The following is a 57,671-nucleotide window of genomic DNA, read 5'->3' as shown; positions in this document are numbered from 1 at the left end:
TCTGCTTCCCCAAAGATGGATCATTCGTCTCCTTGCAAGGTATTTACGAAAGGGACTTAATAGATGAAATTTATATTTATATTTTTAGGCCTTGCTTATCTTCTCTTATTTCTCATTCGTTGGTTGCTGTCCTTCATTTATTATAAAAAAGGCCAGTCTCATATTGCGGACTTCCCAGAAGAGCTTTTTACAGTGGTCCAACCCATCCTCTCTGGGGATCCTCGTTTAGCGAATGATTTGCGGGCTAATCTCCAGCAAACAGAATCAGTGGAGTTCTACTGGTTGATCGACCAGTCTGATACAGAAGCCCAGCGAGTAGCAGATCAGATTTGCCAAGAGGCTTCCTTTGCCCAACGCATTCGAATCTTTCTCATTGAAGACGTCCCTCAGGGGATTAATCCCAAGAGTTACAAGATTGAGCAGGTTGTAGAGGAGCTGACCCGACCTTATCTGATTGTTTTGGACGATGATAGTGTTATTGATTTTTCTAAAATGGGTGAGCTGACTACCTATCTAGGTCAAGAGGTCATTCTGACAGGTATTCCCTATAACCAAGAAAGAAGTAACTTCTGGTCCAAGCTGGTTGCAGCATTCGTTAATGGTAATTCTTTTATCACCTATTTTACCATGGCAGAAGTTGAGGCAAATCACTCCATCAACGGGATGTTTTATATCCTACCGGTAGAACTTGCAAAAGATCAGGGGCTCTTCACAGCGATTAAGGACTATCTATGTGATGATTTAGCTGTGGCCGATTTTTTAAGGAGTAAAGGAGTATCCATTATCCAAACGCGGGTTACCTGTAATGTTCGAACCACTATCAAGGACGCCAACCAATACCTGCTCCAGATGAAGCGGTGGCTTCTCTTTAGCTCTATCTATCTCAAAGAACACCTGGACTGGAAGGTCTTTTGTCTCATAGGTTTACCGAGTTTTCTGCCTCTTCCAGGTTTGATCCTAAGTCTTTTTTTAGGGTGGCCGTATTTTCTTCTGGCCTTTAGCTTACTATTGTTCAAGGCCGTATGGATGCTCCTCTATCGACAAAGCATTCTAACCAATCGCTTATACTTGGATGAAGTCACCTACGAAGTGCTGAATGATCTCCTGCTTCCTTGGCTGTTTGTCTATGTTCTAATGACACCTCCTGTGATTCATTGGCGGGGGCGGAAGATTCGAGTGACGGATGGAAAGATTCGTTATGAGTAAGATGAAGTCCTATCTAGACCGTTTGTCTGCTTTATCTCTTGATCAGACCATGCTAGACTCTAATCGCTTGGTTCTCTTTCTCAGTGGGAGCAGTGATATCACTTGTGCTGGGCTGACAGCTGGACAACTAGATCTCCTCCATGCTATTTGTCCATCTGGCTATTCAGTAGTAGCCAGTAATTTCCCCTTCAATCAAGATTTTGAACACATAGAGTTTCCTCAGGTATCCCTCTTGTCGGCTGCTACGTCCAATATCATCTACTATTGGCATACGATATTGAACCCGCGTTTCCTAAAGTTGTTACAGGAGCACTTGTCTCCCTTGTTGGAAGCGCAGGAAGTAGTTCTTGTTTGTAAGAGTTCAGGGGTCAATATGCTGACCCAGTGGCTCAGAAGTTTAGGCAATCAGGTCACCCTTCCAAGATTGCGCGTGATAGCGCTTGGACCTGTATCCCAGCTTCTCTTAAGTCAAAAGGATATAGAACTGCTAGTCATCAAAGGAAAGAAAGATCCTTATTCACGTATTCTTGATCGCCACTCAGCGGATATTCAAGTGGATACGGATCATTATAGCTATGAATACAGAAAAGATGTGAAAGGAATCATCTATGACTGGATTAGACAAAGTGATAAAAATCGATGTGATTAGCGTTCCCTTTAGTGGCCATTTATTTCCAACCTTGACTCTGGTGAAGCCCTTGCTAGAGGATCCGCGTTTTCAGATCCGTGTCATTACAGGTTTTCAGAAAAAGACATTGGTTGAGCAGATTGGTTTTGACTGCCTTGCCTTGTTTCCTGATCGTCCGACAGTGATGGAAGATATAGCGAATACACCAAAGCAAGCAAATCTATTTATCATGTACCAACAATTAATAGCCAATAGCAGACTGCTCCCTGAAGTTTTCGACGAAATAAATCGAATTTGGAACTCTGAGGGAAAACCTGACTTGGTTATTGCAGATTTTGTAGCAGCTCCTGCTGGTATGTTAGCAGATCGTTTGGAAATCCCCTGGATTACGACCATTCCAAGTCCAGTGGCGATTGAGAGTCGCACGACTACCCCTGCTTATCTAGGTGGCTGGAGACCACACCAGGGAATATTCTACAAGTGGAGAGATGCAATGGGCAGGCAGGTCATTCGTCTGGCAAAGAAAGTTGGACTTGCGCTGGTTAAGAAGAATCTCGTTACCCTAGCGGACTTCAAATTGTACCGTGAAGATGGAACAGAAGCAGTTTACTCTCCCTACTCAATCTTAGCTCTAGGCATGAAAGAGTTGGAGTTTCGAGACGATTTTCCACCCCAGCTCAAATGGGTTGGTTATCGCTGTCTATCTTTTGACCGACTTCCCCAAGAACAGAAGCAGTATCTTACGACCTCTAAAATGCGAGTTTTCGTCACTTGCGGGACTCATTTAAAATGGGAAAAAGAGCAGATGGTGGAGTTGGCAAAGATTTTGAGCCAAGAATATCCTGACTATGTCTTCTACGTAACCTTAGGCGACTCTGCTGGTTTGGAGCATACACCAAGGATCTTGTCGGAGAATCTTCTGATCTTTGATTACCTCCCTTATTCAGATGTTCTGGATCAAATGGACTTTGCCATTCATCATGCAGGTGCAGGGATTCTGATGGGCTGTATCGAAAAGGGCATTCCAAGTCTGATTTTGCCCCAGGACTATGACCAGTTTGACAATGCGGTTCGGGCTGAGTTATTCCAAGTAGGATTAGTTTCTCGTAAAAAGACGGAATCTGAAGTCTTGCGCTTATTTAATGAATTGGTTTCTCGAGAAGATTGGTCACACTTAAAGGCTCTTGCTCAGAAAAGCAAAGGCTACCAGCCAACAAAGATTCTTTATCAAGAAATAGAGAGACTATTGAAAGTGAAGTTATAGAAGAAGTGGAGGGGAGACTCCTCTTTGCTTTCTTCTAAAAACCTTCTATTATTGAACATAAAAAAGAGGCTGGGCATAAAGTGTCCAGTCTCTTATATATGATAGTTATAACTGCAAGACGCAGTAGCTGATTGGCATCTTTGTTCGCCTTTTAAGCTCCAAAGATGACCTAATCAGCCTTGCGGGGGTGGGCCAACGAACGATTTTTATTCAAAATTCGTTCTGTCCTACTCCCCTTTTTGTTTTTGATGGGTGATGTTTTTGCCCCAAGTGACGATGTTTTCATTCTTGTTAAGGATTCGTTTGATGTTGTCCTTGTGGCGGATGATTATCAAGGTCGCCAGTGCGAGGACGACGATGGTGAAAATCAGATCGTAGCTTGGGAGAATCCAACCAGTCAGTGGGAGGATGAGGACTCCGATACTGGCCAGAATAGCGACCGTCACACTTGAAAAGGAAATCATACTTGTCAAATAGAGGCTAGTAAAGAAATAAATAGCTAAGATAAATAGAAAGAGAGGGGAGAAGCCGATGAGGACCCCTGCACTGGTTGCTACTGCCTTGCCTCCTTTAAAGCCTGCAAAAATCGGGAAGGTGTGCCCAAGGACCGCTAAAAGACCAAAGATCATAGGAGAAATTCCTGAAACCCCAAAAATGGTCGGCAATAAAACAGCCAAGGTTCCCTTGAGGAAATCAACAGCAAAGACGACCAGACCTGCCTTCGTCCCTAAAATGCGGAAGGTATTGGTGGTCCCTGTATTTCCAGAACCGTGTTCCCGTAGATTGATGTTAAAGAAGGCTTTCCCAATCCACAAACCAGAAGGGATAGAGCCTAATAAGTAGGCTAATACGAGTAAAAGAATTGTTTTCATCATAATTTCATTATATCAAAATTGCTTTGAATGAAAAAGAAAATTTCGTCCATAATTGTCACATCGGATAGTCGGTTAAAGCTAATCGCACTTAAATGGGCTACTGAAAGGGAGGGAAGAAAGAAAAATTTTGCAAAATTTCCTAAAAAGCTGTAATATAGAAAAGATGAACAAACAGGAGGTTCCTTGTGTCTAAAAAGGAAATCAACATTAATAATTACAATGACGATGCCATTCAGGTACTAGAAGGGTTGGATGCGGTTCGTAAACGTCCAGGGATGTATATCGGATCGACAGATGGAAATGGTCTCCACCATTTGGTCTGGGAAATTGTCGACAATGCCGTCGATGAAGCTCTATCAGGTTTTGGTTCTCAAATTGACGTTACCATTAATAAGGACGGGTCTCTATCTGTAGCTGACCAAGGTCGGGGGATGCCGACAGGGATGCATGCGATGGGCAAACCAACCGTTGAGGTTATCTTTACGGTTCTCCACGCTGGAGGGAAGTTTGGTCAAGGTGGCTATAAGACCTCTGGTGGTCTCCATGGGGTGGGATCTTCCGTCGTGAATGCTCTCTCTAGCTGGCTTGAGGTTGAGATCACTCGTGATGGAGCGGTCTACAAGCAACGCTTTGAAGATGGCGGTAAGCCTGTTACCACTCTTGAGAAGATAGGAACGGCCCCTAAGTCGAAGACTGGGACTAAGGTTACTTTCATGCCGGATCCAACTATTTTCTCAACGACGGATTTCAAGTTTAATACCATTGCAGAACGGATCAAAGAATCAGCCTTCTTGCTTAAAGACGTGACTCTGACGCTGACAGACCTACGTAAGGAAGAAGACAACTATGTGGCCTTCCATTACGAGAATGGGGTTCAGGATTTCGTTGAGTACTTAAATGAAGATAAGGAAACCTTGACGCCGGTTCTTTACTTTAATGGAGAATCAGAAGGCTTCCAAGTAGAAGTCGCTCTCCAATACAATGATGGCTATTCCGACAATATCTTGTCCTTTGTTAATAATGTCCGCACTAAGGATGGGGGAACCCACGAGACAGGACTCAAGACAGCCATTACCAAGGCTATGAACGACTATGCAAGAAAAACAGGACTTCTCAAAGAAAAAGACAAGAACCTAGAGGGATCAGACTATCGTGAAGGTCTTTCCGCTGTTCTTTCGATCTTGGTTCCAGAAGCTCATTTGCAGTTTGAAGGACAAACCAAAGACAAATTAGGAAGTCCCTTGGCTCGTCCAGTCGTCGATAGCATTGTTTCTGATAAATTGACCTTCTTCCTCATGGAAAATGGGGAGTTGGCTTCCAATCTCATTCGTAAGGCTATTAAGGCCCGGGATGCGCGTGAAGCCGCTCGTAAAGCGCGGGATGAAAGCCGAAATGGCAAGAAGAGCAAAAAAGACAAAGGACTTTTATCTGGTAAATTGACACCAGCCCAGTCTAAAAATCCTAAGAAAAACGAACTCTATCTAGTCGAAGGAGACTCAGCCGGCGGTTCTGCCAAACAAGGACGGGACCGGAAGTTCCAAGCGATTCTTCCACTTCGTGGGAAGGTTCTTAATACTGAGAAGGCCAATATGAGTGATATCCTCAAAAACGAGGAAATCAACACCATGATCTACACCATCGGTGCTGGAGTTGGGGCAGATTTCTCAGTGGAAGATGCTAACTACGATAAGATCATCATCATGACCGATGCTGATACGGATGGAGCCCATATCCAAACCCTGCTCCTAACTTTCTTCTATCGCTATATGCGACCTTTGGTAGAAGCAGGGCATGTCTACATTGCGCTTCCTCCTCTTTATAAGATGTCGAAAGGCAAAGGCAAGAAAGAAGAAGTGGCTTACGCTTGGACAGATAGCGAATTAGAAGAGTTGCGTCGGACCTTTGGCCGTGGAGCAACCCTTCAACGTTACAAAGGGTTGGGGGAAATGAATGCGGATCAGCTTTGGGAAACGACCATGAATCCAGAAACTCGTACCTTGATCCGTGTCACCATTGATGATTTAGCGCGTGCAGAACGCCGTGTCTCCGTCCTAATGGGCGATAAGGCTGCACCACGTCGTCAATGGATTGAAGACAATGTTAAGTTTACCTTGGAAGAAAATACGGTATTTTAATCACTTTCTACTATAAAGTAAATAAGCTGGGATGTAGAAATGGTAAGGAATCGACATGAGAACTGATACAGAAATGATGAATCTAATTTTGCAAATAGCTGATACTCTAGAAGTAGAAGCAATTGCTTTATCCGGATCACGAACGAATCCTCAGGTCCCCAAAGATGAGTTTCAAGATTATGATGTGGTCTATATTGTTGAGAATCTGAACGACTTGTTATCTGATTTATCTTGGCTAGACCAGTTTGGAATTCGTCTGATTGAACAGCACAATGTCCTTGGACACCGTCGTCTGTATCTCATGCTCTTTGAAGATGGCAACCGTATCGATTTGACCCTCTGTCCCAAAGAGTATACCCAAGAGTGGGTGGACAGCGAAGCAAATTTTGAAGTTATAAAAGACGACAAAGGTTTGTTTGAAGCCTATCAGCCTAATTCCAAGCGCTATTGGACCGCTCCACCTACTGAAGAGGAATTTGCAGCATCCTGCAATGAATTTTGGTGGGTATCGGCTTATGTTGTCAAGGCCATTCGAAGAAATCAGCTTATCTATGCGACCGACCACCTCTATGGCATTTGTCAGCAAGAACTCCTCAAGGTCTTAGCTTGGCTGGTGACAAGCGATAGGGGAGTAGTTGATATCGGAAAGAACTACAAGTACCTCTTCCAGTATCTACCAACCGGGCAAGAGAAGGAGTTCTCAGCACTGCTTGATTTATCTAGTATCGATAAAATCACTCAGTCTTTATTTGCTACCATGGGGCTATTCAATCGAGAAGCTCAAATTCTGGCCCAAAAGATGGGATTTACTTACGATATGGAAGTTGCAGAGAAAATGACTTTTTATGCTAAAGAGAAACTTTCTAATCATTAATGAATTTATTTTAAACATCAGAAAGGAACGTTTGGTTACTTGGTGTAACCGAATTCCTTTTTCCTAAAAGACTACTCAACATTCTTTGAAAGGAGTTGAACACGCCCTGAGTGCTGTGTGAAAAAGATAAATTTCTAATTTTCACTTTGTATTTTAAGGGCTTTGTATCTTATGTCTAATATTCAAAATATGTCCCTGGAGGACATCATGGGGGAGCGCTTTGGTCGCTACTCCAAATACATTATTCAAGAACGGGCTCTTCCTGATATTCGGGATGGCTTGAAACCTGTTCAACGGCGGATTCTTTATTCAATGAATAAAGACGGGAATACACATGACAAGGGCTACCGCAAGTCTGCCAAGTCTGTCGGTAATATCATGGGGAATTTCCACCCTCACGGGGATTCTTCTATCTATGATGCCATGGTCCGCATGTCTCAAGACTGGAAAAACCGTGAGATCCTTGTGGAAATGCACGGAAACAATGGTTCCATGGACGGTGATCCACCGGCAGCCATGCGTTATACCGAGGCGCGTTTATCTGAAATCGCTGGTTATCTTTTGCAAGATATCGAAAAGAATACAGTGCCATTTGCCTGGAACTTTGACGATACAGAAAAAGAGCCAACGGTTTTACCGGCAGCCTTTCCAAATCTCTTGGTCAATGGGGCAACAGGGATTTCAGCTGGTTACGCGACAGATATTCCGCCACACAACCTTGCTGAAGTCATCGATGCCGTGGTCTACATGATTGATCATCCATCTGCCAAGGTAGACAAACTCATGGAGTTTCTACCTGGACCTGATTTCCCAACGGGTGCCATTATCCAAGGCCGGGATGAGATCAAGAAAGCTTATGAAACAGGTAAGGGCCGGGTGGTTGTTCGCTCTAAAACAGAGATCGAGCAGCTTAAGAGCGGTAAACAGCAAATCGTTGTTACCGAGATTCCTTATGAGATCAACAAGGCTGTTTTGGTCAAGAAGATCGACGACGTCCGTGTTAACAACAAGGTGGCTGGTATCGCAGAAGTTCGGGATGAGTCTGACCGAGATGGTCTTCGCATTGCCATTGAGCTCAAAAAAGATGCCAATGCAGACTTGATCTTAAACTACTTGTTCAAGTATACAGATTTGCAGGTCAACTACAACTTTAATATGGTGGCAATTGATAACTATACACCACGTCAAGTTGGGATCGTACCGATTCTCTCTAGCTACATTGCTCACCGTCGGGATATCATTGTCGCTCGTTCTCGCTTTGATAAGGAAAAGGCAGAACGACGCCTCCACATCGTAGAGGGCTTGATCCGCGTCATTTCCATTCTCGATGAGGTCATCGCCTTGATCCGTGCTTCTGATAATAAGGCAGATGCTAAAGAAAACCTCAAGGTCAGCTACGATTTCACGGAAGAACAAGCAGAAGCTATTGTTACCTTGCAATTGTACCGCTTGACCAATACCGATATCGTGACCTTGGAAGAAGAGCATGCCAGTCTCAAGGAGCAAATCGCGACCTTGGCAGCCATCATTGGGGATGAACGAACCATGTTCAACCTCATGAAGAAGGAATTGCGTGAAGTTAAGAAGCTCTTTGGGAATCCGCGTCGCAGTGAATTGCAAGACACTGCGAAAACGATCGAGATTGACACAGCAAGTCTTATTGTCGAAGAAGAAACCTTCGTCAGCGTAACCCGTGCTGGATATATCAAACGGACCTCGCCTCGTTCTTTCAATGCCTCAACATTGGAAGAAGTCGGTAAGCGAGACGATGACGAGTTGATTTTCGTAGAGCCTGCTAAGACCACTCAGCATCTCTTACTCTTTACCAACTTGGGGAATGCCATTTATCGACCAATTCACGAATTGACAGATACCAAGTGGAAGGATATCGGAGAACACCTCAGTCAGACCTTGACCAATTTCGAGCAAGAGGAAGAAATTCTCTTTGCGGAGATTGTGGATCAGTTTGAAGGAGTGACTTATTTTGCAGCAACTCAACAAGGACAAATCAAGCGTTTTGAACGCAAGGAATTGAGCCCATGGCGGACCTATCGTTCTAAATCGACTAAGTACGCTAAGCTAAAAGACCAAGACGACCGTATCGTAGCAGTTGCGCCAGTTGTCCTTGAAGATATCATGATCATTACTAAAAATGGGTATGGGTTGCGCTTCAATATTGAAGAGGTCCCTGTCGTAGGAGCCAAAGCAGCAGGGGTCAAAGCCATTAACCTCAAAGACGGAGATCAAGTCGCTGCCGCCTTTAAGTCGACAACTCCAAGCATGTACATTTTGACTCAACGAGGCAGTCTCAAACGGATGTTACAAGACGATATTCCTGTGACCAGTCGGGCTAAACGGGGACTACAGGTCTTGCGTGAGCTGAAAAATAAACCACACCGTGTCTTCAAGGCAGGTCCAGTCTTCACTGACCAGGGAGATTTTGATCTCTTTACGAGCCAAGAAGAAGTGGCAGAGCAAGATCAAATTATTCAGATCACTTCTACAACAGGTCAGGTGACAGAAGTTGATTTGACACAATTAAGCATTTCTGAAAGAACAAGCAATGGATCCTTTGTCAACGATACCATTTCGGATCAAGAAGTTTTTTCAGCTACTATCAAATAAAAGAAAGCGTCGGTCCATTCTAGGACTGACTTTCTTTGAAAATAAATTTTCTGAAAATTGAAAATTTCGCTTGAAATTCTCATGAAATGGTGTACAATAGTGTACATAGATTGAGAAACTGAATCGACCTGCATCAGATCGACAAGGAATAGAAAGAATTAAAAGGAGCACTATCATGACAGTATCACTTGATTGGGAAAACCTTGGCTTTTCATATATGAAATTACCCTATCGCTATTTGGCACATTATCGCAATGGAGCTTGGGAAAAAGGGGAATTGACAGAAGATGCGACCTTGCATTTGTCCGAATCTTCTCCAAGTTTGCATTACGGTCAGCAAGCCTTTGAAGGGTTGAAAGCCTACCGTACAAAAGATGGAAGTATCCAATTGTTCCGTCCAGATCAAAATGCCAAACGTTTGCAACGCACAGCAGATCGGTTGCTGATGCCTCAAGTACCTGTTGACATGTTTGTAGATGCTTGTAAGGCAGTGGTAAAAGCCAATGAAGAGTATGTTCCACCATATGGTACAGGAGCTACCCTTTACCTTCGTCCACTTTTGATTGGGGTTGGTGATATTATTGGTGTGCATCCAGCAGATGAGTATATCTTTACCATCTTTGCCATGCCTGTCGGTAACTATTTTAAAGGTGGTTTGGTCCCAACGAACTTCTTGATTCAAGATGAGTATGACCGTGCTGCACCACATGGTACAGGGGCTGCAAAAGTTGGTGGGAACTATGCAGCTAGTATGTTGCCAGGTAAGATTGCGCATGATCGTAACTTCTCTGACGTGATTTACCTTGATCCAGCGACGCACACCAAGATTGAAGAAGTAGGTTCTGCAAACTTCTTTGGTATCACTGCTAGTAACGAATTTGTGACGCCATTGAGTCCGTCTATTTTGCCATCGATCACCAAGTACTCTTTGCTTTACTTGGCAGAACACCGTCTTGGTATGACACCAATTGAAGGGGATGTCTTTATCAATGATTTGGATCGCTTCGTAGAAGCAGGAGCTTGTGGTACCGCAGCTGTCATCTCTCCGATCGGAGGCGTTCAACACGGGGATGACTTCCATGTCTTCTATTCTGAAACAGAAGTAGGTCCTGTCACACGTAAACTTTATGACGAGTTGACCGGTATCCAATTTGGTGATGTCGAAGCGCCAGAAGGATGGATTGTCAAAGTCGATTAAACCGAAAGCGTCTGAGACAAAAGTGTCCAGACTTCAATGAGAACGAGTCTTAACGAAAGAACGCAGTCGTTAATGTTTCTCTTCATTCGCTTTTAGGAATAAAAGAGTGACGAATGACTCTTGCGGGGGTGGGATAAAGAAGGAATTTCTAACTAAATTCTTTCTGCCCACTCCCTTTTCTCTTGCGTCATCAAGAGAATTTTTGTAAAATAGAAAAAGTGAAAAGAGGGTTGAAATGAGTAAAAAAGATAAGAAAATTAAGATTCAAATCGTTGATAGTAAAGTAACCGTCGGGAAAGACACTTTTGATGGTTTCACTTTGTCCATTGGAAAGAAAACGATTGGGGAAATTGCAGACATGGCAGGTCAGTTTGCCATTATCAAAAATGGAAATGTGGATTCTCTTTACAAAAAACTTGAAAAAGCCGTTGAAATTTTAATAGAAAATTATAATTTGAATAAATAAGGGCTTGCAATCAAAATAAATCAATGGTATAATAGATCCTGTTGATTTATATGGAGAGATAGCGAAGAGGCTAAACGCGGCGGACTGTAAATCCGCTCCTTCGGGTTCGGGGGTTCGAATCCCTCTCTCTCCATTAGCGTTCATTGTGACGATGATAAAGTGACTAATGTCAGCGCTCTTTTTGGGGTATAGCCAAGCGGTAAGGCAAGGGACTTTGACTCCCTCATGCGTTGGTTCGAATCCAGCTACCCCAGTTCTAGGTAATATCAGATAAGGTGGTAAAATATCTACTCAGGTATTTTATTTCTTTATATGAAGAAGTCGTTGTAGATCATTTTGATTTCGTTGCGAGTGCTTGCTTAGGAAAAATAATTATAAGTATGTCAAGTTTTAGAAAACTTGATTGTTGGAGGATTTTTTAGATGAATGAATTTGAAGATTTGCTAAACAGTGTTAGCCAAGTTGAACCAGGTGACGTTGTTACTGCTGAAGTATTGACAGTTGACGCGAACCAAGCTAACGTTGCAATCTCTGGAACTGGTGTCGAAGGTGTTTTGACTCTTCGCGAATTGACAAACGATCGTGATGCTGACATCAATGACTTGGTAAAACCAGGTGAAACACTTGAATTGCTTGTTCTTCGTCAAGTAGTTGGTAAAGATACTGATACAGTAACTTACCTTGTATCTAAAAAACGTTTGGAAGCTCGCAAAGCATGGGACAAATTGGTCGGACGTGAAGAAGAAGTTGTTACTGTTAAAGGAACTCGCGCTGTTAAGGGCGGACTTTCAGTAGAATTTGAAGGACTTCGTGGATTTATTCCAGCTTCAATGCTTGATACTCGTTTTGTACGTAACACTGAACGTTTCGTAGGTCAAGAATTTGATGCTAAAATCAAAGAAGTTGACGCAAAAGAAAACCGCTTCATCCTTTCTCGTCGTGAAGTTGTTGAAGCTGCATCAGCTGCAGCACGCGCTGAAGTATTTGGTAAATTGAACGTTGGTGATGTTGTAACTGGTAAAGTTGCTCGTATCACTAGCTTCGGTGCTTTCATCGACCTTGGTGGTGTTGATGGATTGGTTCACTTGACTGAATTGTCACACGAACGCAACGTTTCACCTAAATCAGTTGTAACTGTTGGTGAAGAAATCGAAGTGAAAGTTCTTGACTTGAACGAAGAAGAAGGGCGTGTATCACTTTCATTGAAAGCTACAACACCTGGACCATGGGATGGCGTTGAACAAAAATTGGCTGCTGGTGATGTCATCGAAGGTACAGTTAAACGTTTGACTGACTTTGGTGCATTCGTTGAAGTATTGCCAGGTATCGATGGACTTGTTCACATCTCACAAATTTCACACAAACGTGTTGAAAATCCAAAAGATGTTCTTAAAGTTGGACAAGAAGTAACTGTTAAAGTTCTTGAAGTAAATGCTGCTGATGAACGTGTATCACTTTCTATCAAAGCACTTGAAGAACGTCCAGCTCAAGAAGAAGGCGAAAAACAAGAAAAACGTCAACAACGTCCACGTCGTCCAAAACAAGAAAAACGTGACTTTGAACTTCCAGAAACTCAAACTGGATTCTCAATGGCTGACTTGTTTGGCGATATCGAATTGTAATATTTTTAAAGCTTACCTTTTGGTAAGCTTTTTTTACTTGTAAAATGATTGTTTTTTTGATATACTATCATAGTTGCCACCCTTAGTGTAATGGATATCACGTAAGATTCCGGTTCTTGAGATGGGGGTTCGATTCCCTCAGGGTGGATGACGGTAGGAGAGCTGAGAGGCTCTCTTTTTTGTTTCAAGGCCAAGAAGCATTTTTAAAAGTTGGAGTAGGCCTTCGGGTCTCCTTTTTAATGTTCATAAGATAAAAAAACACCATGTCCTAGACATGGTGTTTGATTATTTGCTTAGTTTTTAGAAGCTGCTTGGAATTCTGGATTCTTCCATGCTTCATCAATAATTGCTTTCAATTCATCAGCAGAAGCTTTCATTTTTTGTTGTTCCGCATCGTTCAATGGGATGTTCACTGGACGAACAATACCGTGTGCACCTACGATGGCAGGTTGACCGATAAAGACGTTGCTAACACCATATTGACCTTCTTGGAATACAGAAAGTGGAAGTACTGCATTTTCGTCATCAAGGATTGCTTTAGTGATACGAGCAAGGGCAACAGCGATACCGTAGTATGTAGCACCTTTTTTGTTGATGATAGTGTAAGCAGCGTCACGAACGCCTTCAAACAATTCAATCAATTCAGTTTCTTGAACGTTTTGAGTGTCTTTAAGGAATTCTTCAAGGTTTACCCCAGCGATGTTAGCGTGTGACCATACTGCGAATTCTGAGTCACCGTGTTCACCCATGATGTAGGCGTGTACTGAACGAGCGTCCACATCCAATTTTTCAGCCAAAGCTTGACGGAAACGAGCTGAGTCAAGAGAAGTACCTGATCCGATAACACGTTCTTTAGGGAATCCAGAGAATTTCCATGTAGAGTATGTCAATACGTCAACTGGGTTAGCAGCTACAAGGAAGATACCGTTAAATCCAGATTTCACAACTTCTGTAACGATTGATTTGTTGATCGCAAGGTTTTTACCAACAAGGTCAAGGCGTGTTTCACCTGGTTTTTGAGGAGCACCTGCAGTAATTACAACAAGCTCAGCGTCTGCACAGTCAGCGTACTCAGCCGCATAGATCTTCTTAGGTGAAGTGAAGGCAAGGGCGTGGCTAAGGTCAAGCGCATCTCCAACAGCTTTTTCGTGCAATTGAGGAATTTCGATAATTCCAAGCTCTTGTGCAATTCCTTGGTTGACAAGTGCAAATGCATAAGATGAACCTACGGCACCGTCACCGACAAGGATAACTTTTTTGTGTTGTTTAGTCAAATTCATGAGTCTAAACGTCTCCTTCATATTTTTTTGAGATAGATTCTCATACGTCTTCATTCTACCACTTTTGAAAGTCTTTGTCATCTGATACAGTATGAATCCTTGATGTAAACGTTTTTACATTTGTACTCCTTAGAAGAAAAATAGGCTAAAATGTGTTATAATAGTATGGTGAATTAAGTAAAGAGAGGCATTTTTTGAATGCAGGATAAGAATCTAATTGATGTGAATTTAACATCAGAAATGAAGACGAGTTTTATCGATTATGCCATGAGTGTTATCGTTGCTCGTGCCCTCCCTGATGTTCGGGATGGTTTGAAACCTGTTCACCGTCGTATTTTGTACGGAATGAATGAATTAGGTGTTACACCAGATAAACCACATAAGAAATCAGCCCGTATCACAGGGGATGTTATGGGTAAATACCACCCACACGGGGATTCCTCTATTTATGAAGCCATGGTTCGGATGGCGCAATGGTGGAGTTATCGCTACATGTTAGTAGACGGTCATGGAAACTTTGGTTCTATGGACGGTGATGGTGCCGCTGCACAACGGTATACAGAAGCTCGTATGAGTAAGATCGCTCTTGAAATGTTGCGGGATATCAACAAAAATACAGTTGATTTCGCTGATAACTACGATGCCAGCGAGCGCGAACCTTTGGTCCTCCCTGCACGTTTCCCTAACCTTCTCGTTAATGGTGCTACAGGGATTGCCGTTGGGATGGCAACCAATATTCCTCCACACAATTTGGGAGAAACCATTGACGCAGTGAAGTTGATGATGGATAATCCTGAGGTAACGACCCGTGAACTCATGGAAGTTCTTCCTGGTCCAGATTTTCCGACAGGTGCTTTGGTCATGGGGAAATCAGGTATCCACAAAGCCTATGAAACCGGAAAAGGCTCAATCGTTCTTCGTTCTCGTACAGAGATTGAAGTAACCAAGAGTGGCCGTGAACGGATTGTTGTTACTGAGTTCCCTTATATGGTCAATAAAACCAAGGTTCACGAGCACATCGTTCGCTTGGTGCAAGAAAAACGGATCGAAGGGATTACAGCTGTACGGGATGAATCAAACCGTGAAGGGGTTCGTTTTGTGATTGAGGTCCGCCGAGATGCTTCGGCTAACGTTATTTTGAACAATCTCTTTAAGATGACTCAAATGCAAACCAATTTTGGATTCAATATGTTGGCGATCCAAAATGGTGTTCCAAAGATTCTTTCTCTTCGCCAAATTTTAGGGGCTTATATTGAGCACCAGAAAGAAGTGGTGACTCGACGGACCATCTTTGATAAAGAAAAAGCGGAAGCACGTGCCCATATTTTAGAAGGTTTGCTGATTGCCTTGGATCACATAGATGAAGTGATCCGGATTATCCGCAATAGCCGGACAGACGCTGAAGCACAGGCTGAATTGATGGCGAAGTTCAAACTTTCTGAACGTCAAAGTCAAGCCATTTTGGACATGCGTCTTCGTCGTTTGACCGGTTTGGAACGAGACAAGATCCAAAGTGAATATGATGATTTGGTTGCCCTGATTGCTGATTTGGTTGACATTTTGTCTAAACCAGAACGTGTGGCTACCATCATCAAAGAAGAATTGGAAGAAGTCAAACGCAAGTTTGGTGATGCTCGCCGAACTGAGTTGATGATCGGAGAAGTCCTTTCTCTTGAAGATGAGGACTTGATTGAAGAAACAGATGTCTTGATCACCCTTTCGAATAAAGGCTACATCAAACGTCTGGACCAAGCGGAATTTACGGCTCAAAAACGTGGTGGACGAGGGGTTCAAGGAACTGGTGTCAAAGATGATGACTTTGTTCGGGAACTGGTATCTACGAGCACCCATGATCATTTGCTCTTCTTTACCAATAAGGGACGTGTCTATCGTCTGAAAGGTTATGAGATTCCAGAATATGGTCGGACAGCTAAAGGATTACCAATCGTCAATCTCTTAAAATTGGACGAAGGTGAATCGATTCAAACCATTATTAATGTGGAGCAAGACCGCAGGGACGAAGCCTACCTCTTCTTTACGACGCGAAAAGGTTTGGTCAAGCGGACCAATGTAGCTGAATTTTCAAATATTCGTCAGAACGGTCTGAAAGCGCTGAATCTGCGCGATGAGGATGAATTAATCAATGTCTTCCTTACAGATGGCAACACTGATGTTATTATCGGTACCAAGTATGGTTATTCTGTCCGCTTTAATGAGGCTGTAGTCCGAAATATGGGACGTTCTGCCACAGGTGTACGTGGTGTGAATCTCCGTGAAGGAGACAAGGTTGTTGGAGCTAGTGTCGTTACGGATCAAGATGAAGTATTGATCATCACTGAAAAAGGGTATGGTAAGCGTACAATGGCTAGCGAATACCCAACCAAAGGCCGTGGTGGTAAAGGAATCAAGACAGCCAATATTACAGAGAAAAATGGTCCGTTAGCTGGTCTTTTAACTGTTAAAGGGGATGAAGATCTGATGATTATTACCGATACAGGAGTCATGATTCGCACAAATGTTGGGAATATCTCTCAAACGGGTCGTTCAACTCAGGGTGTGAAAGTTATGAGACTGGATCAGGATGCGAAAATTGTGACCTTTACAACAGTCCAGCCTGATGATAAAGATGAAGAAGTAGTGGAAGAAAACGAATAGATAAGGGGACAGTATGTCACGCAGAAGAAAAAAGAAAAAGAGTTTACGCAATACTCTTATCAACATCGTTGCAACACTTTTGATTATTCTCTCGCTTCTCTTAATTTTCAATGCTCCGATCCGAAATATGATTATGGTTTGGCATACCAACCAATACCAGGTTAGCAAGGTCGATAAAAACACCATTGATAAGAATAAAAAAGTGAAAACGAGCTTTGATTTCCAACATGTTAAGTCACTCTCGACGGAAGCTGTGATCAATGCCCAATGGAAGGCTCAGAAACTTCCTGTGATTGGGGGAATTTCGATTCCTGAATTGAACATGAATCTTCCGATTTTTAAGGGACTAGAAAACGTAGCCCTCTACTATGGGGCAGGGACCATGAAGGAAAACCAAGTTATGGGGCAAGGCAATTATTCTCTCGCCAGTCACCATGTATTTGGCTTAACTGGTGCAAATGCCATGTTGTTTTCACCATTAGAGAAAGCCAAGGCTGGTATGAAGATCTACATCACGGACAAAGAGAAAGTCTATACTTATGTCATCTCGTCAGTTGAGACAGTGACTCCAGACCGTGTAGATGTTATTCAAGATCGTGAAGGCGTTAATGAGATCACTTTGGTGACCTGTGAGGATGCTGCAGCGACTTACCGTACGATTGTAAAAGGGAATTTGGAAACCTCTGTTGACTATGACAAGGCTCCAAAAGACATCCTGGATTCATTCAGCAAGTCTTATAATCAAATGCAACTTTAAGAAAATAAAGTCCGAGACAGAAATGTCTGGGCTTTTTCTATGTAGGAAACTAGGAGAAATTCTTGTAAAATTGTAAGAGATTGGTAATATTATGTAAGGAACTTGTCATAATATTGAGGGAAATTCAGTATATAATAGAGGAGAAAGAGTATGATAAGGAGGTAGGATAGTGACAAAAGAGCGAATTTATCATCTCTTGCATCATTTCTATAATCTCTTAGTAAATGATTTTCCACGAAATGGATTAATTACGAAAGGAATCTACGAAGTAGAACAGGTTTACCAAGCTTTAGAGGCCATTCCTCAGAGTCAGGAGTACCTGATTCGCTGTGAAATTCAACAGTTTTTAAAGGAGCTTGAACAAGTTCAAACAGGTTATCAGATCCGCTTTAATAAAGATGAAGTATTAGTGTTAGATGATTTGAAGCAAGAAATTGCCTGCAAATAATGAAAGGTCGTCGTTTTCTCTATTTATTACGAATTAATAAGTGAGGAGGAAATTATGTACGACATATCATTTATTGAACCGTCTTTGCTTCCTAGGGAACGTTTGGTTTCTGAAGGGGTGGATAAGCTGAGTCATCAGGAATTGTTATCCATTCTCTTGCGAACAGGCAATAAGCAAAAAAGCGTTTATGAGATTGCACAAGGTCTTTTGAGTTCGGTTAATAGTTTAAAGGAGTTAAGTCAATTAACCCTAGAGGAGCTACAGGAAATCTCTGGTATTGGCCGGGTGAAGGCCATCGAACTTCAAGCTGTGATTGAGTTTGGACGAAGGATTCATAAAGACGAATTGATGAGTTCTGAACAAATCATGAGTAGTCAGAAATTGGCCCATAAAATTCAACAGGAAATCGGCCATAAGAAACAGGAGCACCTGGTTGCCCTTTATTTGAATACGCAGAATGAAATTATTCATCAACAGACCATTTTTATTGGAACAGTGAATCGAAGTATTGCGGAGCCACGTGAAATCCTACATTATGCACTAAAACACATGGCGACGTCCATCATCTTGGCTCACAATCATCCATCTGGTGCCGTATTTCCCAGTAAAAACGATGATGAAGTAACGCATCGAGTCTTAGAGGCCTGTGAAGTGATGGGTTTAACCCTATTGGATCACTTGATTGTATCTGAAGAAAATTACTATAGTTATCGAGAAGAAACAGATTATTTAGTTTAAAAAAGGTTGGAATCCTCTGGTTCCAACCTTTTTGTTGTTAAAGTATAAGTCTTTATTCTTCGTTTTTTCGCATGAAATAAAGGAGTGTTTGCAATTCACTGGTGAGGTCGACATATTGGACGACGACATCTTTAGGAACTGTCAGATGCACTGGTGAGAAGCTGAGAATCCCTTTGACCCCAGCGTCTACCAAAAGGCTAGCCACTTCTTGAGCCTTGACGCTTGGAACAGTTAGGATGGCTGTTTGAATGCCTTCTTGTTTGAGCTTTTCTTTAATAGAGGAAATACCGTAAATGGGAATTCCGTCCTTACTTTTGGTATTGATCAGTTCATGATCGTCAAGATCAAACGCCATGACAATTTTCATCTTATTGCGTTCATGGAAGCGATAGTTGAGAAGCGCACTTCCCATATTTCCGATCCCCACAATAGCGACATTGGTAATGGCATTATCATTTAAGAGATCCGCAAAGAAGTTCATCAGTTTTTTTACGTCATAACCAAATCCCCGTCTTCCTAATTCACCAAAATAAGAAAAATCTCGGCGAACGGTAGCAGAGTCAATCCCAATTGCATCCGCAATTTGCTTGGAATTGACGCGCTCTATTTTTTCAGAGTTAAAGCGTTTAAAAATGCGGTAGTAGAGCGATAAGCGTTTTGCTGTTGCGCGTGGAATTGGAGTATTTTTATCATGTTTCACAATATCACAACCTTTCCCTCTTATTGTATAGGAAGATTGTGAAAAAATCAACTATGTAGACCGATTTTTCAAAAATATATTTGTCTAACTAAAAAGCTGATGGTGATGGGAGAGTTCCATCATCATCAGCTTAGTTTTTAGCTTGTTCTAATTTTTTCAAAAAAGCATAGAGTCCATCGACACGCCCCGTATAGGGGAGCTTTTCACCCTTGTATTCAATGGAAACGATTGAGTAAGAGTCAGGTAAGGTTACACAGCCTGAAAAAGCTAAGATGCAGGCTGCAAGGTCGGGATAAGTAGTCGTTCGTTCTACTTGGTACGCGTCGATATAAGTTAGGGTTACCATATTAAACCTCTGTTTTGTTGAAAATTTCTCTTTCAACGAGACTATCCATTAAGAAATAGAATTTTTGTTGGATAATGTCATTTTCTGGATTTTTAAAGATATTAACCAGGCGAAGACCTGACTTATCTGTAATATTGATTTTAAAACCAGTGAGGTCTTTGTTGAAGATAATTTTAAGCAGGAAACCTTCACCGCTATTTGGAACAGCTTCGAGCAAACGATTCAACTCGTAATTTCCAACTTTTGTAACAGCAAATGTATTGTCACGTAAGGTATATTTTTTAATATTTGGGTGAAGACTATAGGTATATTTGCAGTCTTTCAATGTGATACTAGTTTCAAAAGTCATATTGTTCTCCTATGATAAAATTTCTTTAAGTTTTGTGAGGAAGTCTTGAACCTCCTCTATGGTATTGAGTTCTGAAAAACTAATTCGAAGGGATTCTTTTAGGCGTGAGCTATCTTTTCCATAGAGCGCCTCAAGGACATGGCTGGGTTGAATGGTACCTGCGGTACAAGCAGAACCTGTAGAGACAGAAATTCCAGCAAGATCGAGTCGCATCAATAATACATCATTTTGGACACCCGGAAAGCCAAGGTTCCAAACAAATGGAAGATGATCATCATTCGCATTTACGTAGTAGTCGTAGGCTGCTAAACCATTGACTAGTTCTTGGCCGAGTTTTTGAACCTGGTTGAAATTTTCTTCTTGATGAAGTGTAGCTTGCTGAAGCGCGGTTGCCATCCCGACAATTGAAATGAGATTTTCCGTGCTGGCTCTCATCTTACTTTCCTGATCCCCACCATGTAAGAGATTATCAAAATCTTTGACGGCCGCATAAAGGAAGCCGACTCCCTTAGGGCCATGGAATTTGTGGGCAGAAGCACTGAGAAAATCAATTCCCAACTCTTCGGGATAGACAGGGACCTTTCCAATTGCTTGGACAGCATCAACGTGAAAGGCAGCTGGATGATCTTTTAAGAGTTCTCCGATTTCTTTAATCGGTAACAGATCGCCTGTCTCATTATTGGCAAACATGGTAGAGACAAGAATAGTATCCGGTCTAAGTGCAGCCTTGATATCACTAGACTGAATGCGTCCATCTCTTGGTTGGACGATCGTAACTTCAAATCCGAAACGTTCTACAAGATATTCGATGGGTTCTAGAACCGCATGGTGTTCCAAAGCGGTAGTAATGATGTGTTTGCCATCTGTTTGGTGTTTCAAGCAGTAGCCTTTTATAACGGTATTATTACTTTCTGATCCACCTGAAGTGAAGAAAATACGATTTGGAATAGTATGGAGAGACTGAGCAATTTGCTCGCGAGATTCTCGGAGAAGTTTACTAGCCATCCGTCCATGAGCATGGAGGCTCGATGGATTTCCAAAAGTGGTCTTCATGGTTTCAGACATTTTATCAATGACTTCAGGTAGAAGGGGAGTTGTTGCGGCATTATCAAAATATATCACATTAAGACCTTATTTCTTGTGGTAGGCAAATAGAGGACTAACAGGTTTTCTTTCTTGAATGCGAACAATAGCTTCAGCGATCAGTTCGCTAGCTGTCAGATAGTTAATATTTTTTGGTGTTGGCCCATTTGGAGCAACAGAATCGGTTACTAAGATTTCTTTGATCGGAGCTTGGTCTAATAACTCGACAGCTCCTTTCACAAATAAGCCATGGCTTGAAACAGCATAAATTTCAGTAGCTCCTTCGCGTTCGACGATTTTCGCAGCTTCTGAGAATGTCTTACCAGTATTGAGGATATCGTCAATCAAGATCGCTTTCTTATCTTTGACATCCCCGATAATATAGCCATAATCACGGTTCGCATCATCTTGCTCGTAATCAATGATCGCAATCGGTGCATCAAGATATTCAGCTAAACTACGAGCCCGTTTGACACCAGAGTTTTTAGGACTGACGACTACGACATCAGGCCCTGTTAGACCTTTATTAATGTAGTGTTCTGCAAAAAGTGGAATGGTAAAGAGGTTATCTACGGCAATATCGAAGAAACCTTGAACTTGCACTGCATGGAGATCCAGTGTGACGACGCGATCCACCCCAGCTTTGACCAACATGTTTGCGACGAGCTTAGCAGTAATTGGTTCACGAGGAGCAGCTGTACGGTCTTGGCGGGCATAACCGAAGTAAGGCATGACCACATTGACAGTATTTGCGCTGGCCCGTTGGCAAGCATCCACCATAATTAACAGTTCCATCAAGTGATTGTTGACAGGGAAACTGGTTGATTGAATGATATAAATATCATATCCACGAACACTTTCCTCAATATTGACTTGGATTTCACCATCTGAGAATTGACGGGATGAAATTTTCCCAAGTGGAACCCCAGCGTGATCCGCGATTTTTTGCGCAATCTCTGGATTTGAATTGAGAGAGAAGAGCTTCATATTTTTTTTATCTGACATGTGATTCCAACCTCATTTAGATTTTTGATCTTAGCACTATTTTAGCAAAAATTTGCGATAATTTCAGCTATTTTACAATCTTTCCGCTAATCTGGCGATTTTATTTTTTGCTGCTTTGTAGACGATCCCATGGTCTGTCATGAACTGATGGAAATTATCTTCCTGCTCAGCAGTTTCGACCTCGATTTCCAACTCATAATCTTCAGTATCTAGATAGAGATTGTGGTCTAGTGCCACTATGCCTTCAGCTGTTTCTTTTTCGAATCGTTCTGTTGTAAGGCTCCCCCAAACAGCCAGTTGTTCAACAGGGATTCCTTTTAACATCAAGAGGTTTTTGATTTCCCCATCAGGAAACTGTTGGTGTTGAAGGATCGCCTGGGTTTCGTCTTGGCTGAGGTCTTGATTGTACTCGAAATGGCCAACTGCTTCAGGGACCTTGAGAGTCAATTCAGCCTGATCTGTGAAAGTACGCACCCGCAAGGCCATTTTTTCCTTACGGATGAGCTGGTCAGGTGTATCGATATAGTGATTGGTTTGGACAACCAATTCTGTATCAGCAAAAAGTGGAAGGAGGGATTGGTATTCCTCCTTGTCTAGCATGGTTTTGTATTCAATTTCTAAATGGTTCATTTTGTGGTCCTTTGCTTTTTTTCAAAAGCGATTCATGATATAATAAGAGATGTGTTTATTGTATACAAAAATGGTTCAGATTACAAGGTGGTAGGATGGCAATTGATTGGGAAAACTTCTTAGATCCGTATATCCAAGCAGTTGGGGAATTAAAAATCAAACTGCGTGGGATTCGTAAGCAATATCGTAAGCAACAAAAGCATTCTCCAATTGAGTTTGTTACAGGACGGGTCAAACCGATTGAGAGTATTCGTGAAAAGATGATACGAAGAAATATTTCTGAAGAAAATCTGGCTCAGGATATGCAAGATATTGCTGGTCTTCGCATCATGGTTCAGTTTGTGGACGATGTGGATGAGATCCTAGAGGTTCTGAGACAACGGCAGGATATGCGCGTGGTCCAAGAGCGAGACTACATCCGCCACAAGAAATCAAGTGGCTACCGGAGTTACCACGTCGTTGTCGAGTACCCGGTCGATACCATTGATGGAAATGAAACGATCTTAGCAGAGATTCAAATTCGGACCTTGTCCATGAATTTTTGGGCAACCATTGAACACTCGCTTAATTATAAATATAAAGGAGACTTTCCAGACGAGATCAAAAAACGCTTAGAGACGACAGCAAACCTGGCCTATCTCTTGGATGAAGAGATGGGGGCAATTCGGGATGCGATTCAGGAGGCTCAAGCCCTGTTTGATCCACTTCATCGTAAGTTAAATGATGGCGTTGGAAATAGTGATGACACAGATGAAGACTACAGGTAAAAAAGTATCCATTATTCGCAATCGCAAGCGTCAAAGTGAAGAGGTTTTTCAGCAGTTGCGCTACAAGCTTCGAAAAAATAATTTTATTTTGACGGAGAAGCATCCGGATATTGTGATTTCAATTGGTGGTGATGGGATGTTGCTATCGGCCTTTCACAAGTATGAACAGCAGTTGGATCGCGTGCGTTTTATCGGCGTCCATACTGGACACTTAGGATTTTATACGGATTACTTAGACAGTGAAATCGATAAGTTGGTTGAGAATTTAAAATATGATACAGGTGCCAAGGTTTCTTACCCTATTTTGAATGTCAAGATCACTTTCGACAATGGGGAAACCCGTACCATGAGGGCTTTGAACGAAGCGACGATTAAGAGAAGCGACCGGACCATGGTTGCCGATCTCACGATTAATGGAGTGGATTTTGAGCGCTTCAGAGGAGACGGGATTACCGTTTCGACTCCTACAGGAAGTACGGCTTACAACAAATCCTTGGGAGGAGCAGTCCTTCACCCAACTATTGAGGCGCTACAGATCGCTGAGATCGCCAGTCTCAACAACCGTGTTTATCGTACCTTGGGTTCCTCTGTCATTGTCCCTAAAAAGGATAAGATCGAGATTACACCGACAAGACCTGGCTTCCACATTATCTCTGTTGATAATTCAACCTATTCTTACCGCAATATTGCAAAGGTAGAATACCAGATTGACAACCATAAGATTAATTTTGTGGCCAGCTCCAGTCATACCAGTTTCTGGAATCGGGTCAAGGATGCCTTTATCGGAGATGATAGAGAATGAGATTTGAATTCATTGTCGATGAGCATGTCAAGGTCAAGACCTTCCTGAAAAAGCATGAGGTTTCTAAGGGTCTCTTAGCAAAGATTAAGTTTCGTGGTGGCCAGATCCTTGTCAATGGACGTTCGGAGAATGCAATTTATTTATTGGATATTGGGGATCGCTTGGTCATTGATATTCCAGCAGAAGAAGGGTTCGAAACTCTGAAACCCATGGATCGATCTTTGGATATTTTGTTTGAAGATGATCATTTTTTGATCTTAAACAAACCCTTTGGGATTGCTTCTATTCCAAGTGCGATTCATTCCAATACCTTAGCCAATTTTGTAAAAGGCTATTATGTGAAACAGGGCTATGAGAACCAGCAGGTCCACATTGTCACTCGCTTGGACAAGGATACAAGTGGCGTCATGCTCTTTGCCAAACATGGCTATGCCCATGCCCGCTTGGATAAGCAATTGCAGTCTAAAACGATTCAGAAACGCTATTATGCCTTGGTCAAGGGATCTGGGAAGCTTGATCCTGTCGGAGAGATTATTGCTCCGATTGCGCGTGATGAAGATTCAATTATCACCCGAAAGGTAGCTAAAGGTGGCAAGTATGCTCATACAAGCTACCAAGTTGTTCAATCTTTTGGTGATATCCACCTTGTGGATATTCAGTTACACACAGGTCGAACCCATCAGATCCGCGTTCATTTTTCCCATATTGGTTTTCCGCTCTTGGGAGATGATCTCTATGGCGGCAGTTTAGAAGACGGCATTGAGCGCCAAGCCCTTCATTGTCATCGTCTATCCTATTATCATCCATTTCTAGAGGAAGAATTGGTCATAGAAAGTCCACTACCTCCAGATTTCCAAGCTGTATTAACACAGCTTCAAACAAGTTATTAATTATTAAAAGGAGTAAAACTCATGGAAGTTTTCGAAAATCTCAAAGCCAACCTCGTTGGTAAGAATGCACGTATTGTATTACCAGAAGGTGAAGAACCTCGTATTCTCCAAGCAACAAAACGTATTGTGAACGAGACAGAAGTAACCCCTGTCTTGCTTGGTAATCCGGAAAAAATTCGGATTTATCTTGAAATCGAAGGGGTTTTGGATGGATATGAAGTCATCGATCCTCATTCTTATCCAGGTTTTGAAGAAATGGTAGCTTCCTTGGTAGAACGTCGTAAGGGCAAAATGACAGAAGAAGCGCGTCAAGTCTTGAAAGACGATGTTAACTATTTTGGTGTCATGTTGGTACACATGGGAATTGTTGATGGGATGGTTTCTGGTGCGATTCACTCAACAGCCGCAACTGTTCGTCCGGCCTTGCAAATTATCAAAACTCGTCCAAATGTAAAACGTACTTCAGGGGCTTTCCTTATGGTTCGTGGATCTGAACGCTACTTGTTTGGGGACTGTGCCATCAACATCAATCCAGATGCTGAAGGATTAGCCGAAATTGCCATCAATTCAGCTATCACAGCCAAGATGTTTGGAATTGATCCAAAAATTGCTATGTTGAGCTATTCAACAAAAGGATCTGGTTTCGGTGAAAGTGTTGATAAGGTTGTCGAAGCGACTAAGCTTGCCCATGAACTTCGTCCAGATCTTGAAATTGACGGAGAATTGCAATTTGACGCAGCCTTTGTTCCTGCAACTGCAGCCTTGAAGGCTCCAGGAAGCAAGGTAGCAGGTCAAGCCAATGTCTTTATCTTCCCTGGTATTGAAGCAGGTAACATTGGATACAAGATGGCAGAACGTCTTGGTGGTTTTGCAGCGGTAGGTCCAGTATTGCAAGGGTTGAACAAACCAGTTAACGACCTTTCTCGCGGATGTAATGCAGATGACGTTTATAAATTGACCTTGATTACAGCAGCTCAGGCTGTGGAACAATAAGAATAATTGAAAGGCTTAGGAATTTCCTAGGCCTTTTTATGGTAGAGTCAGAATCTCTAAACTTGAACTCATTCTATGGTATACTAGGAATATGTTAGATTTAAATGATTACGGGATTATCATGTGGGAGGAGGAAAAAATTGCCTCTTTCCGAGAAAAGTTATTAGGCTGGTATGATTCCAATAAACGGGATCTCCCCTGGAGAAGGACGCAGGATCCTTATAAAATTTGGATTTCAGAAATTATGCTCCAGCAGACACGTGTCGATACGGTGATTCCTTATTATGAGCGTTTTTTAGATTGGTTTCCGACGATTGCGGATCTGGCTCAGGCACCTGAGGAAAAGCTCTTAAAAGCTTGGGAAGGTCTTGGCTATTATTCTCGCGTACGGAATATGCAGAAAGCAGCCCAGCAAATCATGGAGGACCATGGGGGTATTTTCCCATCAAGTTATGACGAAATATCAAAACTCAAGGGGATTGGACCTTATACAGCTGGTGCCATTGCCAGTATTGCTTTTAGCTTGCCAGAGCCGGCAGTGGATGGCAATGTTATGCGGGTTCTAGCTCGTTTATTTGAGGTCGACTACGATATCGGAATCCCAACCAATCGTAAGATTTTTCAAGCTATGATGGAAGTCTTGATTGATCCAGACCGTCCTGGTGATTTTAATCAGGCTTTGATGGATTTGGGCTCAGATATTGAGTCCCCAGTCAATCCACGGCCAGAAGAAAGTCCTGTCAAGGAGTTTAGCGCGGCCTACCAACATGGAACCATGGATCGTTATCCCATCAAGGCTCCTAAGAAGAAACCGGTACCTGTCTATCTAACAGCCTTTATTATCAAGGATAGTCAAGGGCGCTACTTGCTGGAGAAAAATGAGCGAGAAGGGCTTTTGTCTGGTTTTTGGCATTTCCCTTTGATCGAAGTGGATAGCCTTTCTGATCCCTTTGGACAATTGTCGTTATTAGATGGTAATGGAGAAGCAGGAGATAACCCAGAAATTCTTTCCTTTGAACAGGACTATGAATTGGCCATTGATTGGCAAGACAGATCGTATCCTATCGTCCAGCATGTCTTTTCGCATCGCAAATGGCAGGTTCAGATCCGATTCGGCCTGGTAAAAGAAGGAGAACAGCCAGCAAGTGAATCGACTGTTTGGTTAACACCAGAAGAATTTTCGGACTATCCTTTTGCTAAACCCCAGCAAAAGATTTGGACGACTTTTTCGGAAAATGAAAAATAGCTAGAGACTGATCTCTAGCTATTTTTTTATAGATGAGCGAATGCTTTGATTTCTTCTTCAGACATAGATGAGTCGCAACGAACACTGACTTCACCGGCTTCGACATGTAAAAATCCTGGGACAGTTGGGATGCCGTAAGTTGAGCGGAAGGCTTGTAATGCGTCTAGCTGACTTGGTTCTTCACTATTGATGAAGTAGATATGAGCTTTTGTTTCAGCTACGACAGTTGCCAACTTAGCAGCGAACTTCCGGCAGTAAGGACAAGTCTTGCGTCCGATAAAGAAGGTTGCTGTTTCTTTTTGATCGATCGCTTCTTGCGCACGCGCGACAGTTGTGACTTCAAGATCTTTAATATCTTCTAAAAATTGTTCCATGAGATTACCTCGCTTTCTTCTAAGTCTAGTATGCCATATTTTCTATAAAATCGCTGGTATTTGCTACGAAAGAAAGAGAGAGTGGGACAGAAATCGGTTATTCGTTAGAATTCGATTTCGTCGTCCCACCTCCGGACAGTTGAGTAGGGCTGTAAAAGCTGATGAAATCAGCGTAGTAGAGCCCACTCAACCACTGCGTCTTGCTCAACAATCAAAAAAATAATTGAGAGGCTAGGACTTTTGTCCCAGCCTCGTGTTTTAGCCTACAAATGCATTAATTTCTGCTTCGATATTCGCAATTTTTTCTTTAGCATCTGCTTCAGATTCACCAACTGTAGCGATGTAGAATTTGATTTTTGGTTCTGTACCTGAAGGACGAACGGCAAACCATGAATCATCAGCCAAGATGTATTTAAGCACGTTGCTTGGAGGAGTTGTCAATTTTTCAACGCCGTCAGCAGTAGTAGCTGTTTGTTCCAAGAAGTCTTCTGTCTTAGCAATGTCTGTCTTGTTAAATTGTTTAGGAGCATTGCCACGGAATTTATCCATGATTTTCTTGATTTCAGCAGCTCCGTCCACACCTGAAAGGGTAACAGAGATGGTTTTTTCTGCGAAGTAGCCGTATTGTTTGTAGATTTCTTCAATACCATCTGCCAAAGTCATACCACGTGAGCGGTAGTAAGCTGCGATTTCAGCGACGATAAGAACGGCTTGGATAGCATCTTTGTCACGTACGAATGGTTTGATCAGGTAACCGAAGCTTTCTTCGAAACCAAGCATGTAAGTGTGGTTGTGTTGTGTTTCAAATTCATGAATTTTTTCACCGATAAATTTGAAACCAGTCAAGACGTTAAACATCGTTGCGCCATAGCTTTCTGCAATCTTAGTCACCAACTCAGTTGATACGATGGATTTACAAAGAGCAGCATTTGCAGGAAGGGTACCAGCTGTTTTGTGAGCTTCAAGAATGTATTTAGCAATGATCGCTCCGATTTGGTTACCAGAAAGGTTGAGGTAAGAACCATCTGGTTGGCGGATTTCAACACCAAGGCGGTCAGCATCTGGGTCAGTTGCAACCAATACATCAGCGTCTACTTTGCGACCAAGTTCTTCAGCAAGAGCAAAGGCAGCTTGGTTTTCAGGGTTTGGAGATTTAACAGTTGAGAAGTCAGCATCTGGAACAGCTTGAGCTTCAACAACTTGAACAGCTTCAAATCCAGCTTGGGCAAGAGCACGACGAGCCAACATTTCACCAGTACCATGAAGTGGAGTGTAGACAATCTTCATGTCGCGCCCGTATTCATTGATCAAGTCTTGGTTGATGTTAACGCCTTTCACTTCTTTCAAGTATTCAGCGTCGACGTTTTCACCGATAACTTCAATCAAGCCGTTAGCTTTGCTTTCTTCAAGGTCAGCCAATTGTACAGTGAAAGGATTTTCGATAGCACGGATGTAATCTGTCAATGCATCAGCATCTGCTGGAGGCATTTGTCCACCGTCTTCACCGTATACTTTGTATCCGTTAAATGGAGCTGGGTTGTGGCTAGCTGTTACCATGATCCCAGCAAATGTGTGGAGATGACGAACAGCAAATGACAATTCAGGTGTTGGACGAAGGCTTTCAAATACATAAGATTTGATGCCATGAGCAGCCAAAACTTGAGCTGATTCAAAAGCAAACTCAGGAGAGAAGTGACGGCTGTCGTAGGCGATCGCAACACCGCGTTTCTTCGCTTCCTCACCTTTTGAGTCGATTAATTGGGCCAACCCTTCAGTTGCTTGGCGAACAACATAGATATTAATACGGTTGGTACCAGCACCGATTAATCCACGCATACCAGCTGTACCGAATTCTAGGTTGGTATAGAAGGCATCTTCTTTTGTTTTTTCATCCATTGCGACCAACTCATCACGAAGGTAAGCTGGTAATTCAGCAAAGTTGAGCCATTTTTGGTAGTTTTCTTGATAGGTCATGCAAGCGTCTCCTTTTTGCTTATAATTTAATCGCTTACATTATAGCAAATTTTTTCAGAAAATTCTAGCGATAATTGTAAATCTTTTCAAAAAAATAGAGCTAATTCACCATCAAAAAAAGCCAAGATAAATTGGTCTTGGCTTGAAAGGTTATTTTAATTTTTCAAGAGATGGAACGACTGCACTGGTAATGAGTACTGTCGCAATGACTTCGATGAGTGAGTTAGTAGAGACAATCAAGCCAAGGAAATGTTGAATCCCCCCTCCAAAACTGTTGCCAAAGAAGAAATAAATCCCACTTAGAACGAAAACAGTATTGGTCATAGAGCCGACAATTCCAGCGATCACAAGTCCAGTACGATTACGAATCCAGCGATAGACGAAGTAAGGGGTTACCCCGATGAGAATCCGAGGGACTATGGCAATGATAAGGGAGTAGAGATTCCCGTGAGGGACAAAGGGACTAAAGAGATAGCTGGCTGGTGTTAAAACCAAGGTATTCATAGTGAGGCTAAAGAGTCCCATGAGGAGTCCTAAGATAGCTCCAATTCGTGGACCGTATATGATAGAGGCGATCACGACAGGAATATGAACCAAGGTTGGTTGAATTCCTGATGGAACAAATTGCAGAATGAAAGATGTCACAAAGTGAATGGTGATCATCACCGCAAAAAAGATGGCAATTCGTGAAATAGAAGATGATTTTCTCATAAACAATTCTCCTTAACAGTTTCTACAATAGTTTCTACAGGCGCTAGAGCTCCAGCACCTTTGTCCCCACAAGCAAGAACAGCATCACGAGGTTGGATAATCTGGTAACCATAGTCTTGTAAGAGCTTTAGATTTCGTTGGGTAGCGGGATGTTCTAGCATTTTTGTATTCATAGCAGGGGCCAGTAATTTTTTTGTCCTTTGAGGCAAGGCTAGAGCTGTGCTTGTGACCATATTATCTGCAAGTCCCATAGCCAATTTAGCAATGGTATTGGCACTGGCCGGCGCTACAAGAAAGAGGTCAGTTTCTTTCCCAATGTCGATGTGCTCGATCCGCTGTGGATCGTCTTCCATCATAACATCAAGCCCTACTTGATTCTTTGAAAGAACTTGCAAGGTTAAAGGGGTGATAAATTTTTGGGCTGAAGGAGTCATGAGGACCTTCACTTCAAAGCCCAATTTGGTTAGTTGGCTGGTAATATCAGCAGCTTTATAGGCGGAAATACTACCGGTAACCGCTAAAGTAATGTGTGTCATATGTTCCTTTTTATTTGATATAACGTAGGATAGCCTCTGCGATTTCTGTTTTCGTAGAAGCTTCTAGGACCTGATCATCTGTCACTAGATAGGCTTGATGCTGACCGTTCTGAATCTTGGTCAGATCATTGGCAACGATCATGCTGGCATGATTTTTAACGAGGCTTTCACGCGCCACCTGGATCAACTCTTCAGAAGAAACGTCGACTAATAGCTTAAAGCCGATCAGTTGAATAGCAGGGTTCCATTCTTTGACGAGCGAGATAATCTTGGGATTTTTCTTTAGAAAGAGCACTTGGTATTCTTCTTTGGAAGAGATTTTAGCTTCCTGATTTTCGCGATGGATAAAGGTATGAAGGTCTTGAGCCTTCTCAACTTCCTCAAGGCCTGTCATGTAAACAGGTGTGTAGTCTGAGACTGCCATAGCGTGAATCAAAACCTGATGATGAGGGACTTCCGTTTTCATTTGTGTGAGAAGTTCTTCGACATTCTGGATCAATAGAAGTCGAAGCTGTGGATGAGGATCGGGTTTAAGCGCGGTAGGCGTTGTGATCAAGGTCACCTGATGTCCCTTTGCAAGAGCAATTTCTGCAAGAATTTTCCCTAGGCTCCCGGTGGAATGATTGGTGATCGAACGAACGCTATCAATGGCTTCGCTGGTTCCGCCTGATGTAATTAAAATATGCATATGCTTATTTTACACAAAAAAGATACGTAAGTAAAGTTCTGAAGCTATTAGGATTAGCTATGTGTAGCCATAAAATTCACATAAAAAACGAACGTTAGATTCAAAAGGTGGAAAAACCATGTTATTTTCGCGAATTTTAGGTATAATAGTTCTATCAAATATAAAGGAGTCCCTTATGAAAACAGATATCGAAATTGCTCAAAGCATTGAACTCCAACCGATTGTGGATGTTGTTAAGAAGATCGGTTTGGTAGACGATGATCTTGAATTGTATGGAAAATACAAGGCGAAATTGAGCTTTGATAAGATTCGTGAAGTTGAGAAAAATCCAGTAGGAAAACTTATCTTAGTCACTGCGATCAACCCAACTCCAGCTGGAGAAGGGAAATCAACCATTACCATTGGTCTAGCAGATGCTTTGAATAAAATCGGTAAAAAAACCATGATTGCCATTCGCGAACCTTCTTTGGGTCCAGTTATGGGGATTAAAGGTGGTGCTGCTGGTGGTGGCTATGCCCAAGTTCTACCGATGGAAGACATCAACCTTCATTTCACAGGGGATATGCATGCGATCACAACGGCTAATAACGCTCTCTCAGCATTGATTGATAATCATTTGCATCAAGGAAATGAGCTAGGTATTGACCAACGTCGGATTATCTGGAAACGGGTAGTGGACTTGAATGACCGTGCTCTTCGTCATGTCTCTGTCGGTCTTGGCGGTCCTTTAAATGGGATTCCGCGTGAAGACGGATTTGATATTACCGTTGCTTCTGAGATTATGGCCATCCTTTGCTTGGCGACAGATATTGAAGATTTGAAACGTCGTTTGGCCAACATCGTGATTGGTTACCGTTATGATCGTAGCCCGGTCTATGTCCGTGATTTGGAAGTGGAAGGGGCACTTGCCTTGATCCTCAAAGATGCGATCAAGCCAAACTTGGTTCAAACCATCTATGGTACACCTGCCTTTGTTCACGGTGGTCCATTTGCCAATATCGCCCATGGATGTAACTCTGTATTAGCAACGACGACAGCTCTTCATTTAGCTGACTATACGATTACAGAAGCAGGTTTTGGGGCTGACCTTGGCGCTGAAAAATTCCTTGATATTAAAACTCCAAACTTGCCTACATCACCAGATGCGGTTGTGATCGTAGCGACTCTCCGTGCTCTTAAGATGAACGGTGGAGTGATCAAGGATGCTTTGACTGAAGAAAATGTAGAGGCTGTTCGTGCTGGTTTTGCCAACTTGAAACGTCACGTTGAAAATATCCGTAAGTTTGGCATTCCTGCAGTGGTTGCTATCAATGAATTTATCACAGATACAGAAGCAGAAATTGCTGCTTTGAAAGAATTGTGTGCTGAAATTGATGTTCCAGTTGAGCTTGCGAGTGTATGGGCGAATGGTGCGGACGGTGGAGTTGACCTTGCTGAAACCTTGGTTAATACCATCGAAACAAGTCCAGCTAACTACACACGCTTGTATGATAACAACCTTTCTGTTGAAGAAAAAATTGAAAAGATTGTTACAGAGATTTACCGCGGTACTAAGGTGAATTTTGAGAAGAAAGCCAAGACACAAATTGCCCAAATCGTGAAAAATGGATGGGATAAGTTGCCAATCTGTATGGCCAAAACACAATATAGCTTCTCTGATAATCCAAATGCCTTGGGAGCTCCTGAAAACTTTGAAATCACTATTCGTGAAGTGGTTCCAAAATTGGGAGCAGGCTTTATTGTCGCTTTGACGGGGGATGTGATGACCATGCCTGGTTTACCAAAACGTCCAGCTGCTTTAAATATGGATGTGGCCGCTGATGGAACAGCTATCGGTTTGTTCTAATCATAAAAATACAAAAAGAACTTCTGTGCAAATGAGCAGAAGTTCTTTTGTTATGGAATCGTCGAGGTTGATGATGCAAGAAGCTGATGACTAGCTTTATGATAGGTAAACCATAGTTGAAGAGTCATAGGGACCCAAATCAAGGGCTCGCACAGAATGACTCCAATATAGCCTGTATGGGGAATAATCAAGAGAACAAAGAGAATTTTTCCTGTTAATTCGATAAAGCTCGAAATCAAAGGGGTCAATTTTCGGCCGATGCCTTGAAGAGAATTCCCTAGAATCAAGAGACATCCTAAGACCGGATAGAAGCAGGAGCTGATTTGCAGATAGAGACTGGCATTTGCGATCAAATTAGGATTGGTTGATCCAGAAATCAGGCTCGTTAAGAACGGACTGGTAAAGAAGAGGAGGATGGCAACAAAGACAGACCAAAGGAGGGAGAGCAGACAAGCCTGTTTGACGCCTTGTTGAATCCGTCGGAATTGCTTGGCACCAAAGTTTTGAGAGGTGAAAGTGGTCATACTAGAAGAAATAGCGGTCATTGGCAGGAGGGCAAAGGACATGATCCGACGAGCTGAGATTTGGGCACTAATGATGGTCATTCCAAGCATATTAATAGCTGATTGTAAGATGACGGTTCCGATAGAGACGATCGAAGACATGAGACCCATGGTCAGTCCTTGACTGATCAAGTCCTGATAGAGCTTTTGATTCCACACAAAATCGGTGCGACTGGGTAGAAGAAAAGGCACTTTTTTACGGATATAAAAGAAACAAAGAAGGGCGGAAAAACTTTGCGCAATAATGGTCGCGATTCCAGCGGATTGGACTCCTAGATGAAGTTGGGTAATAAAATAAAGATCGAGAAGAATATTGAGAATAGCGGCGATAATCAAGAAATAGAGAGCCGCTAGGCTATCGCCAACCGCTCGAAGAAGTCCGGCACAAAGATTATAGGCAAAGGTCACAGCCACACCATTAACAATGGTAGCGATATAGAGATAAGACTGAGACACAATTGCTGATGGGGTCCCTAAAAACTGGAGCAGTGGATAAAGTCCGACAGCGCCAATGAAGATCACGAAGAGACTGAGGATACAACCAATAATAGCAGTTGTGGCGACTGATTTTCGTAATTGGTCTTCGTTTTTGGCTCCATAATTTCTCGCGATAATGATGCTCATCCCATTGCCAACACCGACAGCAAATCCAACGATCAAATCAAATATGGCAGAGGTTGCTCCAACGGCAGCCAATGATTTTTGACCTAAAAAACGCCCTACAATCATAACATCCGAGGTATTGTAGAGTTGTTGAAAGATATTGGACAAAAGAATAGGAAAGGCAAAACTCAATAGAGCGGGTAAAATAGGACCATCTATGAGGTCCACACGTTGAATTCTTTTCATAGTGTCATTATACCAACTTCAGGAACCAGCGACAAGCGTCGATAGTTGAAGGCCCTTACATTTTTTGGTATAATCAGGGCAGAAAAGGAGGCTTTTATGAGCTTAACCAGTCAATTAATTACGGAAACGTTCCCAGATCTGGACAAGGTCGAGAGGCTGAATATCGAGGCATTCCCAGAAGAAGAGCGAGTCCCTTTGTCGGAATACCTACGTTATACGGACAATGACGATGCTAATTTTTTTGCTTTTTATAACGAAGAAGAATTTGTAGGATTTGCTTTTTCTATCTATAACCAGAAAGCTTTTTATGTTAGCTTCTTTGCCATTATGCCCCACCTACGTAGCCACGGTTATGGTCAAGAAATCATTGAAAAATTGGTAGAATTTTACCAAAGAACCATGATTCTTGAAGTGGAACGTTTGGATGAAGAATGTGACAATCTAGAGCAACGTCAGTCTCGGATGGATTTCTATAAGCGAAATGGATTTAAAACTGCCAATGCCTTTTTAGAATACGAAGGACTGAGCTTTGAAATTCTCTATCGGGGTGACCACTTTGACGAAGAGGCTTATCGCGATATTTTCCGTAAACTGCAGGAAGAAAATTATTTCGATTTCCGCATTAAATATAGACGCTTTAGTGACCACTAGACAAGAAGGAGGCTGGGACAAAAATCCTAGCCTCTCAATTATTTTTGGAATGTCGAGCAAGACGCAGTGGTTGAGTGGGCTCTACTACGCTGATTTCATCAGCTTTTACAGCCCTACTCAACTGTGCGGAGGTGGGACGACGAAATCGAATTCTAACGAATTACCGATTTCTGTCCCACTCTCTTTTAGTTTAGATATTTAATGAAGAACTCAATCAGTTTCATGATTTGTGTAAAGAACCAAGGCAGAAATAGAAAAGCTAGGAAGGTAACATGCCATTTCCAATAAAGTGAAACCAAGCCAACGGTTTCTCGAATCCAAGCGGATGGGAGATAGTAAAAGGCTGTTCTTGAACCGATACTTCGACCAGGTATTTTCAATCGTCTCATAAAGACACCTGCACGGAGCGCGTGAAAAGAATTGGTCACCACAAGGACTCTCTTGCCAAGCCCCTCTTCTTCAAGGATACGCTTGCTAAAGGTCAGGTTTTCAAAAGTAGTACGAGAGCGATTCTCGATGAGAATGGCGTCTTCTGGCACCCCATGTTCCATCAAGTATCTGGCCATAGCTTCCGCCTCAGCGATCAGCTCATCTGACCCTTGACCACCAGAAACAATCAACTTTGGTCGTTTCTTGAACTGCTCATAGACGGCCTTTCCCTTCTCAAGACGCTGGGCCAAGAGTGGGGGAATCTTGTCTCCGATCAAACCTGAGCCAAGGATGATGATGGCGTCTGGCTCTTTGCGAACTGGAAAGAGATTGCAAAAAGTCCCATAGGATACATAAGAGAGGTAGAGAAAAGTCATGTAAAACAGGGCGAAGTCAGTCAGATAAATGAGGATGTCATTCCCTGGGAAATAGGGTAGAAAATGTAGTGCCAAAGCTCCGATAATAAACAGTCCATAAAGCAGAGAGAGGAGGTTGGCCAGCCTTTTTCCTTCAAAAGCCATCATTTGACGTCCGTTAAAAAGGAGAAAGATAGATGAGAAAATAATGCTGAGAAAAACGAGGATGGAAATCACCACAAAGACAATCATTGCAATTTGTTGATTAAACCATAACTCAGTTCGAACGACTAGTAAAAATGCAGAAATCAGTAGAAAAAGCCCCAAGTTTATCGAAAAGAGATAAGCATTGAAAAGCCTTCTGCGATCACTCATAAAGAACAATAAAAAGATAAGAGCTGGAAATAACCAGAATAGATATAGATACATGTTTTGCCCCTCGTAAAATCTTACATCCATTGTACCATAATGACTGATAAAAATAGCGGATTGTTCATACAAATAAGTTGCATTCTTCAAATGAATTTGATAAAGTTAAGATTATCGTTTTTTAAGGAGATCGTATGTTACGAAAAGGTTCCCTGACAGGTTTATTACTGTTTGGTATTTTTTTTGGTGCTGGAAACCTGATTTTCCCGCCGACTCTTGGTGCTTTATCGGGTAATCAATTTTGGCCAGCTATTGCTGGGTTTGTCCTTTCAGGAGTGGGAATTGCCATTGTGACCTTGATTATCGGGACACTCAATCCCAAAGGTTATATTGATGAGATTTCTCGTAAGATTTCACCTGTTTTCGCAATTGTATACTTAGTTGCGCTGTATCTTTCGATTGGTCCTTTCTTTGCCATTCCAAGAACGGCGACGGTATCTTTCGAAGTGGGGACAGCCCCCTTATTAGGTGGAATGAATGCCAGTTTAGCACTTTTCATTTTTACCCTGGTCTACTTTTTGCTTGCCTTTCTGATTGCTTTGAATCCATCTAAGATTCTAGATCGAATCGGTCGTATTTTGACCCCGATCTTTGCGATTCTTATTTTGATCTTGGTCGTTCTGGGAGCTTTAAAATACAGTGGACATGTTCCAATGGTGGCCACAAAAGCCTATCAGGCTTCTGCCTTTGGGCAAGGATTTTTAGAGGGCTACAATACCTTGGATGCCTTGGCATCTGTTGCCTTTAGTGTGATCGCAGTGACGACCTTGAATCAACTTGGATTTTCAAGTAAGAAAGAATATATCAAGACTATTTGGTTGGTTGGAATTGTCGTAGCCCTTGGTTTTAGTGTGCTATATATCGGTTTAGGATTTCTGGGGAATCATTTTCCAATTCCGGCTTCTGTTATGGCATCTGATACCAATAAAGGGGTGTATGTATTATCAGAAGCAACCAAAGCGATCTTTGGTCCGACTGCTCAGATTTTCCTAGCAGGAATGGTGACGGTAACTTGCTTTACCACAACCGCTGGTTTAATCGTCTCTACCAGTGAATTCTTCCATAGCACCTTCCCTAAGGTCTCTTACAAGGTCTATGCAAGTGTCTTCACTTTGATTGGTTTTGCGATTGCCAACCTAGGCTTGAATGCCATTATTGCTTTCTCATTGCCAGTCTTGATGATTCTTTACCCGATCACCATTACCATTGTATTGATTGTGATAGTGAATAAATTTGTGGCTCTTTCAAAACCAGGAATGCAACTGACTATTTTCTTGGCCAGCTTGGTTTCTGTTGCAAGTGTTCTGGCAAGTACCTTTAAAATTTCACTAGTAGAAAAGGGGATTGCTTTGCTTCCATTTGCGGCTCAATCTCTTCCATGGTTAGTGCCAGTAGTCATCGGGATTCTTTTATCGCTCGTATTACCAAATAAACAAACGGCAGAAGAATAAGTTATATTAAAAACTCTAAAGGTTTGAGCTTTAGAGTTTTTCTTTTGAAACTAGTATCTAAATCCAAACTTTAGTAAAAAAACGTAGCAGAAATTTTTATTTTTTGTCAGTCAATGTTATACTGAATGTAGCATATCAATATACGGAGTGAACTATGAATCCAATCGTTTTTTCATTGACAGTTTTTCTTGCGGGTATTCTGTCTTTCTTTTCTCCCTGTGTCTTTCCTTTGCTTCCGGTTTATATTGGAATCTTACTAGGAAGTGATCAGGAAAAGGCTATCCAATTGTTCGGGAAAAAAATTCGCTGGCATGGCTTGCTGAAAACCCTTTGTTTTATTGCAGGTATTTCTGTTATTTTCCTCCTCATTGGTTTTGGAGCAGGCTTGCTTGGAAAGATCATGTACACCAATTGGTTCCGTTATCTGATGGGAGCCCTCATCATTATCCTTGGTCTTCATCAAATGGAAGTCTTTCATTTTCATTTCCTTGAAAAGCAAAAATCAGTAGATTTTGGAGCCAACAAACAGAAGAATGAATTGTTTTCAGCTTTTCTCCTTGGTCTTGGCTTTAGTTTTGGTTGGACGCCTTGTATTGGTCCAGTATTAGGATCAGTTCTTGCTTTAGCAGCATCAGATGGGCAAGATGCTCTTATGGGAGCTATTTATCTCCTTGTTTATACCTTGGGAATGGCCCTTCCGTTTTTACTGTTGGCCTTAGCATCTAGTCTGGTCCTACCTTACTTTAATCGTCTCAAACCCCATTTGTTATTGCTGAAGAAAATCGGCGGAGCTATCATTATTCTGATGGGAATTCTCTTACTTTTGGGACAATTGAACAGTTTGTCATCTATCTTTTCATAAAATAATCCGGAGGTATAACACATGATGAAAGGTATTAAATACGCTTGTTTCTCAGTTCTCTCTTTAGCTTTGCTGTCAGCTTGTTCCATGAATCAATCCAGTGAGAGTAGTATGGACAATCAGCCAACAATGAATACAACAACGAATAAGAATCCTTTGGTAGGAAAAGACGCCAGTGACTTTGAACTAAAGGATATGAAGGGGAATACGGTCAAACTTTCAGACTACAAAGGGAAGAAGGTTTATTTGAAATTTTGGGCAACTTGGTGTGGCCCTTGCCGGCAAAGTATGCCTGAATTAGAGAAATTGGTCAAGGATACGGATAGAGACTTTGAAATTTTGACCATTATGGCACCAGGACTCCAAGGTGAAAAAACAGAAGAAGAATTCGTCAAATGGTTTGATCAACAAGATTACAAGTCAGTACCGGTCTTGTACAATCCAGATGGTTCTGCATTTGCGGATTATCAGGTTCGCTCTATTCCTACAGAAGTTTTTATAGACAGTCATGGGAAAATTGGACATGTCCAATTAGGGGCTATTTCAAACGAAGATGCTAAGAAGATCATCAAGGAGTTACAATAAAAAAATGAAGCACGAAGCTTCATTTTTTTCTAGTTTCTTAGTTGCTTGCACCAGAAGTGGCATCGGCATCTCCGTGCCCTCCGTCACCATGTCCTCCAGCATCAGAAGCACCAGAAGTTGCATCTGCACTACCGTGTCCACCAGCAGGAGCAAATGGACCGCTTCCGCCAACTAGACGTTGACCTGTTGTTTGCAGGTACCAGTCCAACCATGGTTTGAAGTTGAAGACAATCTCATTGATACCAGCGTAAGAACCATCTTCATAGTACATAGCTTGGTAGTTGTGAGTGTTAATCACGCCTTCAGGAGATCCTGGAACAATGGTCCGAACATAGTCTTGGTTACCGTTACGAAGGGTACCAATCACCCATTCCACGTTTTTCATACGTGCTGGTGGTAGGGAGCCGTGAACGGTTGACATCCGGCTTCCTGATTGAGGTGGCACGCGTTTAGCAAACATGGTATCTGGATCTTGATGGGCATTGTTGTAGTAGAGGAATTGGTTGTTATCATCGGCATAAGTCAATTCAAATGGCATAGCCTTCAAGAACATATCAATTTGGTTAACGGTTAGGATACCGTGGTCGAGTTTGACATAGGTATCGCCAGAAACGGCACCGGTGATTTCAGCTACTTTTTCTACCCAGTCTGGATCGTCAGGATCGACTTCAGTAACAGTTGTAGCGATTGGATGATTACAATCCAAGTCTTCTGGTTCAATTGGTTTTGGTTTTTTCAATTTCGATACAACCTCAACGTATTTCATAAAATTATCCAAGCAAGTTTCAAGGAATTTGACGGTTCCCTCGTTGATGATATTGCCGTTTTCGTCAAAAGCTTCTTTCGCTTTTCCAAGAAGGAATTCATTTCCTGGAAGAGTGTAAGCATTGACACCTGGGGCATCAAGGATCTTACGGAGGTGAACTTGTGCACGTGAAGTCCCTTGATCATAGTAAGAAGCACCAACGATCATGACGGGTTTGTTTTCAAATGGATGCACCTCGAAAGATAGCCATTCAAGAACAGACTTGAGAGCAGCAGAGATCGTATGGTTGTGCTCTGGAGTGGCAATGATGACACCATCTGCACGAGTGATTTTGTTATATAAAAGACGTAATTGGAAACTTTCGTCCCATTTTTCATCTTGATTAAACATTGGAACTTCGTCGATTTCAAGAACTTCCAATTCAAATTTGATCTTAAATTGGCGGCGAATGAATTCCAAAAGTTTACGGTTATATGATTGATCGTAGTTCGATCCTACAAGTCCAACAAATTTCATTCTTTTCTGTCTCCTATCTTACAAGTTTTCCCAGTCAAATTCTTCAGCATCTTTGCGAAGTAATTCTTGGGCGTTGCGCAATTTGTCTGTGATTTTTACAAACACACGGAAATCATTGAAGACGGCATCTAATTTTTGAATGACATCTAAATCCACTAAGTCTCCATTTTGATCAAAGGCTTGCAATGAATGGGAGAGCAAGAATTCATCTGGCAAGACATTCGCTTTAATTTCAGGAGCATTTAGGATTTGGCGAAGTTGGAGTTGGGCGCGTGAAGATCCCAACGTACCGTATGATGCCCCAGTAATCATGACCGGTTTGTTCAACAATGGGAAGACTCCGTATGAGAGCCAAGCGAGTGCACTCATCAAGACTGCTGGAATAGAGTGGTCGTATTCTGGAGTTCCAATAATGACCCCATCAGCTTCTTCAATTTTTGCAACAATATCTAAGACAGCTTCAGGAACTTGTTTGTCGGCTGGTTTGTTAAAGACAGGGATATCTTTAATTTCGACCAATTCGATCTCAGCCTTATCAGCAAAATGTTTTTGCATGTATTGAAGCAGTTGACGGTTTGTAGAACGTTTGGAGTTAGTCCCCACAATCGCAATAAGTTTTATCATGGAAAATTCCTTTCTGATAGGAGAATTATAAATATGATTGGAGCCCACTTGTATAGGCAATCTTGCCTGATTGAGAAACCAATAAGGTGTCTATACCAGGAAGTGATTCAACAGTATTGAGGATAGAAGCAGGAGATTCCCCGAACAGGCGGGTAGTCCATATCTCCCCGTCTACGGATCGATCAGATATGATAGTGATACTGGCTAAGTCTGTCTCGACCGGATAGCCCGTCGCGCTATCAAAGATATGATGAAACGACTGGCCTTCAACTTCTAAATGACGCTCGTAGATGCCAGAGGTGACAACAGATTTATTCTTGACTGAGAGGACCAGTAAGTGATTTCCTCTTTTTTCGACAGGATTTTGAATGCCAATCCGCCAAGGCTGCTGTTTAACAGGGTGTTGACCAACGGTTAGGATATTTCCTCCAAGATCAATCAAGGCATCCTTGATTCCCTTACCTCTCAGATAGGTAGCAATTAGATCTGCGCTATAGCCTTTTGCTAAGGCTCCCAAGTCGATCTTCATTCCAGGACGCATAAGAAAGACCGTATGGTTTTCTGGGTCGAGCTGAATTCGGTGAGGATCGATCATGGTCAGAGCTTGATTAATTTCCCCTTGCTGGGGACGTCTAGCATCTGAAAATCCAATTCGCCAGGTCTGTACAAGAGGACCAATGGCGATGTTTAAATGGCTGTTCTGAGCTTGACTATGCAAGGTTCCTAATGCAATCAGTTCAAAAAGATCTGGATGTACTTGGACAGGAGCAATACCAGCTTGGTGATTGACCTCCATGAGTTCAGAACTTGCATCATTAGCACTGAAGCGATGTTCGTAGGAGCGAAGAAGTTCAAAGCAGCGGGCTAAGAGTTCATTCGCTTGTGGGTGACAGATCGAAACAGTGATGGTCGTTCCCATCAAATGTTCGGATCGACTACTTAGGTCCACTAAAAATCTATCCTTTCCTATTTTCACTTACCTACAGTATATCAAAAAGATATCGTTTTCACAATCCTTTCAAGCATATTGTTTGACATTTTTGGAAACATGTGAAGTGGGATTTTCTGGAAAATTGAAAAAAAGATCACAAAATCTGAGCAAAATAATTGTAACCGATATCATTTTTATGATATACTCAAGAAGTAAATTAAATTAAAGGTAGGATTTATTCTATGAGTAAAATCGTTGTTGTAGGGGCTAACCATGCCGGAACAGCTTGTATCAACACTATGTTAGATAATTTCGGAAATGAAAATGAAATTGTGGTTTTTGACCAAAACTCAAACATTTCATTCCTTGGATGTGGGATGGCGCTTTGGATCGGTGAGCAAATCGATGGTCCTGAAGGTCTTTTCTACTCTGACAAAGAAAAATTGGAAGCAAAAGGTGCAAAAGTCTACATGAACTCTCCTGTTCTTTCAATTGACTATGACAACAAAGTGGTGACTGCAGAAGTTGATGGAAAAGAACACAAAGAATCTTACGAAAAATTGATCTTTGCGACTGGATCAACACCAATCATTCCTCCAATTAAAGGAGTTGAAATCGTTCCTGGTAACCGCGAATTCAAAGCAACTCTTGAAAATCTTCAATTCGTTAAATTGTACCAAAACGCTGAAGAAGTGATCGAAAAATTGAAGGACAACAGCAAACACTTGAATCGTATCGCCGTAGTTGGTGGTGGTTACATTGGTGTTGAACTTGCGGAAGCTTTCGAACGTCTTGGTAAAGATGTTGTCTTGGTAGATATCGTGGACACTGTCTTGAATGGCTACTACGACAAAGACTTCACAGACATCATGGCGAAAAACTTGGAAGACCACAATATCCGTTTGGCGCTTGGACAAACGGTTCAAGCGGTTGAAGGAGATGGTAAGATCGAACTCTTCCGCAATGGTGCTTTCCTTGTTGATAAGAAACAAGAAACGTCACTTCCAGGTGTGTACGCAGTTGGTGACTGTGCGACTATCTTCGATAACGCTCGTAACGAAATGAGCTACATCGCTCTTGCGTCTAATGCGGTTCGTTCTGGTATTGTCGGTGCCTACAATGCGACTGGTCATGAATTAGAAGGAATCGGTGTTCAAGGTTCTAACGGTATCTCTATCTACGGCCTTCACATGGTTTCAACTGGTTTGACGCTTGAAAAAGCGAAAGCTGCAGGCTTCAATGCCACTGAAACTGGCTTCAACGACCTTCAAAAACCTGAATTTATCAAACACGATAACTACGAAGTTGGTATCAAGATCGTTTATGATAAAGACACACGTCAAATCCTTGGAGCTCAAATGGTATCCCGTGATAGCGCCATCTCAATGGCTATCCACATGTTCTCACTTGTGATTCAAGAACACGTGACGATTGATAAATTGGCTTTGACTGATTTGTTCTTCTTGCCACACTTCAACAAACCTTACAACTACATCACAATGGCAGCTTTAACTGCTGAATAATAGCTAAAGTTCTATTAAAAACTTTCCTTAGGTGAGTACGGACGTCAGCGAACTTCGTAGAAGTTCCATGACTAATTATTGAGCCTAAGGTCTCAATAATTCCGAGTGCCTGAAACTGTATTGTTTCAGGCACTTTTCTCACAGCGGAAAGTTTTGACTTTTCTTTATTCGTTCCATAATAAATAGAACATATTTATATTTCTTTGTAGAATTTCTTAACTTATTTTACTTGATAAAATGGTTTGTCTACATTCTAAACAAAACTAACAAGGGTGATTTTGTTTTTTTCTGTCTTTCCATGTATTCAGAGGCAGTGAAATAAGGTATAATGAATAGGATAAGAGTTTGAAGGAGTTAGGGAATGTCTGCTAAAGAAGAAGCCATTAAAAATGAATTTCAATTTGCCTCTAGTTCGATTGTGGCCCATATTGTCAGAGGTGTTCTGGTTGGGATTGTTGTGGGATGCATCGTCTCGAGTTTTCGTTTTTTGATCGAGCATTTGTTTCATTTTGTTCAAGGTGTCTACAAGGAGATGTCTGGTCAACCATTTTATTTGCTGGCGATGCTGTTGGGGTATGGGGTGATCGTACTGATTGCTGGTCGCCTCATTCGCACCAATCGGGATATCAAGGGATCAGGAATTCCGCAAGTCGAAGCAGAGCTCAAGGGCCTCTTGGCGGTGAGCTGGTGGGATACCCTGTGGAAGAAGTATATTCTAGGTGTCTTGGCCATCGGAAGTGGCTTGATGCTAGGTCGTGAAGGTCCTAGTATTCAATTAGGGGCAATGGGTGGCAAAGGAGTGGCCCATCATTTGAAGGTCAGCCCGGTTGAGGAGCGGTCTTTGATTGCAAGTGGGGCTGCAGCAGGCCTTGCCGCTGCCTTTAATGCACCTATAGCGGGGCTTTTATTTGTGGTTGAAGAGGTCTACCATCATTTTTCACGTTTCTTTTGGATTTCGACCTTGGCTGCTAGTTTGACGTCTAATTTTATTTCACTCAATGTCTTTGGTCAAACACCAGTGCTTCATATGCCACAAAATATTCCACCGCTCCATCTGTCTCAGTATTGGATTTATCTTTTTCTCGGTGTCTTTTTAGGGGCAGCAGGGTATGTCTATGAAATAGTGGTCCTCAATATCGGTCGCCTGTATCGTTTGCTAGAGAAGATTTTCCATGTTCCTTCACATTATTCTTCCTTATTTGCCTTTGTCTTGATTCTTCCAATCGGCTATTTTCTTCCTCAAATTCTTGGTGGTGGGAACCAATTGGTCTTGGATTTAGCTCGAGTACCGTATCCAGTGATGACCATCCTTCTCTATTTTTTGATCCGTTTCATTTGGAGTATGTTGAGCTATGGTAGTGGTTTACCGGGAGGTATCTTCCTGCCCATACTAGCATTAGGATCTCTCTTAGGAGCCATCGTTGGAACCTTCCTCCAAAACATTGGCTTTATCTCTCAAAACCAGCTGCCTCTTTTCATCATTTTAGGAATGAGTGGGTATTTTGGGGCTATTTCAAAAGCTCCTTTAACAGCGATGATCTTGGTAACAGAGATGGTCGGTGATATTCGCAGTTTAATGCCATTAGGCATGGTAACCTTGCTCGCTTATATGATCATGGATCTCTTCCATGGAGCACCAGTCTATGAAGCCATGCTCGAGCAATTGTTACCGGATAAGGCGCAAGAAGAAGGAGAGTTAACTTTAATTGAGATCCCTGTATCAGAAAAGATTGCAGGAAAGCAAGTTCATGAACTGCATCTCCCTCAAGATATCTTAATTACCACGCAAATGCGAAGCGGTAAGAGCTATACGGTCAATGGTGCGACCCGCTTGTATCTAGGTGATAGCATCTTTGTGGTGGTTAAAGAATCCGAAATCGGACGGGTCAAGGATATTCTTTTGTAAAAGACAGATTCTCAGAAAAGTTTTTCTATTATTAAATTTTCAGACAATTATTGAAAAATGAGAAAACTTCTGGTAGAATAAGGGCAAGAACAAATGAGGAGAAGTCTTTCATGAAAAAATATAGTCTACTCTTATTGAGTGTTGCCCTTTTAGCAGGGTGTGCAAATTCTACTAGCAAACAGTCCAGTCAGAAGACGCAAACCAGCTCAACAGTGCAGTTGTCAAAGGCTGACCAGAAGACCTTGGACAATGCGACGGCTGAATACAAAGACTTTGTCGAAATGCAAATCGACCAATTGCTCAAGGATACAGAAGGATTTCGAGATACGCTAAAAGCTGGGAATTTGGAAGAAGCTAAAAAGCAATACCCCTTGATCCGTATGGCTTATGAACGTTCCGAACCGATTGCTGAGACCTACGGAGAATCGGATGTCAAAATCGACTACCGCTTGGTGGATTATGTGGATGAAAATAAATCAGAAGATGGCTGGTCAGGTTTCCACCGGATTGAGCGTATCCTTTGGGAAAACAATACTACAGATGGAACAGACAAATACGCTGACCAACTGGTGAACGATATCAAGGAGTTGAAAGCTAAAATTGCTACAGTAGAAGTCACACCGGATATCATGTTGACCGGAGCTGTCGATCTACTCAATGAAGTGGCAACACAAAAGATTACGGGTGAAGAAGAAGTCTTCTCTCATACAGATCTTTACGACTTCCGTGCCAATATTGAAGGGGCTGAAAAGATCTTCTCTCTCTTTAAACCTTTGATTGAGAAAAAAGATGCCAAATTGGTTAAAACCTTGGAATCAGAATTCAAGAATGTTAATGCTTTATTGGACAAACATATGACAGATGATTCAAATTATAAGTCTTACACAGATTTATCCAAGGAAGATACCAAGGAATTGGCAGAAGCTGTGACCAAACTTGGTGAACCTTTGTCTCAAATGGGTGTGATTTTAGATGGGAAATAAGAAAAATGGCTGACGACAAATTTTTAGATAAAAAAATGGACCGTCGTGAATTTCTTAAAAAAGCAGGTATTGGAGGGGCTGGTCTAGCGCTGGGCCTCTCTGGTGCATCTGCTTTTTTCGCTAATCAAGACAGTTCCAGCAAAAAAGCTTATGATGGAGACGAAGATATCTCCTTTTATGGCAAGCACCAAGCAGGGATTACAGCGCCCATGCAGAAGGCTTGTTACTTGGTTGTGTTAGATCTTCACACGACGGACAAAAAAGAAGTCATCCAGCTCTTTAAAGATTGGACTGATTATAGTAGTAAATTAGTCGAAGGAGAGTTGGTCAAAAAAGATGGTTCCAATGCCCTCTTGCCTCCAACAGATACAGGTGAAACAGTAGGACTCAACCCTTATCGCTTGAGCCTGACTTTTGGGGTTTCGGCTTCCTTTCTAAAGAAACTGGGCTTGGAGGCCAAACGTCCGAAACTATTTCGTGATTTACCCCCATTTCCAAAGGAGCAGTTGCAGGACAAATATACGGGTGGCGATATCGTCATTCAGGCCTGTGCAGATGATGAGCAAGTAGCCTTTCATGCGGTACGAAATCTGATTCGTAAAGGTCGCAATACCATCACCATGAAGTGGAGTAAATCAGGATTTGCAGCTATTGGTGACCGAAAAGAAACGCCGCGCAACCTCTTTGGTTTCAAGGATGGAACAGCAAATGTCACGACTGAGAAGGATTTTGACAAGGTCGTCTGGACTGACAGCAAGGACTGGATGAAGGGTGGTTCTTATATGGCTCTTCGCCTAGTGCAAATGCACTTGGAAACTTGGGACCGAACCAATTTGCAGGAGCAAGAAAACACCTTTGGTCGCTACAAGGAGTCTGGTGCTCCATTTGGTAAAACCAACGAATTTGATGAAGTAGATTTATCTAAACTACCAGTTGATTCACATGTCCGTTTGGCCAAAGAAGTCGATCGACCGATTTTACGCCGGTCATATTCCTATTCGGATGGCATCAATGAACAGACTGGGCAATTTGATGCTGGCTTGATCTTTATCGCCTTTCAAAAGGATCCGAACAGCTTTGTCAAAATCCAAACCAACTTGGGCGCAGTAGACAAAATGAACGAGTATATCACCCATATCGGAAGTGGACTCTTTGCTTGCTTTGCAGGCGTTGAGAAAGGAGGGTATCTTGGTCAAGCACTCTTTGAATAAACTCTTGATCTTGTTCGGCCTTCTTGCCTTGTTCTGGACTCATCCAGTAGCTGCGGAGTCTTATAGCGAACTCTTTATCAAGATCACAGATGCAACAACCGCTGTACAAAATAAGGACCAGAAAAAAGCCAAGGAATTGATCTCTGAGATTCAGGCTGATTTTGAATCCAAAGACCACCATGATTCCAAGGCAGGGAAAAAAGTTAGCCAAGCCCTGACTATAAAAGGGGAGGTAACCAAAGACGATCTCACCAAGATCTCATCAGCCTTGCTGGCTTTTGAAAAAGAGCAAAATCCGGTCGATTTAGAGGCGGAAAAAGACAAACTCGTGAGTCGCCTCGCACCTTCTTTTAAGAACCTACAAAATGCCATTACAGCTAAGGATCTGGATAAAACCCGTCAAACCTATGCCGATCTCAATAATACCTGGACGCGAAACGAAGCAGTGGTAAGAGATCACAGCACAGCCTACTATGGCAAAATCGAGACGGCCATTTCCCTCTTGCGCAGTAGTATTGAAACAGAGCCTACCGATTTTACCAACATCCAGTCCTCTTATGACGACCTCAAAAATGGGATTGATGCCTTTGTAAAAGGAGAGGCCATTAGCAGTGCCAGTACGGATTTGACGCTGAACGATGGGATCAAGCTTTTGGAGAAGGCGCAAAGCCAATTCCAAGCTGGGGATGAAAAGTCTGCTGCAGCGACTATGAAGCAGTTCATCACGATCTGGCCAACTATCGAAGAGGATGTTAGCACGACCAATCCCAGTCTCTACACGCGCGTAGAAAGTGAATCCCCGGTCATTATGGTCAAGGGGAAAGAAAAGGCCTATCAAGAGAAATTACAAGCCTTGATCAAGGACCTGTCTGCGATCGATACTACAGCTTCTTACAACGCTTTTGATGCCATGTTGATTCTTCTGCGTGAAGGAGTAGAAGCGCTGCTGATTGTCATGGCGCTTGTGACGACCCTTAAGGCCGCTAAGATGAGGAAAGGCCTCAAATGGGTCTACGGTGGAGCCATTGCTGGTGTTCTTGCCAGTGCAGTGATCGCTATTGTTTTGCAAGTAGCTTTTCCAGCCGTTACTTCGGGGGCTAACCGGGAAATCATTGAAGGTGGCGTTGGGATTTTCGCTGTAGTCATGATGATTCTCGTCGGAATTTGGCTCCACAGCAAGTCCTCTGTCAAACAGTGGAATGCCTTTATGGACCGTCAAATGAAGACCGTGACGGCTACAGGAAGCTTTGTCTCTATGTTTGCTCTCAGTTTCTTAGCAGTCTTTCGTGAAGGGGCTGAGACCATTCTCTTTTATGTCGGGATCATTCCGCGGATTACAACTGCGAATTTCTTACTGGGAATCGGGCTTGCTATAGCTGTTCTCATCATCATTGCAGTGGCAATGACCAAGGCTAGTCAAGCTATCCAACCTCATAGAATCTTTTTCATTTTGACTTGGTTGATTTATGCCTTGGCCTTCAAGATGCTCGGTGTCAGTATCCACGCCCTTCAGTTGACCAATATCCTCCCTAGCCATTTGGTCAATGGACTTCCAACCATCGATTGGGCGGGAATCTATCCAAGTTGGGAAGTTCTTCTTCCCCAACTAATCTTTGTGGCCTTGATCGCCCTTATCACGGTGAGACAGCATGGCAAAGAGTAGAGCAGATGAAATGACCATTGTTGAACATTTGGTCGAATTTCGAAAACGATTGATCGCAGTGGTCTTATGTTATATTATCGTCTTCATCGTAGCCTTTGTATTTGGTGGAGAACTCTACCAAGCCTTGACGGCTAGCCTGCGTCAAAAACTGCTGGTACTGGGACCAAATGATATCCTCTGGATCTATGTATCGCTGGCTAATCTCACAGCCTTTAGCCTAACCTTGCCCTTTATTGTCTACCAGATTTGGCAATTTGTAAGGCCGGCTTTGAAGGAGAAGGAGGCGCGTGCAGTCTTTGCCTACATCCCAGCTAGCTTTATTTGCTTTGTGTTGGGACTTGCATTTGGTTATTTCTTTGTTAGCCCAGCTATTTTAGAGGTCTTGATGCGCTTGGGAGAAGGGCTGTTTGATACCCAATTGACGGCACAAAATTATCTAACCTTCTTATGGCACACCACCTTGCCTTTAGGGGTCTTGTTCGAGTTACCAGTTTTGGTCGCTTTTCTGACCTCGATTGGGCTCTTGACACCACAGTTTTTAATAACCTACCGACGATACGCATACTTTGTCCTGCTGGTCTTAGCCGTCGTGCTAACACCTGCAGACTTTATCAGTGACTTGGCCATGACACTCCCTTTGATCCTCTTATTTGAAGTCAGTGTCGCCATCAGTAAAGTCATCTATTCAAGAAAAAGGAGAAACTAATGGGAATTTTACGTGATATTGGAGCACCAGGATTGATCATCATCATCCTGGGCGCCCTCTTGATTTTTGGACCAAAACGACTGCCAGAGTTGGGTCAGTCCATCGGCAAAATGTTTGCTGAATTTAAGACTGCTGTCAATAAAGGCAGTGAAGAAGCTGATCAAGACACCAAAGAAGCTAAAGAAGAAAAAGAATAATCAGACAATTTTCAAAATTCTATTGAGTTCGATTGCATAAAAAGGTATAATAAGACAAGTACTTGCAATCGACGAAGGAGGAAACCATGATTATTACGATTTTGTCACTCATTTTCTATTTCAGCTATATCGGATTCTTATGCTGGTTGGTCGTAAAAATTGTCGAAAAATTGTTCAATTTCTTGTTGAACCGTTAATAAAGAAACAATCCATTTCACCCCGAGTGAGTGGATTTTTTGTTTCTCGTTCATTCAGTTAGAAGCAAATAGTAAGAGACCTCAAGAATCTCTTTTTGTGTATCCAATTCCCCTAGCTAGTGACTAACTTGAACTTCAAACTGTATTTCGGTATGATAGTAGGGGAAGGATGACTAAATATGTATAGCTTTCATAAGCTTTTATTCTTATAGAAAAGAGACAAAACACATGCAGTATTATTTTATTGGTGGCCTAGGTGGTAATGGCTACCATCTGGCTCCACTTATTGATGAGCTAGGCTTTCCTGTGACCTTTCTAGATCCCTATAGGGAAATGATTCAGACAGAAAACGATCTTCGTGCTTGGTTTCAAGATCGGATCGGCCAGGCGGAAGAGATCTGTTTATTGGGGCATTCCTTGGGTGGAGATTTGGCTCGTTATCTGGCTGGCGAGTTTCTTCAGATTCGAGCTCTGATTCTCCTGGATGGGGGTTATTTGGATATGGAAAAGATCCTGCCTCTTGAAGAAGAGCTAGAAGGAACGGCGTCTTTCATGCAGCAGCAAGTCTTTGCAACTTTAGAAGAAGCTGTGTTATCAGAACTTGGTGATGGAGCAGATCCTACTCCTATAGCGCGAAAAGCGGTAGAGGCTAGCTATCGTTGGAATCCAGTGAGTGAACAATATGAATTAAATCTGGATCTCGAAAAGGTCATGGCTTTATTGCGTATACGGCGTCAGATCAAGACTTACCAGATTCCACTGGCAGACCTGCCTGTCCTTTTTATTGGACCTCAATACCAAGAAGAGCCTGAATGGAGAAAAGAAGCTCTGAAGCAACTAGATCCCCAGATCAAGCAAGTCTTGCTAGATGGTTTGGGGCACGAACTGTATACAGAGGCGCCAGAAATTGTAGCTAGAGAAGTCAACAATTGGCTCCAAAATGTTCATAAATAAAACCTGTTTCTCTGTTTGAAACAGGTTTTTGTCTTGTAATTTCCGAACGTTGTTTCCTATAAAATCATTCCCGTTGCATTAGGTCCGTATCTTTGGTATAATCTATCAAGGAAACGTCAAGAGACGTAGCGATGCGCTTGCGCATAGGTAGGTCAGCTTTTAGAAAAGAGATTTTTCAATCTATGTTAAATGAATTTCCTATTTTCGACTATGAAGATATTCAGTTGATTCCCAACAAATGTATCATCAATAGCCGGTCAGAAGCAGACACAACTGTCCAATTTGGGAAGCATACCTTCAAGCTTCCAGTGGTTCCTGCAAATATGCAGACAATCTTGGATGAGAATGTGGCAGAGCAGTTGGCGCGTGGTGGTTATTTCTACATCATGCACCGTTTTGATGAAGCGGGTCGGATTCCTTTTGTCAAACGCATGCATGAGCAAGGTTTGATCGCTTCCATTTCGGTTGGTGTTAAGGAATACGAATACGACTTTGTGAGTCAACTGAAGGCAGATGCGCCTGAGTACATCACTATTGATATCGCACACGGTCATGCGGAGAGTGTCATTCGGATGATTCAACACATCAAGAAACAATTACCAGATACCTTTGTCATTGCTGGAAATGTTGGAACACCTGAAGCTGTTCGTGAATTGGAAAATGCGGGAGCTGATGCGACTAAGGTCGGGATCGGCCCTGGTAAGGTTTGTATCACCAAAGTGAAGACTGGATTTGGTACAGGTGGTTGGCAATTGGCTGCTCTTCGCTGGTGCTCAAAAGCAGCGCGTAAGCCAATAATTGCGGACGGTGGTATTCGGACCCATGGTGATATAGCCAAATCGATTCGTTTCGGGGCGTCTATGGTCATGATTGGTTCTCTCTTTGCAGGCCATATCGAAAGTCCTGGTAAAACAGTAGAGATTGATGGAGAGTCTTTCAAAGAGTACTATGGATCTGCTTCAGAGTACCAAAAAGGCGCTTATAAAAACGTCGAAGGTAAGAAGATTTTATTGCCTGCCAAGGGTCATTTGCAAGACACCTTAACGGAAATGGAACAAGATTTGCAAAGTTCGATCTCTTATGCAGGAGGCCGAAAATTAGCAGATTTGAAACACGTTGACTATGTGATCGTTAAGAATTCTATCTGGAATGGCGATGCACACTAATTGAATTACTTATTTATTTCACGAATGGGCGTGATGTTTCTACAAGGTGCCGGAACACCTAACAATAAGTAAGTCGGGATTATTTCTCTTTTTAGAGAGATTTCAAGGCTTGCTTAGCAGGCCTTTTTGTGTTTTATGATTGAAGTAGAGGATTTTTTAAAAAAGTAGGAGGAAGTATGAAATTACTGGAAGAGCGCATCTTAAAAGATGGCAATGTTTTAGGTGAGAATATCCTCAAGGTGGACTCCTTTTTGACCCACCAAGTGGATTTTAAATTGATGAAAGAAATTGGTCAGACTTTTGCGGACCGTTTTAAAGATGCTGGCGTGACGAAAGTCGTAACCATTGAAGCATCTGGGATTGCACCAGCCCTTTATGTAGCTGAAGCCTTGGATGTTCCCATGATCTTTGCTAAGAAGGCGAAAAACATCACGATGAATGAGGGCATCTTGACGGCTGAGGTTTATTCCTTTACCAAGCAAGTCACCAGCACCGTTTCGATTGCGGGTAAATTCTTGGATCCATCGGATAAGGTTTTGATCATTGACGATTTCCTTGCAAATGGGCAAGCAGCCAAAGGGTTGATTCAAATCATCGAACAAGCTGGTGCTCAAGTCGAAGCGATTGGGATCGTGATTGAAAAATCCTTCCAAGATGGACGGGGATTGTTAGAAGAGTTGGGATATCCAGTTGTATCCCTCGCACGTTTGGACCGTTTTGAAAATGGTCAGGTTGTATTTAAGGAGGCAGACATCTAATGCAAAAACAAGAAAGCCATTCACAGGCGGCCATTCTAGGCTTGCAACACCTTTTGGCCATGTATTCGGGATCTATTTTGGTACCGATCATGATCGCAGGAGCTTTGGGCTATAACGCTCATCAACTAACCTACCTCATATCTACAGATATCTTCATGTGTGGGGTCGCAACTTTCCTTCAAGTGCAGCTCAATAAATACTTTGGGATCGGTCTTCCGGTAGTCCTTGGGGTTGCCTTCCAGTCTGTGGCACCTCTCAGCATGATCGGGGCTAGCCATGGTAGTGGGGCCATGTTTGGTGCCTTGATTGTCTCAGGGATTTATGTAATCCTTGTCTCTGGTTTCTTCTCTAAGATTGCCAATCTCTTCCCATCTATTGTAACGGGATCCGTTATTACCACCATTGGTTTGACCTTGATTCCAGTAGCGATTGGAAATATGGGAAATAATGCGCCAAAACCAACCGTTCAAAGCTTGATCTTGGCTGTGGTGACTATTCTCATCATTTTAGTTGTTAATATCTATACGACTGGTTTTATTAAATCCATTTCAATTTTGATTGGTTTGATCACAGGTACTGCCATTGCGGCTTCTATGGGCTTGGTAGACTTCACACCTGTAGCTCAAGCACCAGTCGTTCACGTTCCAACACCTTTCTTCTTTGGAGCTCCTAAGTTTGAAATCACCTCAATCGTCATGATGTGTATCATCGCGACAGTTTCTATGGTGGAATCAACAGGTGTCTATCTTGCTCTTTCTGATATTACCAAAGATCCAATTAATAGCACGCGCCTTCGCAATGGTTATCGCGCTGAAGGGTTGGCCGTCCTTCTCGGCGGTATCTTCAATACCTTCCCATACACTGGATTCTCACAAAATGTTGGCTTGGTCAAATTGTCTGGTATCAAGACTCGTCTTCCAATCTACTATGCGGCTGGTTTCCTTGTTCTTCTTGGTCTCCTTCCTAAGTTTGGAGCTTTAGCACAAATCATTCCAAGTCCAGTTCTTGGGGGAGCGATGCTGGTCATGTTTGGTTTTGTATCGATTCAAGGGATGCAGATTCTTGCGCGTGTTGATTTTGAACACAATGAGCACAATTTCTTGATCGCTGCTGTATCGATTGCTGCAGGGGTTGGTTTGAACAACAGCACCCTCTTCAATGGCCTTCCAACAGGATTCCAAATGTTCTTTGCTAACGGAATTGTCGTTGCCAGTGTCTTGGCGATCGTTCTCAACGCTATTTTAAACCGCAATAAACACTAATTACAGATGAACCGGAGGTCCTTGGATCTTCGGCTTTTTTTGACTTTTAAGGAAACATATAGTAGAGTGGAAGAGGAGAAAATCTTATTTCTTATTTGATGAGAAGAGAGTTAGAATCATGTATGTAACCTATCACTTTAAAGAGCGCTTGCGCTTGTTTTTGAGTCTATTTTTGCCGATTTTAATCTACCAATTGGCCAATTATTCAGCCAGCTTTGTTGATACAGCCATGACTGGTCAGTACCGGACCCTTGATTTGGCTGGTGTTTCGACAGCTACCAGTCTGTGGAATCCATTTTTTACTTTCCTGACCGGGATTGTCTCTGCGCTGACGCCGATTGTTGGGCATCATTTAGGAAAGGGAAATAAAGAACGGATTGCTGGCGATTTTTACCAATTCCTCTATATGTCATTTGGTATGGCCATTCTCTTAATAGGCTTTGTTTGGGGCATTGCACCCATGATTCTCAAGCAGATCGGTTTAGAAAATGTTGTTGCCCAAATAGCTATTCGCTATTTATATTTCCTTTCTCTGGGAATCTTACCCTTGTTGCTCTTTAGTATCGTGCGGACCTTCCTCGATACCTTGGGAATGACGCGTCTATCGATGTACTTGATGCTCTTGCTTTTGCCTCTCAATGCTTGTTTTAACTATATCCTGATCTATGGAGCATTTGGTTTTCCTGAGATGGGAGGAGCAGGAGCAGGTCTTGGAACCTCTCTGGCCTACTGGGTCCTGCTGGTGATTGCGGTTTTGATCTTGTGCAAACACCCTAAGGTAGCACCTTTCCAATTGTGGAAGCCGCAGCCTTATGATTTTAAAGGGATGAAAGAGGTATTGCGACTTGGGCTTCCAATCGGTGGAATTGTTTTTGCAGAAGTCATCATCTTCTCGCTCGTTGGTCTATTAATGGCAAAATTCCCATCACTCACCATCGCGAGTCACCAATCAGCCATGAATTTTTCTACCCTGATGTATGCTTTCCCGGTTAGTATCTCCAGTACCATGGCGATTATCGTATCTTACGAACTGGGAGCAGGAAGACCAGAAGTCGTCAAACAATACTGCCGTTTGGGCCGGCTGACAGCCTTTGGCTTTGCCATTGTCACCCTGGTCTTTCTCTATACATTCCGCTTCCAACTGGCAGGACTATATGGCAAGGATCCAATCTTTGTGCAACAAACAGCGATTTTCATGACCTATAGCCTCTTTTTCCAAGTGGCTGATACTTTTGCAGCCCCCCTTCAAGGGATTTTGCGGGGTTATAAGGATACAACGGTTCCTTTCTTATTAGGAGTCTTTAGTTATTGGTGTATCTCTATCCCACTAGGGATTTTCCTTGACCATGTGACCAACCTCGGTCCCTATGCTTATTGGATCGGCCTTATTTCTAGCCTTGTCGTGAGTGGAATTTGTTACCAACTTCGGCTCTGGCAGATCGAAAAAAAGCAAACAAACTAAAATGAAGTCTGGGAAACCAGACTTTTTGTGTACCGTGAATATTATAAATTTTCTGAAAGTTCTTGACAATTGATGTCAAAGTGGTAAGATTAGGAGGTAGAAATGAAGAACTAGAAGGAGAACAAGATGAGAAGTGATATGATCAAAATGGGGATTGACCGAGCACCAGCGCGTGGTCTCCTCTATGCAACAGGGCAAGTAAAATCAGCAAAGGATATGCAAAAGCCCTTTATTGCCATTTGTAACTCCTATATTGATATCGTTCCAGGACATGTTCACCTGCGTGAATTAGCGGATGTTGCTAAGGAGGCTATCCGCGAGGCTGGTGGGATTCCTTTTGAATTTAATACCATCGGTGTCGATGACGGGATTGCTATGGGCCATATCGGGATGCGTTATAGTTTGCCATCTCGCGAGTTGATCGCAGATGCTGCTGAAACAGTCATCAATGCCCACTGGTTTGATGGTGTTTTCTATATTCCCAACTGTGATAAGATTACACCAGGAATGATTTTAGCTGCCATGCGGACCAATGTGCCTGCCGTATTTTGTTCTGGTGGACCCATGAAGGGTGGCGTTGACATGACGGGGCATCAAGCGACGCTCTCAAGTTTGTTTGAAGCTGTAGGTACTTATCAAGCTGGTGATATGAGCATGGATGAGCTCGATTTCTTGGAAAAAAATGCCTGCCCAACCTGTGGCTCTTGCTCTGGTATGTTTACTGCCAATTCCATGAACTGTTTGATGGAAGTATTAGGCCTTGCTCTTCCTGGAAATGGTACCATCCTAGCGGTTTCAGATGAACGTCGTGAATTGGTTCGCCAAGCGGCTAAACAATTGGTAGAGAATATTAAAAAGGATATCCGTCCACGGGATATTGTGACCAAAGAAGCCATCGACGATGCCTTTGCGCTCGATATGGCCATGGGTGGTTCAACCAATACTGTGCTTCATACGCTC

Annotated in this window: 55 protein-coding genes, 3 tRNA genes and 1 riboswitch (2 of these 59 only partly in view); of the genes, 40 read left to right on the top strand and 18 right to left on the bottom strand. The window is 42.4% G+C overall.

Features of this window, described 5'->3' with window-relative positions; genetic code table 11:
* The 4 genes in view from SM121_RS07225 to SM121_RS07210 are tightly spaced (each overlapping or abutting the next) and all read left to right on the top strand, a layout consistent with a single transcriptional unit that may run on beyond the window.
* Positions 1-67, top strand: the 3' end of a protein-coding gene (locus SM121_RS07225) for an SDR family NAD(P)-dependent oxidoreductase (RefSeq protein ID WP_320910738.1). Its footprint begins 710 nt before the window's first position; only the last 67 of its 777 coding nucleotides appear in the window; its start codon lies off the left edge, out of view; it ends in the stop codon at positions 65-67.
* A complete protein-coding gene (locus SM121_RS07220) occupies positions 64-1,206 on the top strand; it encodes a glycosyltransferase (protein ID WP_320910737.1) in 1,143 nt (380 codons plus the stop codon). The genes SM121_RS07225 and SM121_RS07220 overlap by 4 nt, the downstream gene beginning before the upstream one ends.
* Entirely contained in the window at positions 1,199-1,855 is a 657-nt protein-coding gene (locus tag SM121_RS07215) for a hypothetical protein (RefSeq protein ID WP_320910736.1), read from the top strand. The genes SM121_RS07220 and SM121_RS07215 overlap by 8 nt, the downstream gene beginning before the upstream one ends.
* Positions 1,815-3,098 carry a glycosyltransferase gene (locus SM121_RS07210; RefSeq protein ID WP_123159222.1) on the top strand — a complete coding sequence of 428 codons (1,284 nt, stop codon included), beginning with the start codon at positions 1,815-1,817 and terminating at the stop codon, positions 3,096-3,098. The genes SM121_RS07215 and SM121_RS07210 overlap by 41 nt, the downstream gene beginning before the upstream one ends.
* A 227-nt stretch (positions 3,099-3,325) precedes the next feature.
* On the opposite strand, the gene plsY is transcribed toward SM121_RS07210, so the two are convergent.
* Positions 3,326-3,970, bottom strand: coding sequence for a glycerol-3-phosphate 1-O-acyltransferase PlsY (plsY, locus tag SM121_RS07205; RefSeq protein ID WP_023023133.1), 645 nt, complete (start codon positions 3,968-3,970; stop codon positions 3,326-3,328).
* Positions 3,971-4,158: 188 nt separating this feature from the next.
* Between plsY and parE the strand changes: the two genes are divergently transcribed.
* The 9 genes from parE to SM121_RS07160 all read left to right on the top strand — a co-directional run bounded on the left by parE (position 4,159) and on the right by SM121_RS07160 (position 13,041).
* Complete coding sequence (gene parE / locus SM121_RS07200; protein WP_320910735.1) at positions 4,159-6,108, top strand: DNA topoisomerase IV subunit B; 1,950 nt, start codon at positions 4,159-4,161, stop codon at positions 6,106-6,108.
* 55 nt (positions 6,109-6,163) lie between these two features.
* On the top strand, positions 6,164-6,982 hold the full coding sequence (locus SM121_RS07195) for an aminoglycoside 6-adenylyltransferase (protein ID WP_320910734.1): 819 nt from the start codon (positions 6,164-6,166) through the stop codon (positions 6,980-6,982).
* Between the two features lie 171 nt (positions 6,983-7,153).
* A complete protein-coding gene (gene parC / locus SM121_RS07190) occupies positions 7,154-9,607 on the top strand; it encodes a DNA topoisomerase IV subunit A (RefSeq protein ID WP_320910733.1) in 2,454 nt (817 codons plus the stop codon).
* A gap of 175 nt (positions 9,608-9,782) precedes the next feature.
* Positions 9,783-10,805: a branched-chain amino acid aminotransferase gene (locus SM121_RS07185; protein WP_320910732.1), complete on the top strand. Its 1,023-nt coding sequence runs from the start codon at positions 9,783-9,785 to the stop codon at positions 10,803-10,805.
* Positions 10,806-11,040: 235 nt separating this feature from the next.
* Positions 11,041-11,271, top strand: a complete 231-nt coding sequence (locus SM121_RS07180; protein ID WP_320910731.1) for a DUF2969 family protein — start codon at positions 11,041-11,043, stop codon at positions 11,269-11,271.
* Between the two features lie 52 nt (positions 11,272-11,323).
* A tRNA-Tyr gene (locus tag SM121_RS07175) sits at positions 11,324-11,404 on the top strand.
* Positions 11,405-11,453: 49 nt separating this feature from the next.
* Positions 11,454-11,525: transfer RNA gene (locus tag SM121_RS07170), tRNA-Gln, on the top strand.
* Between the two features lie 168 nt (positions 11,526-11,693).
* Positions 11,694-12,893, top strand: a complete 1,200-nt coding sequence (gene rpsA / locus SM121_RS07165) for a 30S ribosomal protein S1 (RefSeq protein WP_320910730.1) — start codon at positions 11,694-11,696, stop codon at positions 12,891-12,893.
* 76 nt (positions 12,894-12,969) lie between these two features.
* Positions 12,970-13,041, top strand: a tRNA-Arg gene (locus tag SM121_RS07160).
* A 145-nt stretch (positions 13,042-13,186) separates the two neighbouring features.
* Here the strand turns inward: SM121_RS07160 and SM121_RS07155 are convergent.
* Positions 13,187-14,173, bottom strand: a complete 987-nt coding sequence (locus tag SM121_RS07155; protein ID WP_320910729.1) for an L-lactate dehydrogenase — start codon at positions 14,171-14,173, stop codon at positions 13,187-13,189.
* A 198-nt stretch (positions 14,174-14,371) separates the two neighbouring features.
* Between SM121_RS07155 and gyrA the strand changes: the two genes are divergently transcribed.
* The 4 genes from gyrA (at position 14,372) to radC (ending at position 18,771) form a co-directional block, all read left to right on the top strand.
* Positions 14,372-16,828, top strand: coding sequence for a DNA gyrase subunit A (gyrA, locus tag SM121_RS07150; protein ID WP_320910728.1), 2,457 nt, complete (start codon positions 14,372-14,374; stop codon positions 16,826-16,828).
* A gap of 13 nt (positions 16,829-16,841) precedes the next feature.
* Positions 16,842-17,585, top strand: a complete 744-nt coding sequence (locus SM121_RS07145; RefSeq protein WP_003012209.1) for a class A sortase — start codon at positions 16,842-16,844, stop codon at positions 17,583-17,585.
* A 169-nt stretch (positions 17,586-17,754) separates the two neighbouring features.
* Positions 17,755-18,033, top strand: a complete 279-nt coding sequence (locus SM121_RS07140) for a hypothetical protein (RefSeq protein ID WP_003003299.1) — start codon at positions 17,755-17,757, stop codon at positions 18,031-18,033.
* A gap of 54 nt (positions 18,034-18,087) precedes the next feature.
* On the top strand, positions 18,088-18,771 hold the full coding sequence (gene radC / locus SM121_RS07135; RefSeq protein WP_003011667.1) for a RadC family protein: 684 nt from the start codon (positions 18,088-18,090) through the stop codon (positions 18,769-18,771).
* Positions 18,772-18,823: 52 nt separating this feature from the next.
* On the opposite strand, the gene SM121_RS07130 is transcribed toward radC, so the two are convergent.
* The 6 genes from SM121_RS07130 to SM121_RS07105 all read right to left on the bottom strand — a co-directional run bounded on the left by SM121_RS07130 (position 18,824) and on the right by SM121_RS07105 (position 22,884).
* Positions 18,824-19,471: a redox-sensing transcriptional repressor Rex gene (locus SM121_RS07130; protein WP_320910727.1), complete on the bottom strand. Its 648-nt coding sequence runs from the start codon at positions 19,469-19,471 to the stop codon at positions 18,824-18,826.
* 130 nt (positions 19,472-19,601) lie between these two features.
* Positions 19,602-19,817: a DUF4649 family protein gene (locus tag SM121_RS07125; protein ID WP_151379063.1), complete on the bottom strand. Its 216-nt coding sequence runs from the start codon at positions 19,815-19,817 to the stop codon at positions 19,602-19,604.
* A 1-nt stretch (position 19,818) separates the two neighbouring features.
* A complete protein-coding gene (locus SM121_RS07120; RefSeq protein ID WP_003003501.1) occupies positions 19,819-20,166 on the bottom strand; it encodes a DUF1831 domain-containing protein in 348 nt (115 codons plus the stop codon).
* 9 nt (positions 20,167-20,175) lie between these two features.
* Complete coding sequence (locus tag SM121_RS07115) at positions 20,176-21,288, bottom strand: cysteine desulfurase family protein (protein WP_320910726.1); 1,113 nt, start codon at positions 21,286-21,288, stop codon at positions 20,176-20,178.
* Positions 21,289-21,297: 9 nt separating this feature from the next.
* Positions 21,298-22,254, bottom strand: a complete 957-nt coding sequence (locus tag SM121_RS07110; RefSeq protein ID WP_003007186.1) for a ribose-phosphate diphosphokinase — start codon at positions 22,252-22,254, stop codon at positions 21,298-21,300.
* A 72-nt stretch (positions 22,255-22,326) separates the two neighbouring features.
* Positions 22,327-22,884 (bottom strand): CYTH domain-containing protein, encoded by a 558-nt coding sequence (locus SM121_RS07105; RefSeq protein WP_320910725.1) that lies wholly within the window; start codon positions 22,882-22,884, stop codon positions 22,327-22,329.
* A gap of 95 nt (positions 22,885-22,979) precedes the next feature.
* Here SM121_RS07105 and SM121_RS07100 point away from each other — a divergent pair, with 95 nt between their 5' ends.
* The 5 genes from SM121_RS07100 to mutY all read left to right on the top strand — a co-directional run bounded on the left by SM121_RS07100 (position 22,980) and on the right by mutY (position 27,582).
* Positions 22,980-23,651, top strand: coding sequence for a GTP pyrophosphokinase (locus SM121_RS07100; protein WP_003003504.1), 672 nt, complete (start codon positions 22,980-22,982; stop codon positions 23,649-23,651).
* Entirely contained in the window at positions 23,635-24,453 is an 819-nt protein-coding gene (locus tag SM121_RS07095; RefSeq protein WP_303660007.1) for an NAD kinase, read from the top strand. The genes SM121_RS07100 and SM121_RS07095 overlap by 17 nt, the downstream gene beginning before the upstream one ends.
* A complete protein-coding gene (locus SM121_RS07090; protein WP_155171776.1) occupies positions 24,450-25,343 on the top strand; it encodes an RluA family pseudouridine synthase in 894 nt (297 codons plus the stop codon). The genes SM121_RS07095 and SM121_RS07090 overlap by 4 nt, the downstream gene beginning before the upstream one ends.
* A 21-nt stretch (positions 25,344-25,364) precedes the next feature.
* Positions 25,365-26,336 (top strand): phosphate acetyltransferase, encoded by a 972-nt coding sequence (pta, locus tag SM121_RS07085; RefSeq protein WP_320910724.1) that lies wholly within the window; start codon positions 25,365-25,367, stop codon positions 26,334-26,336.
* Between the two features lie 91 nt (positions 26,337-26,427).
* Positions 26,428-27,582, top strand: a complete 1,155-nt coding sequence (gene mutY, locus SM121_RS07080) for an A/G-specific adenine glycosylase (RefSeq protein ID WP_320910723.1) — start codon at positions 26,428-26,430, stop codon at positions 27,580-27,582.
* 26 nt (positions 27,583-27,608) lie between these two features.
* On the opposite strand, the gene SM121_RS07075 is transcribed toward mutY, so the two are convergent.
* The 5 genes from SM121_RS07075 to SM121_RS07055 all read right to left on the bottom strand — a co-directional run bounded on the left by SM121_RS07075 (position 27,609) and on the right by SM121_RS07055 (position 31,865).
* Complete coding sequence (locus SM121_RS07075) at positions 27,609-27,956, bottom strand: thioredoxin domain-containing protein (RefSeq protein WP_070661389.1); 348 nt, start codon at positions 27,954-27,956, stop codon at positions 27,609-27,611.
* Between the two features lie 258 nt (positions 27,957-28,214).
* On the bottom strand, positions 28,215-29,930 hold the full coding sequence (locus SM121_RS07070; RefSeq protein WP_320910722.1) for a phospho-sugar mutase: 1,716 nt from the start codon (positions 29,928-29,930) through the stop codon (positions 28,215-28,217).
* 150 nt (positions 29,931-30,080) lie between these two features.
* On the bottom strand, positions 30,081-30,641 hold the full coding sequence (locus SM121_RS07065; protein ID WP_045759407.1) for an ECF transporter S component: 561 nt from the start codon (positions 30,639-30,641) through the stop codon (positions 30,081-30,083).
* Entirely contained in the window at positions 30,638-31,177 is a 540-nt protein-coding gene (gene coaC, locus SM121_RS07060; RefSeq protein WP_049490880.1) for a phosphopantothenoylcysteine decarboxylase, read from the bottom strand. Before coaC ends, SM121_RS07065 begins: the two co-directional genes overlap by 4 nt.
* Positions 31,178-31,187: 10 nt before the next feature.
* Positions 31,188-31,865, bottom strand: a complete 678-nt coding sequence (locus SM121_RS07055; protein ID WP_320910721.1) for a phosphopantothenate--cysteine ligase — start codon at positions 31,863-31,865, stop codon at positions 31,188-31,190.
* A gap of 175 nt (positions 31,866-32,040) precedes the next feature.
* Between SM121_RS07055 and SM121_RS07050 the strand changes: the two genes are divergently transcribed.
* Entirely contained in the window at positions 32,041-33,711 is a 1,671-nt protein-coding gene (locus SM121_RS07050; RefSeq protein ID WP_125826346.1) for a formate--tetrahydrofolate ligase, read from the top strand.
* Between the two features lie 50 nt (positions 33,712-33,761).
* Here SM121_RS07050 and SM121_RS07045 read toward each other — a convergent pair whose 3' ends face one another.
* Entirely contained in the window at positions 33,762-35,123 is a 1,362-nt protein-coding gene (locus SM121_RS07045) for an MATE family efflux transporter (RefSeq protein ID WP_320910720.1), read from the bottom strand.
* Positions 35,124-35,219: 96 nt separating this feature from the next.
* Between SM121_RS07045 and SM121_RS07040 the strand changes: the two genes are divergently transcribed.
* Positions 35,220-35,774: a GNAT family N-acetyltransferase gene (locus tag SM121_RS07040; protein WP_031576258.1), complete on the top strand. Its 555-nt coding sequence runs from the start codon at positions 35,220-35,222 to the stop codon at positions 35,772-35,774.
* 185 nt (positions 35,775-35,959) lie between these two features.
* On the opposite strand, the gene SM121_RS07035 is transcribed toward SM121_RS07040, so the two are convergent.
* Complete coding sequence (locus SM121_RS07035; RefSeq protein ID WP_155169192.1) at positions 35,960-36,988, bottom strand: YdcF family protein; 1,029 nt, start codon at positions 36,986-36,988, stop codon at positions 35,960-35,962.
* A 134-nt stretch (positions 36,989-37,122) separates the two neighbouring features.
* Between SM121_RS07035 and brnQ the strand changes: the two genes are divergently transcribed.
* The 3 genes from brnQ (at position 37,123) to SM121_RS07020 (ending at position 39,886) form a co-directional block, all read left to right on the top strand.
* Positions 37,123-38,439: a branched-chain amino acid transport system II carrier protein gene (gene brnQ, locus SM121_RS07030; protein ID WP_272106638.1), complete on the top strand. Its 1,317-nt coding sequence runs from the start codon at positions 37,123-37,125 to the stop codon at positions 38,437-38,439.
* A gap of 154 nt (positions 38,440-38,593) precedes the next feature.
* Complete coding sequence (ccdA2, locus tag SM121_RS07025) at positions 38,594-39,301, top strand: thiol-disulfide oxidoreductase-associated membrane protein CcdA2 (protein WP_049482972.1); 708 nt, start codon at positions 38,594-38,596, stop codon at positions 39,299-39,301.
* A 24-nt stretch (positions 39,302-39,325) separates the two neighbouring features.
* Positions 39,326-39,886 (top strand): TlpA family protein disulfide reductase, encoded by a 561-nt coding sequence (locus SM121_RS07020; RefSeq protein ID WP_182322059.1) that lies wholly within the window; start codon positions 39,326-39,328, stop codon positions 39,884-39,886.
* Between the two features lie 37 nt (positions 39,887-39,923).
* Here SM121_RS07020 and SM121_RS07015 read toward each other — a convergent pair whose 3' ends face one another.
* Genes SM121_RS07015 through SM121_RS07005 form a run of 3 tightly spaced genes read right to left on the bottom strand, consistent with a single transcriptional unit; the run spans position 39,924 to position 42,741 of the window.
* Positions 39,924-41,168 carry an NAD(P)H-dependent oxidoreductase gene (locus SM121_RS07015; RefSeq protein WP_049507732.1) on the bottom strand — a complete coding sequence of 415 codons (1,245 nt, stop codon included), beginning with the start codon at positions 41,166-41,168 and terminating at the stop codon, positions 39,924-39,926.
* A gap of 18 nt (positions 41,169-41,186) precedes the next feature.
* Positions 41,187-41,792 carry an NADPH-dependent FMN reductase gene (locus tag SM121_RS07010; protein ID WP_023918073.1) on the bottom strand — a complete coding sequence of 202 codons (606 nt, stop codon included), beginning with the start codon at positions 41,790-41,792 and terminating at the stop codon, positions 41,187-41,189.
* A gap of 25 nt (positions 41,793-41,817) precedes the next feature.
* On the bottom strand, positions 41,818-42,741 hold the full coding sequence (locus SM121_RS07005) for an FAD:protein FMN transferase (protein ID WP_311638413.1): 924 nt from the start codon (positions 42,739-42,741) through the stop codon (positions 41,818-41,820).
* 224 nt (positions 42,742-42,965) lie between these two features.
* On the opposite strand from SM121_RS07005, the gene SM121_RS07000 reads away from it, so the two are divergent.
* From SM121_RS07000 to ilvD, 13 genes are all read left to right on the top strand, one after another.
* On the top strand, positions 42,966-44,246 hold the full coding sequence (locus tag SM121_RS07000) for an FAD-dependent oxidoreductase (RefSeq protein ID WP_320910719.1): 1,281 nt from the start codon (positions 42,966-42,968) through the stop codon (positions 44,244-44,246).
* 361 nt (positions 44,247-44,607) lie between these two features.
* Positions 44,608-46,152, top strand: coding sequence for a ClC family H(+)/Cl(-) exchange transporter (locus tag SM121_RS06995; RefSeq protein ID WP_320910718.1), 1,545 nt, complete (start codon positions 44,608-44,610; stop codon positions 46,150-46,152).
* A 110-nt stretch (positions 46,153-46,262) separates the two neighbouring features.
* Positions 46,263-47,135, top strand: coding sequence for an iron uptake system protein EfeO (gene efeO / locus SM121_RS06990; RefSeq protein ID WP_320910717.1), 873 nt, complete (start codon positions 46,263-46,265; stop codon positions 47,133-47,135).
* A gap of 5 nt (positions 47,136-47,140) precedes the next feature.
* The gene (gene efeB / locus SM121_RS06985) at positions 47,141-48,346 is read left to right on the top strand and encodes an iron uptake transporter deferrochelatase/peroxidase subunit (RefSeq protein WP_320910716.1); all 1,206 of its coding nucleotides are present in this window, start codon (positions 47,141-47,143) and stop codon (positions 48,344-48,346) included.
* On the top strand, positions 48,324-50,009 hold the full coding sequence (locus tag SM121_RS06980; protein WP_320910715.1) for an FTR1 family iron permease: 1,686 nt from the start codon (positions 48,324-48,326) through the stop codon (positions 50,007-50,009). Before efeB ends, SM121_RS06980 begins: the two co-directional genes overlap by 23 nt.
* Positions 49,996-50,715: a twin-arginine translocase subunit TatC gene (tatC, locus tag SM121_RS06975; protein ID WP_320910714.1), complete on the top strand. Its 720-nt coding sequence runs from the start codon at positions 49,996-49,998 to the stop codon at positions 50,713-50,715. Before SM121_RS06980 ends, tatC begins: the two co-directional genes overlap by 14 nt.
* Complete coding sequence (locus SM121_RS06970; RefSeq protein ID WP_003007243.1) at positions 50,715-50,912, top strand: Sec-independent protein translocase subunit TatA/TatB; 198 nt, start codon at positions 50,715-50,717, stop codon at positions 50,910-50,912. The genes tatC and SM121_RS06970 overlap by 1 nt, the downstream gene beginning before the upstream one ends.
* A gap of 425 nt (positions 50,913-51,337) precedes the next feature.
* Positions 51,338-52,063, top strand: coding sequence for an alpha/beta hydrolase (locus SM121_RS06965; RefSeq protein WP_320910713.1), 726 nt, complete (start codon positions 51,338-51,340; stop codon positions 52,061-52,063).
* Positions 52,064-52,245: 182 nt separating this feature from the next.
* The gene (gene guaC / locus SM121_RS06960) at positions 52,246-53,229 is read left to right on the top strand and encodes a GMP reductase (RefSeq protein ID WP_320910712.1); all 984 of its coding nucleotides are present in this window, start codon (positions 52,246-52,248) and stop codon (positions 53,227-53,229) included.
* Positions 53,219-53,314: riboswitch (purine riboswitch) on the top strand. (Overlaps the previous gene by 11 nt.)
* Before the next feature lie 91 nt (positions 53,315-53,405).
* Positions 53,406-53,987 (top strand): xanthine phosphoribosyltransferase, encoded by a 582-nt coding sequence (locus SM121_RS06955; protein ID WP_003001484.1) that lies wholly within the window; start codon positions 53,406-53,408, stop codon positions 53,985-53,987.
* On the top strand, positions 53,987-55,249 hold the full coding sequence (locus SM121_RS06950) for a nucleobase:cation symporter-2 family protein (RefSeq protein WP_214259902.1): 1,263 nt from the start codon (positions 53,987-53,989) through the stop codon (positions 55,247-55,249). The genes SM121_RS06955 and SM121_RS06950 overlap by 1 nt, the downstream gene beginning before the upstream one ends.
* 118 nt (positions 55,250-55,367) lie before the next feature.
* Positions 55,368-56,711, top strand: coding sequence for an MATE family efflux transporter (locus tag SM121_RS06945; RefSeq protein WP_270298260.1), 1,344 nt, complete (start codon positions 55,368-55,370; stop codon positions 56,709-56,711).
* 126 nt (positions 56,712-56,837) lie between these two features.
* Positions 56,838-57,671, top strand: partial view of a dihydroxy-acid dehydratase gene (gene ilvD / locus SM121_RS06940; protein WP_320910711.1) — the 5' portion only. It continues 885 nt past the right edge of the window; the window shows 834 of its 1,719 coding nt (coding positions 1-834); the start codon lies at positions 56,838-56,840; the stop codon falls past the right edge of the window.

This window comes from Streptococcus sp. S1, from assembly GCF_034137685.1.
In the GTDB taxonomy this organism is placed as follows: domain Bacteria; phylum Bacillota; class Bacilli; order Lactobacillales; family Streptococcaceae; genus Streptococcus; species Streptococcus dentalis.
Note: the sequence above shows the minus strand (reverse complement) of the source record. Positions and strands in the feature narration are given on the sequence as shown.

What these genes read in the sequence shown, in the direction of transcription:
- SM121_RS07220 (WP_320910737.1), top strand. Translation starts at nt 64, where the DNA reads ATGAAATTTATATTTATATTTTTAGGCCTTGCTTATCTTCTCTTATTT.
- SM121_RS07215 (WP_320910736.1), top strand. Translation starts at nt 1,199, where the DNA reads ATGAGTAAGATGAAGTCCTATCTAGACCGTTTGTCTGCTTTATCTCTT.
- SM121_RS07210 (WP_123159222.1), top strand. Translation starts at nt 1,815, where the DNA reads ATGACTGGATTAGACAAAGTGATAAAAATCGATGTGATTAGCGTTCCC.
- plsY (WP_023023133.1), bottom strand. Translation starts at nt 3,970, where the DNA reads ATGAAAACAATTCTTTTACTCGTATTAGCCTACTTATTAGGCTCTATC.
- SM121_RS07195 (WP_320910734.1), top strand. Translation starts at nt 6,164, where the DNA reads ATGAGAACTGATACAGAAATGATGAATCTAATTTTGCAAATAGCTGAT.
- parC (WP_320910733.1), top strand. Translation starts at nt 7,154, where the DNA reads ATGTCTAATATTCAAAATATGTCCCTGGAGGACATCATGGGGGAGCGC.
- SM121_RS07185 (WP_320910732.1), top strand. Translation starts at nt 9,783, where the DNA reads ATGACAGTATCACTTGATTGGGAAAACCTTGGCTTTTCATATATGAAA.
- SM121_RS07180 (WP_320910731.1), top strand. Translation starts at nt 11,041, where the DNA reads ATGAGTAAAAAAGATAAGAAAATTAAGATTCAAATCGTTGATAGTAAA.
- rpsA (WP_320910730.1), top strand. Translation starts at nt 11,694, where the DNA reads ATGAATGAATTTGAAGATTTGCTAAACAGTGTTAGCCAAGTTGAACCA.
- SM121_RS07155 (WP_320910729.1), bottom strand. Translation starts at nt 14,173, where the DNA reads ATGAATTTGACTAAACAACACAAAAAAGTTATCCTTGTCGGTGACGGT.
- gyrA (WP_320910728.1), top strand. Translation starts at nt 14,372, where the DNA reads ATGCAGGATAAGAATCTAATTGATGTGAATTTAACATCAGAAATGAAG.
- SM121_RS07145 (WP_003012209.1), top strand. Translation starts at nt 16,842, where the DNA reads ATGTCACGCAGAAGAAAAAAGAAAAAGAGTTTACGCAATACTCTTATC.
- radC (WP_003011667.1), top strand. Translation starts at nt 18,088, where the DNA reads ATGTACGACATATCATTTATTGAACCGTCTTTGCTTCCTAGGGAACGT.
- SM121_RS07125 (WP_151379063.1), bottom strand. Translation starts at nt 19,817, where the DNA reads ATGGTAACCCTAACTTATATCGACGCGTACCAAGTAGAACGAACGACT.
- SM121_RS07120 (WP_003003501.1), bottom strand. Translation starts at nt 20,166, where the DNA reads ATGACTTTTGAAACTAGTATCACATTGAAAGACTGCAAATATACCTAT.
- SM121_RS07110 (WP_003007186.1), bottom strand. Translation starts at nt 22,254, where the DNA reads ATGTCAGATAAAAAAAATATGAAGCTCTTCTCTCTCAATTCAAATCCA.
- SM121_RS07105 (WP_320910725.1), bottom strand. Translation starts at nt 22,884, where the DNA reads ATGAACCATTTAGAAATTGAATACAAAACCATGCTAGACAAGGAGGAA.
- SM121_RS07100 (WP_003003504.1), top strand. Translation starts at nt 22,980, where the DNA reads ATGGCAATTGATTGGGAAAACTTCTTAGATCCGTATATCCAAGCAGTT.
- SM121_RS07095 (WP_303660007.1), top strand. Translation starts at nt 23,635, where the DNA reads ATGAAGACTACAGGTAAAAAAGTATCCATTATTCGCAATCGCAAGCGT.
- SM121_RS07090 (WP_155171776.1), top strand. Translation starts at nt 24,450, where the DNA reads ATGAGATTTGAATTCATTGTCGATGAGCATGTCAAGGTCAAGACCTTC.
- pta (WP_320910724.1), top strand. Translation starts at nt 25,365, where the DNA reads ATGGAAGTTTTCGAAAATCTCAAAGCCAACCTCGTTGGTAAGAATGCA.
- mutY (WP_320910723.1), top strand. Translation starts at nt 26,428, where the DNA reads ATGTTAGATTTAAATGATTACGGGATTATCATGTGGGAGGAGGAAAAA.
- SM121_RS07075 (WP_070661389.1), bottom strand. Translation starts at nt 27,956, where the DNA reads ATGGAACAATTTTTAGAAGATATTAAAGATCTTGAAGTCACAACTGTC.
- SM121_RS07070 (WP_320910722.1), bottom strand. Translation starts at nt 29,930, where the DNA reads ATGACCTATCAAGAAAACTACCAAAAATGGCTCAACTTTGCTGAATTA.
- SM121_RS07065 (WP_045759407.1), bottom strand. Translation starts at nt 30,641, where the DNA reads ATGAGAAAATCATCTTCTATTTCACGAATTGCCATCTTTTTTGCGGTG.
- coaC (WP_049490880.1), bottom strand. Translation starts at nt 31,177, where the DNA reads ATGACACACATTACTTTAGCGGTTACCGGTAGTATTTCCGCCTATAAA.
- SM121_RS07055 (WP_320910721.1), bottom strand. Translation starts at nt 31,865, where the DNA reads ATGCATATTTTAATTACATCAGGCGGAACCAGCGAAGCCATTGATAGC.
- SM121_RS07050 (WP_125826346.1), top strand. Translation starts at nt 32,041, where the DNA reads ATGAAAACAGATATCGAAATTGCTCAAAGCATTGAACTCCAACCGATT.
- SM121_RS07045 (WP_320910720.1), bottom strand. Translation starts at nt 35,123, where the DNA reads ATGAAAAGAATTCAACGTGTGGACCTCATAGATGGTCCTATTTTACCC.
- SM121_RS07040 (WP_031576258.1), top strand. Translation starts at nt 35,220, where the DNA reads ATGAGCTTAACCAGTCAATTAATTACGGAAACGTTCCCAGATCTGGAC.
- SM121_RS07035 (WP_155169192.1), bottom strand. Translation starts at nt 36,988, where the DNA reads ATGTATCTATATCTATTCTGGTTATTTCCAGCTCTTATCTTTTTATTG.
- brnQ (WP_272106638.1), top strand. Translation starts at nt 37,123, where the DNA reads ATGTTACGAAAAGGTTCCCTGACAGGTTTATTACTGTTTGGTATTTTT.
- ccdA2 (WP_049482972.1), top strand. Translation starts at nt 38,594, where the DNA reads ATGAATCCAATCGTTTTTTCATTGACAGTTTTTCTTGCGGGTATTCTG.
- SM121_RS07020 (WP_182322059.1), top strand. Translation starts at nt 39,326, where the DNA reads ATGAAAGGTATTAAATACGCTTGTTTCTCAGTTCTCTCTTTAGCTTTG.
- SM121_RS07015 (WP_049507732.1), bottom strand. Translation starts at nt 41,168, where the DNA reads ATGAAATTTGTTGGACTTGTAGGATCGAACTACGATCAATCATATAAC.
- SM121_RS07010 (WP_023918073.1), bottom strand. Translation starts at nt 41,792, where the DNA reads ATGATAAAACTTATTGCGATTGTGGGGACTAACTCCAAACGTTCTACA.
- SM121_RS07000 (WP_320910719.1), top strand. Translation starts at nt 42,966, where the DNA reads ATGAGTAAAATCGTTGTTGTAGGGGCTAACCATGCCGGAACAGCTTGT.
- SM121_RS06995 (WP_320910718.1), top strand. Translation starts at nt 44,608, where the DNA reads ATGTCTGCTAAAGAAGAAGCCATTAAAAATGAATTTCAATTTGCCTCT.
- efeO (WP_320910717.1), top strand. Translation starts at nt 46,263, where the DNA reads ATGAAAAAATATAGTCTACTCTTATTGAGTGTTGCCCTTTTAGCAGGG.
- efeB (WP_320910716.1), top strand. Translation starts at nt 47,141, where the DNA reads ATGGCTGACGACAAATTTTTAGATAAAAAAATGGACCGTCGTGAATTT.
- tatC (WP_320910714.1), top strand. Translation starts at nt 49,996, where the DNA reads ATGGCAAAGAGTAGAGCAGATGAAATGACCATTGTTGAACATTTGGTC.
- SM121_RS06970 (WP_003007243.1), top strand. Translation starts at nt 50,715, where the DNA reads ATGGGAATTTTACGTGATATTGGAGCACCAGGATTGATCATCATCATC.
- SM121_RS06965 (WP_320910713.1), top strand. Translation starts at nt 51,338, where the DNA reads ATGCAGTATTATTTTATTGGTGGCCTAGGTGGTAATGGCTACCATCTG.
- guaC (WP_320910712.1), top strand. Translation starts at nt 52,246, where the DNA reads ATGTTAAATGAATTTCCTATTTTCGACTATGAAGATATTCAGTTGATT.
- SM121_RS06955 (WP_003001484.1), top strand. Translation starts at nt 53,406, where the DNA reads ATGAAATTACTGGAAGAGCGCATCTTAAAAGATGGCAATGTTTTAGGT.
- SM121_RS06950 (WP_214259902.1), top strand. Translation starts at nt 53,987, where the DNA reads ATGCAAAAACAAGAAAGCCATTCACAGGCGGCCATTCTAGGCTTGCAA.
- SM121_RS06945 (WP_270298260.1), top strand. Translation starts at nt 55,368, where the DNA reads ATGTATGTAACCTATCACTTTAAAGAGCGCTTGCGCTTGTTTTTGAGT.